The organism is Chryseobacterium sp. CBSDS_008 (genome assembly GCF_049959325.1).
Taxonomy (GTDB): domain Bacteria; phylum Bacteroidota; class Bacteroidia; order Flavobacteriales; family Weeksellaceae; genus Chryseobacterium.
This window is the reverse complement of record NZ_CP188202.1, coordinates 1,730,143-1,787,813: the sequence shown is the minus strand read 5'-3', so window position 1 is coordinate 1,787,813 and position 57,671 is coordinate 1,730,143. Positions and strand designations below refer to the sequence as shown.

Annotated in this window: 40 protein-coding genes (2 of these 40 only partly in view); 18 read left to right on the top strand and 22 right to left on the bottom strand. The window is 39.6% G+C overall.

The genetic code is table 11. The features are described 5' to 3' along the window. The 8 genes from ACP3T3_RS07875 to glsA all read right to left on the bottom strand — a co-directional run. Positions 1-702, bottom strand: the 5' portion of a protein-coding gene (locus tag ACP3T3_RS07875; protein WP_426479358.1) for a phthiocerol/phthiodiolone dimycocerosyl transferase family protein. The gene continues 552 nt to the left of window position 1, outside the view; 702 of the gene's 1,254 nt are visible here — the first part of the coding sequence; the start codon lies at positions 700-702; the stop codon falls past the left edge of the window. Further along, positions 699-1,970, bottom strand: a complete 1,272-nt coding sequence (locus ACP3T3_RS07870) for a condensation domain-containing protein (protein WP_426479357.1) — start codon at positions 1,968-1,970, stop codon at positions 699-701. Before ACP3T3_RS07870 ends, ACP3T3_RS07875 begins: the two co-directional genes overlap by 4 nt. A gap of 18 nt (positions 1,971-1,988) precedes the next feature. Next, positions 1,989-4,391, bottom strand: coding sequence for a glycosyltransferase (locus tag ACP3T3_RS07865; protein WP_426479356.1), 2,403 nt, complete (start codon positions 4,389-4,391; stop codon positions 1,989-1,991). Beyond that, positions 4,384-5,166, bottom strand: a complete 783-nt coding sequence (locus ACP3T3_RS07860; protein ID WP_426479355.1) for an alpha/beta fold hydrolase — start codon at positions 5,164-5,166, stop codon at positions 4,384-4,386. Before ACP3T3_RS07860 ends, ACP3T3_RS07865 begins: the two co-directional genes overlap by 8 nt. After that, positions 5,157-5,456: an acyl carrier protein gene (locus tag ACP3T3_RS07855; RefSeq protein ID WP_002977699.1), complete on the bottom strand. Its 300-nt coding sequence runs from the start codon at positions 5,454-5,456 to the stop codon at positions 5,157-5,159. Before ACP3T3_RS07855 ends, ACP3T3_RS07860 begins: the two co-directional genes overlap by 10 nt. Continuing rightward, complete coding sequence (locus tag ACP3T3_RS07850; protein ID WP_426479354.1) at positions 5,444-9,697, bottom strand: beta-ketoacyl synthase N-terminal-like domain-containing protein; 4,254 nt, start codon at positions 9,695-9,697, stop codon at positions 5,444-5,446. The genes ACP3T3_RS07855 and ACP3T3_RS07850 overlap by 13 nt, the downstream gene beginning before the upstream one ends. A 19-nt stretch (positions 9,698-9,716) precedes the next feature. After that, entirely contained in the window at positions 9,717-16,742 is a 7,026-nt protein-coding gene (locus ACP3T3_RS07845; RefSeq protein ID WP_426479353.1) for an SDR family NAD(P)-dependent oxidoreductase, read from the bottom strand. 940 nt (positions 16,743-17,682) lie between these two features. Further along, complete coding sequence (gene glsA / locus ACP3T3_RS07840; protein ID WP_426479352.1) at positions 17,683-18,696, bottom strand: glutaminase A; 1,014 nt, start codon at positions 18,694-18,696, stop codon at positions 17,683-17,685. Between the two features lie 461 nt (positions 18,697-19,157). Between glsA and ACP3T3_RS07835 the strand changes: the two genes are divergently transcribed. The 3 genes from ACP3T3_RS07835 to ACP3T3_RS07825 all read left to right on the top strand — a co-directional run bounded on the left by ACP3T3_RS07835 (position 19,158) and on the right by ACP3T3_RS07825 (position 26,574). Then, on the top strand, positions 19,158-24,050 hold the full coding sequence (locus tag ACP3T3_RS07835) for a PKD domain-containing protein (RefSeq protein WP_426479351.1): 4,893 nt from the start codon (positions 19,158-19,160) through the stop codon (positions 24,048-24,050). A gap of 71 nt (positions 24,051-24,121) precedes the next feature. Continuing rightward, positions 24,122-25,984, top strand: coding sequence for a T9SS type A sorting domain-containing protein (locus tag ACP3T3_RS07830; RefSeq protein ID WP_426479350.1), 1,863 nt, complete (start codon positions 24,122-24,124; stop codon positions 25,982-25,984). Between the two features lie 149 nt (positions 25,985-26,133). Then, a complete protein-coding gene (locus tag ACP3T3_RS07825; RefSeq protein ID WP_426479349.1) occupies positions 26,134-26,574 on the top strand; it encodes a YybH family protein in 441 nt (146 codons plus the stop codon). A gap of 1 nt (position 26,575) precedes the next feature. On the opposite strand, the gene ACP3T3_RS07820 is transcribed toward ACP3T3_RS07825, so the two are convergent. Then, the gene (locus ACP3T3_RS07820) at positions 26,576-27,394 is read right to left on the bottom strand and encodes a helix-turn-helix domain-containing protein (RefSeq protein WP_426479348.1); all 819 of its coding nucleotides are present in this window, start codon (positions 27,392-27,394) and stop codon (positions 26,576-26,578) included. A 193-nt stretch (positions 27,395-27,587) separates the two neighbouring features. On the opposite strand from ACP3T3_RS07820, the gene ACP3T3_RS07815 reads away from it, so the two are divergent. Beyond that, entirely contained in the window at positions 27,588-28,286 is a 699-nt protein-coding gene (locus ACP3T3_RS07815; RefSeq protein WP_426479347.1) for a DUF1826 domain-containing protein, read from the top strand. Positions 28,287-28,367: 81 nt separating this feature from the next. On the opposite strand, the gene ACP3T3_RS07810 is transcribed toward ACP3T3_RS07815, so the two are convergent. The 5 genes from ACP3T3_RS07810 to ACP3T3_RS07790 form a co-directional block, all read right to left on the bottom strand. Further along, positions 28,368-29,627 carry a hypothetical protein gene (locus tag ACP3T3_RS07810; RefSeq protein ID WP_426479346.1) on the bottom strand — a complete coding sequence of 420 codons (1,260 nt, stop codon included), beginning with the start codon at positions 29,625-29,627 and terminating at the stop codon, positions 28,368-28,370. A gap of 115 nt (positions 29,628-29,742) precedes the next feature. Next, on the bottom strand, positions 29,743-30,786 hold the full coding sequence (locus tag ACP3T3_RS07805; protein ID WP_426479345.1) for an alpha/beta hydrolase: 1,044 nt from the start codon (positions 30,784-30,786) through the stop codon (positions 29,743-29,745). A 2-nt stretch (positions 30,787-30,788) separates the two neighbouring features. Further along, positions 30,789-31,838, bottom strand: coding sequence for a carboxymuconolactone decarboxylase family protein (locus ACP3T3_RS07800; protein WP_426479344.1), 1,050 nt, complete (start codon positions 31,836-31,838; stop codon positions 30,789-30,791). Further along, positions 31,838-32,266: a cupin domain-containing protein gene (locus ACP3T3_RS07795; RefSeq protein ID WP_426479343.1), complete on the bottom strand. Its 429-nt coding sequence runs from the start codon at positions 32,264-32,266 to the stop codon at positions 31,838-31,840. The genes ACP3T3_RS07800 and ACP3T3_RS07795 overlap by 1 nt, the downstream gene beginning before the upstream one ends. Before the next feature lie 103 nt (positions 32,267-32,369). Then, on the bottom strand, positions 32,370-32,936 hold the full coding sequence (locus tag ACP3T3_RS07790) for a DapH/DapD/GlmU-related protein (RefSeq protein WP_426479342.1): 567 nt from the start codon (positions 32,934-32,936) through the stop codon (positions 32,370-32,372). A gap of 105 nt (positions 32,937-33,041) precedes the next feature. Between ACP3T3_RS07790 and ACP3T3_RS07785 the strand changes: the two genes are divergently transcribed. The 3 genes from ACP3T3_RS07785 (at position 33,042) to ACP3T3_RS07775 (ending at position 36,932) form a co-directional block, all read left to right on the top strand. Beyond that, positions 33,042-33,869 carry a helix-turn-helix domain-containing protein gene (locus ACP3T3_RS07785; RefSeq protein ID WP_426479341.1) on the top strand — a complete coding sequence of 276 codons (828 nt, stop codon included), beginning with the start codon at positions 33,042-33,044 and terminating at the stop codon, positions 33,867-33,869. Positions 33,870-34,866: 997 nt separating this feature from the next. Beyond that, positions 34,867-35,166, top strand: coding sequence for a helix-turn-helix domain-containing protein (locus ACP3T3_RS07780; protein WP_426479340.1), 300 nt, complete (start codon positions 34,867-34,869; stop codon positions 35,164-35,166). A gap of 116 nt (positions 35,167-35,282) precedes the next feature. Beyond that, a complete protein-coding gene (locus ACP3T3_RS07775) occupies positions 35,283-36,932 on the top strand; it encodes a serine hydrolase domain-containing protein (RefSeq protein ID WP_426479339.1) in 1,650 nt (549 codons plus the stop codon). 83 nt (positions 36,933-37,015) lie between these two features. On the opposite strand, the gene ACP3T3_RS07770 is transcribed toward ACP3T3_RS07775, so the two are convergent. The 5 genes from ACP3T3_RS07770 to ACP3T3_RS07750 all read right to left on the bottom strand — a co-directional run bounded on the left by ACP3T3_RS07770 (position 37,016) and on the right by ACP3T3_RS07750 (position 41,102). Next, positions 37,016-37,462 carry a Rid family detoxifying hydrolase gene (locus ACP3T3_RS07770; protein WP_426479338.1) on the bottom strand — a complete coding sequence of 149 codons (447 nt, stop codon included), beginning with the start codon at positions 37,460-37,462 and terminating at the stop codon, positions 37,016-37,018. A 63-nt stretch (positions 37,463-37,525) separates the two neighbouring features. Then, positions 37,526-38,434, bottom strand: a complete 909-nt coding sequence (locus tag ACP3T3_RS07765) for an alpha/beta fold hydrolase (protein ID WP_426479337.1) — start codon at positions 38,432-38,434, stop codon at positions 37,526-37,528. A gap of 124 nt (positions 38,435-38,558) precedes the next feature. Further along, the gene (locus ACP3T3_RS07760) at positions 38,559-39,380 is read right to left on the bottom strand and encodes an alpha/beta fold hydrolase (protein WP_426479336.1); all 822 of its coding nucleotides are present in this window, start codon (positions 39,378-39,380) and stop codon (positions 38,559-38,561) included. Between the two features lie 321 nt (positions 39,381-39,701). Next, positions 39,702-40,091, bottom strand: a complete 390-nt coding sequence (locus ACP3T3_RS07755) for a cupin domain-containing protein (RefSeq protein WP_426479134.1) — start codon at positions 40,089-40,091, stop codon at positions 39,702-39,704. A 186-nt stretch (positions 40,092-40,277) separates the two neighbouring features. Continuing rightward, positions 40,278-41,102 (bottom strand): helix-turn-helix domain-containing protein, encoded by an 825-nt coding sequence (locus tag ACP3T3_RS07750; protein ID WP_426479335.1) that lies wholly within the window; start codon positions 41,100-41,102, stop codon positions 40,278-40,280. Positions 41,103-41,966: 864 nt separating this feature from the next. On the opposite strand from ACP3T3_RS07750, the gene ACP3T3_RS07745 reads away from it, so the two are divergent. The 9 genes from ACP3T3_RS07745 (at position 41,967) to ACP3T3_RS07705 (ending at position 52,023) form a co-directional block, all read left to right on the top strand. After that, positions 41,967-42,161, top strand: a complete 195-nt coding sequence (locus tag ACP3T3_RS07745; protein WP_426479334.1) for a cold-shock protein — start codon at positions 41,967-41,969, stop codon at positions 42,159-42,161. A gap of 415 nt (positions 42,162-42,576) precedes the next feature. Next, a complete protein-coding gene (locus tag ACP3T3_RS07740) occupies positions 42,577-42,939 on the top strand; it encodes a DoxX family protein (protein WP_426479333.1) in 363 nt (120 codons plus the stop codon). A 742-nt stretch (positions 42,940-43,681) separates the two neighbouring features. After that, complete coding sequence (locus ACP3T3_RS07735; RefSeq protein ID WP_426479332.1) at positions 43,682-45,175, top strand: hypothetical protein; 1,494 nt, start codon at positions 43,682-43,684, stop codon at positions 45,173-45,175. A 142-nt stretch (positions 45,176-45,317) separates the two neighbouring features. Beyond that, on the top strand, positions 45,318-45,914 hold the full coding sequence (locus ACP3T3_RS07730; RefSeq protein WP_426479331.1) for a Crp/Fnr family transcriptional regulator: 597 nt from the start codon (positions 45,318-45,320) through the stop codon (positions 45,912-45,914). Between the two features lie 343 nt (positions 45,915-46,257). Continuing rightward, positions 46,258-47,064, top strand: a complete 807-nt coding sequence (locus ACP3T3_RS07725) for a class I SAM-dependent methyltransferase (RefSeq protein WP_426479330.1) — start codon at positions 46,258-46,260, stop codon at positions 47,062-47,064. A 31-nt stretch (positions 47,065-47,095) separates the two neighbouring features. Continuing rightward, complete coding sequence (locus ACP3T3_RS07720) at positions 47,096-48,319, top strand: serine hydrolase domain-containing protein (RefSeq protein ID WP_426479329.1); 1,224 nt, start codon at positions 47,096-47,098, stop codon at positions 48,317-48,319. 250 nt (positions 48,320-48,569) lie between these two features. After that, positions 48,570-49,691: a cation:proton antiporter gene (locus tag ACP3T3_RS07715; RefSeq protein WP_426479328.1), complete on the top strand. Its 1,122-nt coding sequence runs from the start codon at positions 48,570-48,572 to the stop codon at positions 49,689-49,691. A 188-nt stretch (positions 49,692-49,879) separates the two neighbouring features. Continuing rightward, positions 49,880-50,332, top strand: coding sequence for an Hsp20/alpha crystallin family protein (locus ACP3T3_RS07710; RefSeq protein WP_426479327.1), 453 nt, complete (start codon positions 49,880-49,882; stop codon positions 50,330-50,332). 371 nt (positions 50,333-50,703) lie between these two features. After that, complete coding sequence (locus ACP3T3_RS07705; RefSeq protein ID WP_426479326.1) at positions 50,704-52,023, top strand: aspartate kinase; 1,320 nt, start codon at positions 50,704-50,706, stop codon at positions 52,021-52,023. A gap of 194 nt (positions 52,024-52,217) precedes the next feature. Here the strand turns inward: ACP3T3_RS07705 and ACP3T3_RS07700 are convergent, their stop codons facing one another. Then, complete coding sequence (locus tag ACP3T3_RS07700; protein WP_426479325.1) at positions 52,218-52,619, bottom strand: winged helix-turn-helix transcriptional regulator; 402 nt, start codon at positions 52,617-52,619, stop codon at positions 52,218-52,220. 82 nt (positions 52,620-52,701) lie between these two features. On the opposite strand from ACP3T3_RS07700, the gene ACP3T3_RS07695 reads away from it, so the two are divergent. Then, positions 52,702-53,583, top strand: coding sequence for an NmrA family NAD(P)-binding protein (locus tag ACP3T3_RS07695; protein WP_426479324.1), 882 nt, complete (start codon positions 52,702-52,704; stop codon positions 53,581-53,583). A gap of 11 nt (positions 53,584-53,594) precedes the next feature. Further along, a complete protein-coding gene (locus ACP3T3_RS07690; protein ID WP_426479323.1) occupies positions 53,595-54,476 on the top strand; it encodes an alpha/beta fold hydrolase in 882 nt (293 codons plus the stop codon). Between the two features lie 176 nt (positions 54,477-54,652). Here ACP3T3_RS07690 and ACP3T3_RS07685 read toward each other — a convergent pair whose 3' ends face one another. Continuing rightward, positions 54,653-55,438: a phosphatase PAP2 family protein gene (locus ACP3T3_RS07685; protein WP_426479322.1), complete on the bottom strand. Its 786-nt coding sequence runs from the start codon at positions 55,436-55,438 to the stop codon at positions 54,653-54,655. Further along, on the bottom strand, positions 55,435-57,671 hold the 3' portion of the coding sequence (locus ACP3T3_RS07680; protein WP_426479321.1) for an efflux RND transporter permease subunit. The gene runs 793 nt beyond the window's last position; 2,237 of the gene's 3,030 nt are visible here — the last part of the coding sequence; its start codon lies off the right edge, out of view; the stop codon is at positions 55,435-55,437. Before ACP3T3_RS07680 ends, ACP3T3_RS07685 begins: the two co-directional genes overlap by 4 nt.

Sequence of the window (57,671 nt, the reverse complement as noted above, 5' to 3'; positions counted from 1 at the left end):
GAGCAGGGCATGCACGGAGATTCCGTTGGCTTTACATTTTTCAGTGATCAGTTTGGTATCCTCCGGAGTCATTTTCCAGTGGATGGCGTAACTTTTTCCGAGGTTTCTCTTTTTGCTTTTTCGCTGGATAGAAAAGAATATTCTGGCGAACAGCAAGTAGAGGCTAGCTTTATATTTTTTGATTCCTGCATTAAAATCTGAAGGGAGAAAATCATCTACCGATTCAAAAGCAACATAAGGAATCAGGGGTAAATAAGGATTATCCAGCAAACTCAGAAGTTCACGTAGTAAAGTCACTCCGGTGGTTCCGTCTGAAATGCAGTGCGGCATGATCCAGAGGATTTCGGAAGTATCCTGTCCTTTTACCCAGACTACTTCGGCAAGGGGTTTTTTAGGCGTTTCAAAAAGCTGGAACCATCCTTTTTCGGATTCTTTGAACCAGTCGTCGTCTGTTTTTCGTTCTACAATACGAAGGGGAATAGGTTCAATATCCTTTTGCCCTATAAAAAAAGGATAACGCCCTTTGCTGTGATCAATATGGGCTCTCAGCATAGGGTGCTTCTGCTGGATTTTCAATAAGGCGGTTTTAAAATTGTCCTCAGAAACCTGTCCGTTGATCTTTGCGGTATAAATACAGTTTAAAGGTGTTTCCGGATCTACATACATGATCCTTTCCACCATCATTAAGGGTCTTCTGATCATGATACTGCAGTTTGTTTTAGTTGTGAATGAATCGTCTGCATGACCTCATCACGGATGGCTATAGCATCAGTATACGGTAAATAACCTTCACTGCCCATGAATGAAAAATCCATTTTTCCACGGTAGGTAGAAACCACCAGGGTAGTGGTATTTCCCAACGGACCAATGACGGACGGACTGAAGATTGTTTCAACCGTAAATTCCTTGTATTCATGAGGGATCTGAATGCGTCCCAGATTGGAAAACATACAGTCGTTGGACGATTTTCCGTTCTTTAAAAGCTTGGTGAAATTTTTCAGCGCATCGTGTCCGGATTCCATCACCATCATCGTGATATAAGGATTCAGTTTTGAGGTTTTCTGTTCCACCGATTTCTGCATCGCACGGAGATTGTCTGAAAAACTCAGTTTTTCATCAGCAGAAACTACGATCATCAGCCCGAAAGCGAAAATATGATCTTCCTTGATCTGACTGGCAAAACGTCTGATATCTACCGGACAGGAAACTTTATTGAAGGATTTTTCACCTCTCACTTTTTTAAAGGCCTGTAATACCGATGCACTGAGAAATGTGTTCACCGTCACTTCCTGCGATTTGCAGTAAGCGATCAGTTCTTTGCTTACCGTTTCATCCAGTTTCCAGTGGATTAAATAATCATTCTGTCTTTCCACAGCTTTTTTACCTACCGGAATACATTTGATTGCTGTGGCAGCCAGTCTTCCGATAAATTTAGCTTTGAGTTTTTGTCTGCGGCTGTTCAGAATGTTGGCCGGAACCACATCCTGAATCCCTAAGATGGGGGTTTCTGTTCCAATATCGGCAGCAGGATGATCAAGTACCATTAGGAATTCTTTTAAAAAGGCCATTGCAGAACCACCATCGCAAAGACAATGATGGAACGCAAACAGCATGTCAGAAACGTTTTCCCCTTTGATCCAGACAAACCGGATCAGGGGTAATTTTTCATAATTAAAGGTGGTGTTCCATTCTCTCCTGGATTCTTCCTGCCACTGATCTTCACTCTGTCGGACGATGATTCTTACAGGAATGGAAACCGGATTTTCCGGAACATTGAACCATGGAATATTTTTTTCGTCATGACTGATCAGTGCTCTCAGCCATGGATGTTTCTTTTGAATCTGAGTCAGCGCCTGCTGGATATCTTTTAATGCAAAGGTACCTCTCAGTCTGAACGGAATGACCGCGTTAAAAGGTTCTGTGCCGTCCCCCAGTAACATGCGTTCACCAAATAGCAATCTTCTTTTCATATGCAGCTGTTTATTGGTTTATACAGAAGCTAATGTTGAATGTTCCTGTACAAAATTTTCTAACAGTTCTACGGCTTTGTCATTTCCTCCGGCAAGGGTAAATGTATTGCGGACTTCCTGAGCGGCGGTTCTGTATTTTGGATTTTCCAACAATTCAAAAACCGTTTCACGAAGAGCGTCTACACGAAGCCTTTTGTATCGGATGCTGATTCCGCAGCCTGCCTGTTCAATCAGTTTGGCAATATGGAAATGATCATACGCAATAGGAGTAATCAACATCGGTAATCCGTTACGGAAGGTATCGTTTACAGTATTGAAACCTCCGTGGCAGATCACCATATCCATTTGCTGCATCACAGCAGACTGAGGAACAAAGCTGTTTACAATGAAATTGTCCGGCCATTCTTCAAAAATTTCCGGTGGAGTAGCGGCAATCACGGTTACCGGCTGATCTTTAAATGCAGCGATGATCTTTTCAAAAAAGGCTTTTCTGATGTCTACCAGCAATGTTCCCAATGATACAAAGATCTTAGGAGTGGTAGACGCATTTAATTTATCCCAGTCAAATGGAGCATCGTTAGGACGTCCTTTTACCGGACCTACAAATTTCATGTGAGACGGAACAGTTTCAAAACCAGCGAAGGCCTGTGAAGTAAACACCATATTCAGCTTGTGAGAATGGATATAAATACCTTCTTCATGAATTCCTACTTCTTTTTGTAAGTCTTTGATCAGGTTTTGCTGCCATTCCCAGATTTTTGGGGCACTTTTTTCGGTATCTCCCATTACGTCCGGTGGAACGGGAGTGGTCGTTACACAAGGAATATTATGTTTATGAGCGAAAAGAGCTCCCCCGAAAGTGATACAGTCGTTCACAATAACATCCGGCATCCAGCTTTCTGTGAGCCTGGTTAATCCCGGCATCATCATTTTCGCGAATGGAACATAGGTTTCCTCCAGTGCCAGTTTCATCACTTCAGGTCCGGAGCATGCGGGTCCGTCATCCTGTCTTTTTAAAATACGGGCAATTTCCTCCTGATACGGGATAAGTTCTTCTTCAGGATAGAAATACGAACCTCCTTCAGGAATATGTTTACTGTCTAAAGGGGTAATTCCGAACCATTTTACTTCGTGTCCGCGGGCAATCAGACTTGCTCCAACACTTAAAGTAGGGCTTACATGTCCGAAAAACGGAGGAACAACGAATAAAAATTTAGATGGTTTTTCAGGTTTTGAAGCCTTTGACAGAGCCTGTTCCAATAGGGTAGCTGCCGTAACTGAGCCTCCTGCTTCCACAAAAGACTGACCTACTTTCTGGGCGGCTTCACGGTAGCTTGGATTATTTAAAATCTGTTGCACAGCTTCTTTCAGATGATTGGCTTTAAATCGGTTAAAATTAAGACGCTCACCCGCTTCTGTACGCACCACACGCCCCGCAACGTGTGACTGGTCATAGGCAATCGGAATTACCACCAAAGGAATACCATTGGATAAGGTTTCAGATACGGTATTATGACCGCCGTGGCAAACCACGCCATCCAGATGAGGTAACAGATCCAGCTGAGGAACCTGCTGATACACCATAAAGTTGTCCGGCCACTGCTCGAAAAGCTGTGGATCAGAAATGACTACTACAGTCAAATCTTCATCCTTAAAGGCATCAACGACCTTCTGGAAAAATGCTTTTTTATGATCATGATCGAAGGTAGTTCCGATACTTACTAAAATCTTTTTGTTGTCTTTGCTTTTTAATTTTTCCCAGTCGAATTCACATGAAACACGTCTTTCAGTAAGAACCGGACCTGTGAACTGGTATTGAGAAGGCAGATCTTCCATTTCGCCAAAGAAATAACTGGAAGTCAGAACAAGTGTCAGCAAATCTGAAGTCGCCAGAGAACGTTCTTCATGGAAACCAAGCTCTTTTTGTAAGCCTATGATTTGATTCACTTCCCATTCGTGTACTTTTGGAAGCTCATTCATGATTTTGATGGCTGCCGGAGCGGTAACGGAAGTGGCATAAGGAATTCCAAGAGCCTTCGCTGCAACCGGGGCTGCAAATAACTGATGATCCCCGATAACCAAATCAGGCTGATATGTTTTCAGTAAAGCAATAACTCCATTATAGCAATGTCTGTTCAGCGGGATAAGCACCTCTTCGTAAAGGAACTTCACGCTGTCTATACCGTACACTACTTTTTTTGAAATAATATCGAGATATTGTTCACTTTCTTTTTTTTCTTCGTCGGTCTGATCGTACTGGATCAGTAATAATTTTCCTCCTTCCGGAAGTTTAGCCTCTAAAGTAGGGTCAAGGCTGATCCAGGCTACTTCATGTCCTCTTTCCAGCAGGGTAGCACCGATGCTTAAGGTAGGGTTGACATGTCCTGTCAGTGGTGGAACTATAAATGCAAATTTAGCCATGGTTTTGTGTTAAAATTTTAGATAAAAATTGAGCAATCGTTTCAGCGATACGCTGAGGTTCCTGAATCGGAATATTGTGATCACCCGGAATTAATTCAAGTTCAGACTGGCTGATTTGGGACTGCAGCCACTCACCGGTAGGTCTGCAGTTGGAATCAGCGCCATAAAGCAATAGAGTGGGAGCCGTCAATCTATTGAAATGGGCTTTACCAAGGAAATGTTTTTCCCTGATCATATCTGCTTTAATGCTGGTCTGGTTAAACAGAAATTCATACATACGATGGTTCTTTTCCATTTGTCTTTTGCCCATCTGCACTTTGGTGGTATCTGTAAAGTTGGCGACGTAGTGCTCAAGAAACTCTTTGCTGTATTCATCAATGATGTTACGCGCTTTTTCGTCCTGAGGATCCGGAGCTTCCATCACTACGAGCTGATTCACGCGGTCAGGATATTCTAATGCTGTTTTTAATGCAATAAGACCTCCGAAGCTATAGCCGACAAGGTGTACTTTTTCCAGTTGAAGGTGATCTATTAAACCCATCAGATCGGATGACATGTTGTCAAGGTCGTAGCCATCCAAAAAGCGTTCACTCATACCGTGGCTTTTCAGATCGTACATCACCACATGGAAATGCTTGGCCAGCACAGGGGCAATATTAAAATAATAAATGGACAGGTTGCTGAACATACCGTGGATGAGTACCACGGTTTGTTCGGCTCCTTTGTTGAGTTCCTGTATATGAACTTGTCTGTTATTGACCGTGATTATTGGCATTCGTAGATATAATTGATGATCATACTAAGGTCAAGATTAATAAGCTGGTCAAGATCCATAGAAGATAACCAACCTGTAAAGTCGATCTGATCGCCAAAATGGGCTTTGATCTTTTCTGAGAAAGAAACAATCTCGATGCTGTCCATTTCAAGATCTTTGGTGAATGAACTTTCAGGAGTAATATCCATCTCTTCTACAAATTCAGCACCTATCACTTCAGTAATAAAACCTTTTAATAAAGTAAAAAGTTCTTCGTGGTTCATTTTTAATGTTGCGTTTACAGTGTCCATCCGATAATATAATTTTTATGTTTAATAGTTTTGATTTCAATATTGTTGATCCACAGGTGATCGTCTTTTATTAATTCGACTTCGAAGGCTTTAGGATTTCCTTTCAGTCCTGTTCCCAGGAATTTTCCGTAAGCTTCCTTGGCTACCCAGAAGCGGGTGGTCCATTCTGCCTGATCTCTGTCTTTTAATAAGGCTAATTCTTTGTCGGTAAATACCATGTCATAGAATCCTGAACTGCGTTCTTCCATCAGTTCCATATCGATTCCTACAGATTTTCCATATCTCGCAATTCCCACGGCTTCTTTTCCTTTATGGGCTAAAGAAATATGGATATCTTCTGTAAAATCACTGATGAGGTATGGTTTGCCCACTTCATCGGAACGGATCTCAAAAGTGATCGGGAAGCAGGCATGATTTTTTTCCTGACGCAGAAGGTTTCTTACAGCATCTTTCACCGCCACACGGCTTACCATCCAGTTTTTCTTTTTGTTGGGTAATAACTGCTGGTGATGCTGTTTTTCTGTCTGGTTGAAATATCTTTTCAGGATAAAATCCCAAGAAGCGACTCTTGTATAGGCTTGGTGGAAAAAGAAAACTTCTGGAGCAATCTCCTCCGAAAGACGGTTGTGCAGCGGTGACATGGAAACATTCCATAAAGCGGCATCAATTTCCAGCCTTCTGTTCTGCCAGCCGGTAATGGCACACCATACTTTTCCGTCTCTTTTCAGGATGATATCGGCGATGGCAAATTCATCATTAAGCTCGGTCAGCATGCAGGTACATTCAAAAATACCTTCCTGATCATGCATATCGCCGAAGAATTCAATATCTCTGATTTTCACAGGAAAGGCAATACGGTCTTTCACCAAAGTAAGCTGAAGCCAAAGCCCGAATAACTGTCCTGCATTATCAAGCAAAGAACCTTTACCACCGTTTCCTTTTATTTTTCCGATAATTCCTTTGTCTCCAACGGCTGAAACTTCGGTAATTCCCTGATATTTATCTCCATGGAACATGTGCATGTCATAGATTTCTTCAGGTGTTCTTTCAATAGGTAAAAGATTACCAATGGAAAGATTGAAATCAGGGGTTGGAACATAACCCGATTTTAAGACTACTTCTGCATTGGCAAAGTTTTCAATATCGAGATAAGCGTGATTCGGTGAGCGCCATTCTCCTTTTACGGTTTTTTCGAAAGGTTTGGCGACGTTCATCCATTGGAATACACTTACGTTCATGATTTTATGAACTTGTGTTCCCGGAATTTCCGCTTCTGCAATTTCGGCAAGTTGTTCAAAGATCATCGTCATCGGAATAACCGGTTCCATATCTGCCACGTGAGCCCATCCTTTCGGCTGTCTCAATAAGCTGTGGTCGATCAGGTAAGGATGGCTTTCCAGCGTTACATACAAGTCTTTTGTAAAGGTTGTACTTCTTACGGGTTGTGGAACTGCCGGAACTACAGGAGTTGGCCTGTGGATTGGGATTTCCGGACGGTTCTGGAATAAAGTCAGTACTTCTTCCTGCATACGGATCATATCAGCAACGTTATCCTGAAATGCCTGTACCAGCGGATGACCGCTTTTTGTGGCAATAGTCGAAGCTGTTGCTGTATATTGTTTTGGCGTGTCAAAGGACTGAGCCAAAGCTTTTACTTCTTTAAAATTACGGATAATAGGCGACCCTAATTCCAGCTTAATGCCTTTTCCTGAAGGTTTTTTCGAATGATTCTGAATCTCCAGAAAATCAAGAGCAATTGTTTTTCCTTCCACAAACAACGAAGCTACAACACGTTGTAACTGCGCCAATGCAGAACGGGTAGGAACGCTGGATGCAATCGTACTAAATGCTTTTCCTTTCAACGTATCATCAATAAATCCGATCAGTCCTCCTGTACCGACCTGAATGAAAACTCTTGCACCTTCTTCGTATAATTTATCGGTCAGTTCACGGAAACGAACGGGTTCTACCAAATGCTCAGCACTCAGTTTTCTGATCGCTGCCTGATCTGCAGGATAAGGTTCTAAGGTGGTAGCAGACCACAATGGGATTTTCGTCTGCTGAAACTGTGCTTTTTCCATTCCCGCAAGGATTACATCCAGTTTATCAGCGATAAAAGGAGAGTGGAATCCTGACTGGAACGGCAGTACCTGATGGAAAATCTGTTTTGCTTTTAACAAAGGCACCAATTCATCCAAAGCTGCATTGCTTCCGCAAAGAATCACCTGATTAGGGCAGTTGTCATTGGAAACATAGAGGTTTGAAATTTCAGCAATAAAAGGTTTTATCACCTCAATTCCGGCTCCTATGGCGATGAATTTGGAATCTTTTAATTCAAATGTTTCAGGATTCAGCACATCAATTAATGCCTTTACAGAGTTGGCTTCTGCTAATTCTGAAGAGTAACCTGCCAGCCATTCTCCTAAACTGTGCCCGGCATTCATATCTGGGATAATTCCCAGTTTTTTTAGTGAATTATCAAGAATACTGCAGTTGTTGAAGATGTTCAACGCATCGGTTAAAAGACCTTCACCTTCTGTTTCAATAGGTGCTGCCAGCCCGAAATAACGGCTAACGGTATCTACTTCACCTTTTGCCAGACCATCCAGTCCAGGAAATACAAAGGCTACTTTACCGCCATCTTTTAATAATGGGGAAGAGGTGTACCAGATATCCTGTTTGTTTTTCCAGATGATATTTTTGGAAACAATTTTAATGGCTTTTTCTAATCTTGCAGGCGTAGGATCAAATAGGGCAACCCTGAAATCACCTTCACCAATCGCTGTTTCATTATTTTGTAATGCTGAAAGCAGTTCTTCATGGGTAGGTCTTGCCAAGATCAATACCTGATCTTTTTTCGGCATATCATAGCCTTCCAAAACAACGTGAGCATTGATTCCTCCGAATCCGAAAGCATTGACTGCAGCTACTTTTGGCAGTCCAGTTTTTGACCAGTTTTTGGCTTCCTGTACAGGCTCAAACCTTGTATTTTTCATATCCGAAGTCGGATTTTCGCAATATAAGGTGGGCGGTAAAGTATCGTGATGTAATGCTAAACAGGTTTTAATTAATCCAGCAATTCCGGCTGCCGGCATAGCATGTCCGATATTGGACTTTACCGATCCGATACCCGCAGCTGGAGCCGCTTCTTCTTTTCCGAAGAATTGGGCTAAGGTCTGAAGCTCTGTTTTATCTCCAAGTGGAGTTCCTGTGCCATGAGCTTCAAGATATCCCACTTTATTTTTATCTAAATCAGCATTGATCCATGCCTGTTCTAATGCTTTCAACTGACCTTTTACGGATGGGCTCATCACGCTGGTACCATTACCATCGCTGCTTACGCCCACGCCTTTGATCACAGCATAGATTTTGTCCTGATCCCGAACAGCATCTTCCAGTCTTTTTAAGACTACAAAACCGCAGCCTTCCCCAATCAATAGACCGTCAGCATCCATACTGAACGGCTTGATCTGCTGCTGGCGGGACATCGCGCCCAGTTGGGCAAAAATACTCCAGAATGCAGCGTTCTGTCCTGTGTGCACACCTCCTGCGATCATGATATCGGAACGACCTCTCTGAAGTTCCTGTACAGCATGGTCTACAGCAATTAAAGCAGAAGCACAAGCGGCATCTACAGTAAATGCAGCGCCTCCTAGATTGAAGCGGTTCGCTACAAGAGAGGCAACAAGATTGGGAATTAATCCCATCGCAGTATCTGCTGCAAAACGGCCTTTACGCTCTTGGAAAGCATGTTTTACTTTTTCAATATCTGCAGGAGAAACCTGAGGCAGCAATTCCTGTAATAATGAGGAGATCTGTTCTCCGGTTCTTACAATTTCAATCGCACGGGTAGCACCAGGACCTGTGTAATTTCCTTTACCGATAATGATTCCTGCTTTTTCAAGAGAAATATTCTTTTGAAATACGCCTGCATCTTCCAGTGCTTTCTGTACCAGATCAAGGGTAAGCAAATGGTCAGGTTCCGTTCCTTCAACAGCCAATGGCAGGATACCAAATGCGGTAGGATCGAATGTATAATCAGGAATAAATCCTCCACGCTGACAGTAAAAACGGTCAACGGGACTAGTGGCATCACTGAAATGAACCGGATCTATCCGATCCGCCGGAGCGAGTTCGGTAGAATCAACTTTATTGACAATATTCTGCCAGAATGTGTTGGCATCCTGTGCCCCGGGAAAGACACAGGATAGACCAATTACAGCAACATCTGTTTTTTTCATATTGAGTTTATGCAGTGTTTTACCAATTATTTCCTGACATGATCAGCACCTGGCTTTCAGTTCCGTATTTAATCTCGTTAAGGAAGATTTCTTTTCCTTCATCCAATGGGATCATGGAAATACCTCTTCGTTCGTACTCAGATTCAAGGGTGGAAGAAACCATTCCGGCACCTTTCCATGGTCCCCAGTTGATAGAGATTACTTTTCCTTTTAACCTTTTGTTTAAAGCATTCGCATAATCATCCAGTACACTGTTGGCCGCAGCATAATCTGTCTGCCCTTTGTTACCGTATACGGAAGCAATACTTGAGAACAGTACTACAAACTGGCAGTCTGAGCGAAGCTGTTCTGCCAGTACACGAAGTGGTTTTACTTTGGTATCAAATACACGTCCGAAAGAGCTTGTGGTCTTTTGTTTGAATAATTTATCTTCTAAAAGACCTGCTCCATGAATCACTCCATCCAGACGGTTGTATTTCTCATAAATACTGCTGATCAGATTACTCAAACCTTCTTCGTCACAAAGATCCAGTGATTGGTAAATGATGGTATTTCCAAGCGCTTCCATATCACGGATGGTGCGCAGGATCTGATTGTTTTTGAAAATCTTCGTCGTTTCTTTTTCTATTTCTGCAGGAGATGTGAATTGTCCGGATTTGATAAGGAAACCTCTGATTTCTTCTTTGGTTTTCATGGTTTCAAATTCCTTGGCAGAAACCTCATTTCTTGGATCAGCTGATCTTCCTACCAGAATATAGGTACAAGGATAAGCCTGAGACATATGTTTTACCAATTCAGCAGTGATTCCCTGTGCGCCTCCAAGTACCAATACCACAGATTTTTGATCTAACTGGATATGAGCTTCATGTAAGCTTGTAGATAATGGAGAAGGAATGATGTCTACTTTATGTCTCTGATCATTTTTATAAATAACTTCAGCAGATTTATCGTTGGTAAGAATTTCTTTCAACGTAATTTCAGCAATCTGATTCACTACCTGAGGCGTACTCAGGCTGATTAATCTGCAGGTTGTATTATCAAATTCTCTTGCCAGACTTTTAAAAAGTCCCGGATATCCCTGATGATGGCGTAATATGCTTGCATCTGTAATTTCCTGCAGGTGGGCTGGAATATCTGAAATAAGATATACCCATTTCGCTTTATCAAAATCCAGCTTCTTGATCAGATCTACGTGATCGATGATGCTTGGTTTGTCAGCTGCTGAAAATAGGTCTAACATAATTAATCCGTCAATATTGGAAAGATCTTTGTCTGTATCTACCAATTCTACGAAGGCTCCATGTTTTTCCAAAGCTTCTTTAATTGCTGAGGTTTGTTGGCTGTCATCTTGCGTAATGGCAAAACGTTTACCCTGCAATACTTCTGTATTTTGTACTAAAAAAGCATCGGTAGGAGTAATGTCAAAACGAAGACGTGAAAGTACATTTTGAGTTGCCTCTGTAGTATTTTCTTCTTTCACTTCCGGCGCTGCTTCATTAGTTTCACTATTCATTTCGCTGATCCAGCTTGCCAGACCGCGAAGGGTTTTAATGGCAGCCAGTTTTTCCATGACATCATCTGCCTGTTCAAGATTTTGACCAAAACCGATCTTGGTTTTAAGATCGCCGATGATTTCCATACGTTTGATGGAGTCTATACTCAAATCAGCTTCCAGATCAAGGTCAAGACCTAACATTTCTTTTGGGTAACCTGTTTTTTCACTTACGATATTCAAAATGGCATTTTGAAGGTCTTCAAGAGAGAATGCCGGCTGAGCTTGTGATTTTGAAACTGTTGGTTCAGTTGCTGTTCCGTTTTTTTCAGGTGCAGCAGTAGTTTCAGCTCCTGAGAATTCAGTAAGCCATGAAACTAATCCGCTTAAAGTTTTTATTCCTGCTAACTGTTCCATAACGGTGTCTTCACTGGTGTTTCCGTTACCCAGACTTCCCAGTTCGTTACGAAGTGTTCCGATGATTTCAACTCTTTTAATCGAATCAATACTTAAATCTGCTTCAAGATCCATTTCCATACCCAGCATTTCCTGAGGATATCCTGTTTTGTCGCTTACCACCTGTAGTAATAGAGACTTAATATCTCTTGACGGAACTTGTTTTACAGCAGCTACGGCTACTGGTTTTTCCTGATGAACAGGCTGAACCGGAATGGTAGAGATGGGCTGGTGTGCAGCAACTGGTGCCGGCGAATGGTATACAGGGGCAGGGAATGCCTGAGGATTCTGTCCCATAAAGGAAAGCATCACATCACGCTGTGCCTGTATCATTAATTTCATGCTGTTCAAATATTCCTGCAACATGCGTTCAGCAGTAGACTGAGCTTCAGTTGCGGGTGCCTGTGGGTTATGAGTAAAGTTGTTCATGGGAATAGGGTTTATAAGTGGTAATGCACCGTTGGCTGGCAGATTACCGGTAGTTGGGTGGGCTGTTTGTCCGTTAACACGCCAGATAGCAGGGCTTTTCTTATAAAGCTCAGGTTGGTTAAGGTCAATAATGTTGACACTTCTACCATCAAAAAGCTTGTTGATCGTAAAGCTTCGGCCTGTTCCTAAATATTGAGCCAGCATGCAAAGCAGGTGACTGAATTTATTGCGGCTGTTGTCTTCAACATATAAGGTCAGCTGATCTTTTTCCAGACATGATTTGGTCAGTCCGGTAAGTACTTTTCCTGGTCCTACTTCGATGAAGATTCTTGCGCCATCATTGTACATAGCCTGAAGCTGTTCTACAAATCTTACAGGCTGTACCAGATGATCCGTAAGTCTTGCTTTTATTTCTGATGGGTTCGATGGATATACTTCTGCTGTCGTATTGGACCAGACAGGGATCTGCATTTCCTGGAAAGGAACGTCTTTTAAAACTTCAGCATATAAATTCTTGGATTTTGCCAATAACGGGCTGTGGAATGCACAGGCAACTTCCAGTTTTTTAGCAGAAATGCCTTCCTGTTTAAGCGCTTCCAGTAATGTATTGATCGCTTCTGTACTTCCAGCGATCACACATTGAGTGAGAGCGTTGAAGTTGACAGGGTAACATCCTTCAACTTTTGCAATAATAGGCTGTAAACGTTCCGGAGCAGCACTTGCCGCCAGCATTGAACCGGGATCTCCGCCTTCCACTGAATCTAAGATAGATTGAGCTCTCTTAACACTTAAGTCAACCAGTTTATCTTCTCCAAAGACTCCTGCAAAGCATAAAGCCGGTATTTCACCGTAGCTGTGACCTGCCAGCATATCCGGAATAATACCTAATGATTCTAGGAATTTTGCCAATGCAAGGTCTACAATTCCTAAAAGAGGTTGTGCTAAACGGGTATCTTTAATGGTTTCTTTCTGTTGTTTTAAATCAGCTTCATTAAAGGTTTTTGATGGGAAAACTACTTTTTCAAGTTCAGGATACTCATCAATAATTTTACGCATAGCCGGGAAAACCACAAATAAGTCACGTGCCATATTGATTCTCTGGCTGCCTTGTCCCGGGAATGTGAACGCCACTTTTCCTTCTTTTTTATTAACCGTAAAAGTGTCTTTTGTCTCAATTCCTAACAATACCAGTTCCAGCTTCATCATCAGATCTTCAACGGTGTCTGCTACAATACTGAACTGGATGGGCTTTTCTGAGCTGATGCTTAAACTGTAAGCGATATCTTTTAATGGAATACCATCGTTAATTTCTAATAAAGCCTTAACCTTGCTTGATTCTCCTTTGGCTTCTTCATAGGTGTTTCCACGGAATACAAACAATTCTGAAGGCCACGACTGCATTGCGATTGAATTATCCTGCTTTGGATGGTTAGCAATAACGGTATGGAAATTAGTCCCTCCAAATCCGAAAGCACTGATTCCTGCATAGCGGTTTTTCTCACCCCATAACCCGCTTTCTGCATGGAATGCAAATGGACTTGTTTCTGCATTATAATAAGCATTAGGCTGCTGAAGGTGAAGGGTAGGTGGTTTTACCCCGTGATATACGGCAAGCGAAGCTTTGATTAATCCAGCTAATCCTGCCGCACATTTAGTATGCCCGATCTGTGTTTTCACAGAACCTAAATGCGTCTGCCCCGGTAATGCTCCTGAACGGCTGAATAAGTTTGTCAGTGCACTTAATTCGGTTTTGTCACCTACTACTGTTCCTGTACCGTGAGCTTCTACAAGACCAACGGAAGCAGGACTGATCCCAGCCTGGGAATACGCACGCTCTAAGGCTCTTACCTGACCTATTTTTCTAGGAGCCGTTAATCCTAACGCTTTACCGTCACTGGATCCCCCAACTCCTTTGATCACCGAATAAATACGGTCACCATCACGCACAGCATCTTCGTATCTTTTTAAAACAAGGATAGCAATACCTTCTCCAAGGGCGATACCGTCTGCATCACTGTCGAATGTAGCACATCTTCCTTTTCTGGACAGGGCATGCGTGCTGGAGAACATCAGGTAATCATTGATTCCGTTGTGTAAATCTGCACCTCCTGCAAGAACCATATCGGATTTTCCTAAAACAAGTTCCTGGCAGGCAAGATCAATAGCGGCTAATGACGAAGCACAAGCTGCATCTACGGTAAAGTTTCTGCCGCCAAGATCCAGTCGGTTCGTAATCCTACCTGCGATAACATTGGCAAGAATACCCGGAAATGAGTCTTCTGTAGTATGTGGGAAAGCTTCTTTTACTTCTTCGTGAAGTTCTCCGAAAACCTGCTTATAATATCCTCTGAAACTATAGCTGTTGGCAAGGTCATTACCTCCTTCAGCCCCTATAATGACAGAAATGTTTTCTCTGTTGAGGTGTTTTTCGCCATATCCTGCATCTTCCATAGCACGCTTAGCGACCAATAAAGTCAATAGCTGCGTAGGTTCAATAGCGGCGAGAGATTGTGGCGGAATCCCAAATGCCAATGGATCGAAATCGATTTTTGGAATAAATCCTCCCCATTTGGAATGAGATACATCCGATTCGTTGGAATCTGGTTTGTAATAAAGATCTTTATTCCATCTCTCATCAGGCACTTCGGTAACACTGTCTTTTCCTAAAATAATATTTCTCCAGTATTCATCCAGGTTTTTAGCGCCCGGGAAGATACATTCCATTCCTACGATAGCGATGTCCAGAGGTTTTTCTGTAGAAACAGGTTCTTCAGGTAATGCAGCGTTCTGAATGTGTTCGTAATTGTCTACAACACTTTGATGTAAGGCAGCTAATGAGATGACACGATTGTGCATCGGAGCTACCTGTCCTATCATGTACATTCCTAAGTCTAGTTGGTCATCTTTAGGAATATTAACCAGTTTATCACCCCGACGCTCTATACCTTTAGCTGCGATTCGTAAACGGCCTACATTTAATTTTTCAAGTTGTTCCCACACCTGTTTTTTGTCCATTCCGGCAGCAAGAAGTTTTGCTTTCTCTGTATTGAAATGATGGGCAAATGCAGTATTTAAACAACGGGTCTCATGTCCCGGAGCTGTTTCCAGTAAAACGGTATCTTTCGCCTGCATAGCCTGCGCCTGGAATTCCTCCTGAATAGCCCCGGTTTCTACAGCTTCATGCGTATACAGATAGGCTGTACCCATCAATACACCAATTTTGACTCCTCTCGCAGCCAATGGTGCAGCCATGATAGATACAAACGCGGTTGAAAAAGCGTTATGAATTCCTCCTGCAAAAAAGACACTGATGTTTTCAGGGTGGTCTTCTTTTAAAATACGTTCAATCTGTTTTTCCCAAAGAACTGTACTTGAAAGAGGGCCTACGTGACCTCCGCACTCGCGTCCTTCAAAAATGAAGTTTTTAGCCCCTTCTTTCAGGAAAATACCCAGAAGGGCAGGGGAAGGGACATGTAAGAAGGATTTTATTCCGGCTTTTTCGAATACTTTGGCCTGAGCGGGCCTTCCTCCGGCAATCAAAACTACCGGAGGTTTGGCTTCTAATATATAAGAGGTCTGTTCTTCTCTTAATTCCTGTGGAGCAAATCCAAGAATACCTACACCCCATGTTTTTTCACCAGCCAGTTTTTTGGTATCCATCACCAAAGATTTTGCAGACTCTCCTTTCAATAAGGATAAAGCAACAAAGGGTAGAGCTCCGGCGTCTGCTACTGCATTGGCAAATGAGGGAACATCACTCACACGGGTCATCGGACCTTGGGCGATAGGATAGCTCAACCCTAATTCCTGTGCTAAAGAATTGTTTTTATCAATTACTTTCAGCGCTTTTGCCTGCTTCAGATGGCCGTGCATAGCTTCTTTGAAACCGAAAATAAGCTTTTTCAGTGTTCTGAAGTCTTCATACAGGTCTGTAGCTAATGAAATGTCTTGTCCCATAGGGATATAGCATGTGCTAAGGTCAAGGCCGGTAAAATATTGTATCAGATCTTCGGCGGCTGCATTTTCAGGTAAAGCCGGTGAATTGGGCCTTACCAATACACGATGGTTTGCAATCACCTTAGTTTCTGTACCATTCAGTTTTGAGCATACTTCTTTCAGATCTTTAGGAACCGAACTTTCCGGAAACAAGGCCAATTGGCTGTCCAGTACAATTCCTGCTGCTCCCAAAGCTTTTGCTGCTGCAGCGGTATGGAGACCTATTCCTCCCTGTACCCACACCGGAATGCTTTGGATTTCTTTGATCACACGCTGGAATAATACAAACGTGGATTCATAGCCTACTAATCCGCCTGCTTCATTTCCTTTGATAATGATTCCTTCTGCTCCCGACTGTTCAGCCTGTCTGGCTTCTTCCAAACTGCTTACCTGATAAATAGCAGGCAGGCTGGATGGCTTAGACATTCCGAAAGGAAGGATTGCAAATCTTACTTTTTCAGAAATTTGAAGAGAGGCGAAGTTGTCTTTAGAAAAATAAATACCATACGATGGTACGTCTATCTGGTCAAGTTGATGTAACGCTTCCTGTGCAGCCGTTATTTCATTTCCTAAACTTAAAACGGGAAATGCACCCGCCTGGTGTAGTCTAGGTATAAGGTTAACGTCTGGTTTTTCAAAAGGCGTCAGTCCAATAATGGTTAAGTTTTTCATGGCGTGATAATTATTGAATGATAGCAAGAGTTTCATAACAGAATGCAGGGCCTTTCGGTAATAAGGCGGATGCTTTTGCTACGATATAATAAAATTGGTTTTTGTTAAATCGTTAACAATACGTATTGTTTGGTGAAAATTATTTAATGATCTGCCGTTTGAATACAGATTGCGTGTTTTAGAGTTGATGTCCGGCTTTTCAAAGGGCATTCGCCTGATTTTGGTCAAGTTTTTCATAGCATTTACGGTATAGAAATAGTTAATGATATCTTATAGAAAAACGCGAATACTATTAAGTATACATGGCGATTTACTATTATGAGGAATCAAAAATAATAAAACTATAATATATCTCTAATCATAAAAGTAATTTTATAATAATTTATTAATAATAAATTATCAATTACTCAAATGCTATTAAAGCGTATTTATTGTTTTCTTATTCTTATAAACATGGCCGGTACAATCTCATAACTATAACTATAAATATTTATAGTTAAAAAAATGTTAAGCAAATATAGGAATAAAAAATAAAATATTTCAAAAATGAGAGATTTGTTTTTGCATATATTACAAAAAGATAATATACCGGGAATAAGGTTCTGAAATGTTAGAATTGCCTTTATCAATCTGATAAAACGGCAAAGCGAATTTAAATAAAATTAATCAATATATTGTGATTTAATTTGAATTATTTGTGAATTTTTCCTATCTTTTTGATAAATAAACAGATAGGTATTTTTAAGAATAATTAATATATCTTTTCGAAATTCATAAAAAAAACAGTAAGTGTCTGATATACTTACTGTTTTTTTTGAATATGCTGATCGTTAAGATTTGTCTAATATACTTTTAAAAGTTTATGTTGGGTCAATTACAGATCTATATTCCTTTTGTAGAGTTTTTATGGCCCAATAGATGGTGTTTGTGACTGTCAAAATTAAAAAATACTTAATCCATACTGTTTGGCCAGATCTAAAATCATATGGTAACCTGCCAGCGAATTTCCGTGCTGATCTAAAGCAGGACTGAACACTCCAATTCCTATTTTACCGGGCACACTTACGGTGATGCCGCCTCCGACACCGGATTTGCTTGGTAGCCCCACTGTTCTGGAATACTCACCGCTGAACTCATACATGCCGGCTGTCAGCATCTGTGATTCTACAAGTTTTGCCATATCTGCGTTTTTATAAGTGGAGTCACCATCAAATCTTACACATTGATTGGCGAAGAAGTAACCAATTTTCGCAAGGTCCTCAGCGGTTATTTCAATAGAACACTGCTTGAAGTAGTTGTCCAGCTGGTCTTCATTTCCTGAAATCAGTCCGCTGTTTTTCATGATGTAAAACATGCCGCGGTTGCGGTGGCCGGTTGATTTTTCAGATTCGTAAACGGATTTATTGTAATCTATTGATGGATTTTTGGTAATATACCTTACCATGTCCAGTATTTTCAGAAAAGGGTTTTCTCCTTCTCCTGAAATGAGTGAAGTGGTAAGAATAGCCCCTGCGTTCATCATTGGATTCAGTGGCTTGCCGGTAGTTTCCAGGTTTGAAAAATGGTTGAAAGGTTTATCAGATCCGAAATATCCCATTTTATCAAAGATATGTGCTTCTCCTTTCTCGGTTACGGCTACCATTAATGATATAATTTTGGAAATGCTCTGCATGGTAAATTTCTTACTTACATCACCGGTATTGAATACTTTTCCATTTTTGTCCACTACGGAAAAAGCAATTGCCCTGGCGTCCATTTTTCCCAGTTCAGGAATGTAATCTGCTACTTTTCCCTGGGAGTAATAAGCTCTGTTTTTTTCCAGAATAGTGGTTAATGTTTTTTCTGAAATAGTGGAAATATCTGCTGTTTTCTGCGCGTAAACGATTGTGCTTAAGGAAAGAAAAGCTGCAGTGCAGATTCCTTTTGCAGAAAATAAAAAGCGGTTGTTCTTCATATGGAAAATCTTCAAATAAATTGTTTATTATGATAAGCCTTGAAAAACAAAGATAAATATTTTTACTCTTGTCAGCAATTCTCTCTGGCTGTACTTGCAGATGCCGGGATTTGTAAAAAACACATTGCTTTTTTAATGTTTTTAAATGTGATTAATTTTAATTCAAATTAAATTTATTTAGTAAAATATAAACTAATTAATATTTTTGGTGATTAGTTTTTGTTTTTTTGAATTAAAAATTAGGATTTTATTTGATTTTGAACGTTTCACAACTATAAAAATCAAGATAGGATAGTTTTTTTTGCATAACTAATATATAGGTGAAATAACATATACGCAGGGATTTGTATATATTGTTGAAATTCAATCGTGAAATAATGTTATTTTTTCACGATTAAATGATTTTTGTATTAAATTTTTTATTAATTTGACAAAAAATTAATAACACTTTTTTAATAACTATGAAAAACAACACCTATTTTGGTAGGCAGCACATCTTCAGATGGCTCCTGCTATGTTGGCTTTTGGTGCCCTGGGTACTGCAAGCTCAAGCTCGAATTACATGGACTGAAGAGGTCGGATGCCAGGAATTCCGTGGCGAAAAAGAGGGTCCGGTCCCCGACAACGGGATCGCCAGTTCTTACATCAACTCTGCCCAATGTCTGCGGGTCTGCGAGAAATCAATAGACCCTGTCAAATATCTGGTTCAGGGATCCAATGTTTCTAATGTACAATGGACCGTTTCAGGTGGAACTGCAACAATTTCCGGAACAGGAAACACCCTTGCGTATGTTACATGGGGAGCTGCCGGTAATGGTTCTTTACAGGCTGTTATCACGTACAACGACGGAACTGTTGAAACACAGACGATCTGTATTGAAAAGATCAACAGGCCTATTGCTAAATTTGAATTGTTAAATCTGGATTATACCGTATGTAAAAATACAACGGTGTATTTTGATAACCTTTCTGAACAAAACGGAGGGTCAGATATTGTCAATTATTTCTGGCAGTTCGGAGATGGAGCTACTTCCACTTCCACAGCTTTTGAGCCGTCCCACATGTACACTGCTCCCGGTAATTATGTTGTTCAGCTTACCGTAACCAATAAGTGCGGATGCCAGAGCAAGTTTAAAAAGGAAATCAAGGTACTGAAATCAGATCCTGTACAGATCAACTGTGCTTCTGTAGTATGTGAAGGCAGTGTTGAAAAATACAATGTACAGGATGGATGTAATAAAGGACAATGGAAAGTTATTGGCGGGAATATTGTCAACAATAACGGTAACGAAATCGAGGTAGTATGGGATCAGGTGGATCCGCTAGACGGTTTCGGGTATGTAATGTACATGTCTGAATGTGCCTGTCCTGAGTGGACCACCATTAAAATTCCTGTGGTTTTAAAGAATGCAAAAGTTAAAGGACAGGGTAAAGTATGTGCAGGTAAGCAGTATACTTATTCTATTCCTCAATGGCCAACAACCAGCGTTCAATGGAATGTATCAGGTCCTGCAGGAGGTCAGCTGGTTAATACCCAGCAGAGAAATGAAATTGTTTTCTCAGCCACTCAGCCTGGAATTTACCATCTTGAAGCCACTTACTTCAACACTTTATTATCATGTGAAGGAATTGCTTCTATTGATATCGAAGTAGAGCAGCCGGTAACGATAAGCGGTGGTACTGATGAAATATGTGCAGGAACAAGCCAGGTATTTACAGCTACCCCGAACGTACCTGTTATCTGGAAAATAATGACCGGAGGGTCTACGTTCTCGTCAGGAGTAACGTCCGGGCCGTTTTCTTATACTTTTACAACGCCTGGTACTTATACTATCGTTGCCACCAAGCAAGGTGGAGGTTGTGAAAGCAATTCAAGAATCATTAAGGTATTGCCAATTCCACAGCCGCCTACAGGTACTATTTCAGGAGAGACGAAAGTATGTTCCGGAAAACCTTATGTATATACCATCAGCTCTGTTGATGCAGGAATGGTACCGGTTTGGAGTGTTACCAACGGAACCATCCAGGGTAGTAATGCGGGACCTTCTGTAACGGTTATATTTAATGCAGGTGCTTCATCATATACAGTGTCCGCACAGAATAAATCGATCAGTAATGCGGGATGTCTTTCGGCTCCGGCTTCGTTCAGTGTATCGCCGTTGGATCTTAATACGATTACGGTTAATCCTAATCCGGGCGGACCTTTCTGTCCGAGCAGCACTCAGACTTTCACTGCCAATCTGAACGGTATTGTTCCGGACTTTATGGAATGGACATTTGGAAGTGCCAACTTCGGAAGTGTTGTAGGAGGACAGGGTACCAATAATATTACGGTAAACTTCAACGAAATTTCTACAACAAGCAGCACTACGCTGAACTTAAGAGTTGTAAAATGTGGTGTAACAAAAATTATCAGTATTCCGGTATCTTTATTGCCACTACCTGTGGTGAGTTTCACAAATGTTGGAGGAATCTGTTTAGGTTCCAATCTTACATTCTCTGTGAATCAGGGAATCATTACTTCAGCAACGGGTGTTACTTTCACTTTTGCTAACGGAACTTCATATTCTACAACTTTCAATCCACTTGGAAATTATAGCTTCCCGAATAACGGGTATATCCAGAACGGTTCAGGAAGTAATATTTCCCAAACGGTTACAGTAACTTATACGGGAACTAACGGATGTAACTATAAGCCTACTGCAAGCGCTAACTTTACTATATATCCTGAAACTATTATTACGGTTTCTCCGGTATATAATATCCTGGTATGTGATCCTACAACGATGACACCGTATGTTCTTACGGCTAACAGCTCTACAGGACTTACCAATATTAGTTCATGGCAGTGGTTCAAAAACAATACGCCTATATCAGGAGCTGCAACTAACTCCTATACCATAGGTGGTGCTGGTGCTTTTGGAACCTACAGAGTACAGGCTATTGATATTAATGGCTGTGTGGTTTCTTCACAGAATATTAATGTGAGTCAGCTGTGCCCAAGCAGCGGAACTTGTAATACAGATCCTCAGATCAACTTTGTGGCTACATGGTCAGGCTGTAATACGATTTCTGCTTCAGGTTTAACGTATAACGGAACTCCTGACCAGATTGAGTGGTCATCTGACAGCGTACTTACTTTAACTTCCCCTCAGGGACAGCCTACAGCAACGTATCAGACTACTCTTGCAGGGGCTCATATTGTTTTTGTACGGTTAAGATATGGTGCATGCTGGTACAGCAAAGCCGTAGAAGTAAGAAAGAACTACGAACCTAAATTCAGTGTAAGTACAGTATGCAGTGGAAACGGGTATAATGTGACTTTGTTCAACAGCTCTACTATATTTGAGATCAACCAGTCATCTATTACCTATACATTCACCAGTCCGGGGCAGCCAACCCAAACAGGACAGACGGCTACCTATAACAACCTTGCGCCAGGTACTTATACCTTCACCATGACAATGTCTGCACCAGGGAAACCATCGTGTACAACTACGCAGACTGTTACATTAGCTCCGGTTCCGAATACCGGCTTCCTGGTTCCGGCATGGATCTGTGTACGTGAGCCTATTACATTCACTGCGGCAGGATACAACTCGGCTAATACATACACCTGGCTTTTTGATGGTACAGCGTATGTGGCTTCAGGAGCAGGTGCTACGGTTACTTATAACACTAGTGGTGCAAAGACAGTACAGTTAAAAATCACTACTCCTAACGGATGTGTGTATACTTCACCAGTTGCGAATATTAGCGTGAAAGAAGCGTTCATTGATGGTAATATTTCACCTATTAATGTGGTTGCTTGTGCAGGATCTGTTCCTACACTTGTGTTCAATGGTTCAGTAGGAACTGCCAGCCAGTATATCTGGATGAATGGCTCTCAACCGGTGCCTGGAGCACCAAATTCACTGGCTTTCACTCCTACCCAGTCAGGAACGTACTGGCCGGTATTAGTTTCCCCTGATGGTTGTAGAACAAGCATCATGAGTACTAAAGCAGCAACAGTGACAGTTAAAAATGCTCCATATGTAAATATCTCAGGTAAAGCTAATATCTGTGCAGGATCTTCCACAATATTGAGTGGTCTTGTAACTGATAATACTTTAGAATACCAATGGAAAAAGGCAGGTTCGGTAGTGGTACCATGGACTTCTGCTCCTTATCCTATTACTTATAATACAGGCGCATTAACGGCAGGTACCTATATTTATACACTGGAAGTGAGAACACCGGGTACATCAGGATGTACAAGTTCTAAAAACTTTACAGTTACCGTAAGCAATCCGCCATCATCTATTACTGCCACGTATAGTTTGGCAAACTGCCAGCCTTACAAAATTCAGTTGACTGCATCGGGACCAGCTGCAGGAGATTATAACTGGAGCAATGGAATGTCAGGTCAGACAATCACTGTAAATGAAGGAGGTGCATATCAGGTTATTTATACTGCGCCAAGTGGTTGTAAGGTATCTGCTTCTGTAGAAGTGCCATTAAGTCTTGAAAGCCTGATGTGGGTATTCCCTACAGGATGCTATGACGAATGTCTTAGAGAAAACAATTATATCCTGGGACCAAAAGGCATATTTGACCACCATGACTGGCAGTTATTCGGAAACAATATCCAGAGTGGAAACAATAATTTCATCTTTCCGCTGTATATCAATTATGCAGGAACCTACCAGTTGCAGGTTACTCATTTAGGATGTCTGTATACATCAGGAACCATGAATTACTATCCTGGTAAAGAATGTGGATTTGAAACAGATTGTAAGATCAAAGGAGAAATTAAAGGAATGAAGTGGTTTGGAGATCACTATGCTGTTTATGGTGCCATTTACAACACAGGAAGCCAGCCGATAAGTCTTACTGTTTCAAGTGTTAATGGATACGGAATTTATATGCCGTCTATTATTACGATTCCGGCAGGTGGCGTATATGATATGAATGCTAATCCATTGTCATTCTATCCAAACTCAAACTTCCAGGGTGCTGATGAGATTTTATTCTCTAACGAAACCTGTAAGTTTAGTACCAAAGCGGTAGATCCGGAGTGGATAGGTATGAGAAGCGCCTCAAGAAGCGTTACAGCAGCTGCGGTTTCTTCTCTGAAAATGATCCCGAATCCTGCGAAGGAAAAAGTGAAAATCTCGTATAATACAGGCGATGAAAAATTACTTGCAAAACAGATTATGGTTTTTGATGCCATGGGCAATGTCAAATTCCGTAAAGAAGTGAAAGCGGCTTCCGGAGAGGTAGACGTGGAAGTTTCCAGCTGGTTGCAAGGTGTTTATATCGTTATTGTACAAACGGGAGATACATCATTACAAGGAAAACTAATTAAAAATTAGTAGCTTATAAAGCAGTGTTCTCTTCGGAGAGCACTGTTTTTTTATAGGATGTTATAATTAAATGAATTTTTATGATACAATTAAAAAACAAACTGTGGGGATTGCTTCTTATGATGCCGGTATTATCTTTTAGTCAGGCTTACCAATGGCAATGGGCAAAACAGGCCGGTGGACAATCGGGTTCTGCCGATCCGGGATTTAATTACCAATTTGATGAATCTATCCGGGATATTGTGGTTGATAATAATAACAACACCTATTATCTCGCAAGTGTATGGAGTGGAGATCAGAATCTGAACGGGGTATCTGTTCCTAATTATGGGCTTCGTGATCTTATTTTATTTGCCACAGACTGTCAGGGTAATACATTATGGTCTACCGTTATCGGAGGGTCAGAAGATGGAGAAAATGCCTGGCATATAGAAGTGGATAATAATGGTGGGCTATATGTAATGGCTACTCTTTATAATAATTCATATAGCGGAGATCCAACTGCTGTTCCTATGCATTTTGATGCTAGTCACACAATGCCCTTGTATACCTATTATGATCAGACGGTAGAACCTGCACATAAAGCAGGCTATCTGCTTAAATATAAAACTTCTGATGGGACACTGGATTGGAGCAAGGCTTTGCAGGGAGATGTCAGTTACCTCAGCAGACGCTGCGATGTACAGATGATGTATATGGATTCATCCAAAAATATTCATGCTATTATGGGGTTCAGAGCAGGTACTCATTTAAATGGTTTGATTACGGTGCCTTCAACATTTACCACATCATTTCAGTATTATCTGGTTAAGTTTAACTACGATAATGGGAATATGACCCCTGCAACTCCTTTGTTGCTCCCTCTTACAGGAGGATTAACAGCCGGAGGAACAGATGGGAAAGTGAATCTGCTGTATGATGAAACGTTAAACAGATACTATCTGGCTGGTAAAAGAATGATTGGAAACTATACCAGCAATATGGAAGATTTCACATACAATAATGTTCCGTTTACGAAAAATGCTTATTTACTTGCATTTAATGGCAGTACAGGAGCAGAACTATGGAGAAAAGAATTTGATAACAGCTTACCCGGATTTATGGATGACGAAATTCATTCTGTTACCAAAGCTGCCGGTTCTTCAGATATTTACATTTCAGGACGTTATTTTTCAGGAACGGTTCCTACAACTTTCGGAAGCCATTCCTTTCCTGTACAAAATTATCAGGGGCAGACTCCTTTTGTGATGAAGCTTAATGCTGATGGAGTAGTACAATGGGCAAAAGTTCCGGACGGGCTTACCAGTTTTTCCGCTTACCGTTTCATGAAAGGAAAAATTGCATTGAACGGAAATGAACTGGCATATGCCAAAGGAAGCTGGAATGAAATTTGGGGATCTTTTTCAATGACGCGTCCCAATTCGGATTTGTCGGATCCTTTGTTGGTGCGTTTTAACAAAGATACAGGAACGGTAATTGGTACCGGGGAAATTCACAGTAACTTTCAGGTTCAGGATGAATTTACAGCCATTGCTGTAGATAAAGATGGGAATTATGTATTAGGGGGTCTTTTTCATGACCAGCTGTTTACAGAAACCAATGATAATGTCAATACAATGACAGTGAATGTAACGGGAGGAAAATCCCAGTCTTTTATTACAAAATATTCTAAATCAGCATGCAGCCAGATGTCGGTAGAAGAAACGGCTGCTCAGGCAGGAATACAATTATATCCGAACCCGGTTCAGGATGTGCTTACAATCAGGAGCAGGGAACCTTTGGTTTCTTATGAGATCTTTGGGGCTGCGGGGCAACTGGTAAAACAGGGAACTTTGAATAGGGCGCAGGAACAAATCGTATTATCTTCTCTTCAGACAGGAGTATATTACATTACGCTTAAAACCAAGTCTTCGACAGTAACTGAAAAAATATTGAAGAAGTAAAAAACAAAACTGAAAATTAATAACCTTATATATAAAACAGTGTTCTCCAAAAGAGGACACTGTTTTTATGTTTTATTTAATTAAAGATTGTTCGCAATTTTACAATTTTTTGCCTTCAGGAATCACTTGTTTTGTATAAAATTTTAAAAATGAAAAAATTACTTATCCTATGCGGATTAATGCTTACCTTCTGGTGTAATGCCCAAAACAGAGACCAGATACAAACGGTAAAAAAAATTATTGAAGCCAGCAACGCAATCTATGCTGATCTGGCTAATAAAAATGACGGATCCATCCTTACAAGGTATACCAGTGATGCCTGCCTGTTTCCTCCCAATGCCGAACCATTGTGTGGAAAAGAACACATACTCGGATTCTTTAAAAACGGACCGAAAGTACACGTGAAATTTTCTGTTCAGAATCTCTATGGCGATGGCAAAACATCTGTCACTGAAGAAAGCTTTTATGAAATGACCGATTTAGAAGGTAAAAAACTGGATGATGGAAAAGTGATTGTGATCTGGAAAAACACAAAAGACGGCTGGAAGATGCACCGTGACATGTTCAGCAGCAACCATCCTGCAAAATAGATTAAAAACCTATATTAACAACCTGCTGAAGATCTGTATTATTTTTGATCATCGAAAGCCTGGAAGCAGAAGGAGTGATGTCTGTAAATTTTTTAAACTCTTTAATAAAATGGGCCTGGTCATAATATCCGCAGTCATAAGCGATGGCTGTGAGTGATTGGTGGGTGTTGAGCACCATTTGCAGACTTTTGTTGAATCTGGTGACAGCAGCAAAAGAAGAAGGGCTTAGTCCGATATGGGTAAGGTACAGCTTTTGGATATACCTTGCCGAGAGTCCTGAAACTTGTGCCATAGCAGATAAGTCCAATGTGTACTGATTCATAAAAATATCCTGGCTCAGTGCCTGAACCATTGCAGTTTTCTTTATTCGGGATTCATTTTTTTTCAGCTGTTGAAGCAGATAGCTTTCCAGAACCTTAATTTTTGAGTAAAGGTTATCAGCTTGCATGATCCGATCGTACAAATCTCTGCTTTCCATTTTTGGTACATCATACATATCAGTGGCATAATTGGTAAATTCTGATAAAGGATCAGAAAAAAATAAGGTGCCGGCATACGGATAGAACCTTGCTATAAGGACTGAAGTTCCCTTTGCAGCAGTAAGTCTGGTAGGAAGGGTGAGGTGTCCCAGCAGTTCAATATCCGGAGTGTCTTTTTGTCGGCCATTGATTATAGTAGCCGCAAAACCACCGGAAATATTGATGATCAGATCCACATATCCGCTCGGATAAAATATTTCATCCCTGAGATCCGTATCAATAGTAACAACGGTATAACTCTTTATGTAAGGCGCTAAGCTGGCAGATGGTAAAATTTGCATAGCTGTTATGGGTGTTAATTCATTGATAGATAGTTGAGTCGAAGTTAGGAATAAATGTAATACAAATAAAAAAAGAGAACTTCAAAATAAAAATATCCATATCAAAGGGGTTGGAATTTTTTGTACAAGGTTTTGAATAACCTATTCCGTATTTTTGCAGAGAATTAAGCAGCTAAACAATTAGTTCAAAAATATGAGCAATACATTTTCCGGCAATCCACAGATTGGAGTGGTCTCTTCTTTTTCAGAACTGGTAAATACCCATTTTCAGGGAATTATGAATGCCATTTGCTGGCATAGAAACCTGGCCGGAGATTTTAAAGAAATTGTTTCTAAACTTGAATTAAAAGATCATATTACGGAAGTTTCCCCGGATGATCTCCTGGCATTGAATTTATCAGAAGAGGGAAATAAGGCAAGGGAAATTATTTTAAATGACTTACAGCTACTAACCGATTTTGGAGCTTCTCCGGTTCTTAATCTACTTAAAAAGTATGAGCGGGATGAAGAACTCGGTTTTATTTCAACAGATGTCTACTCCTATCATGTAGACCGTTCACCCATAGGAACCGATACTTTTCTGTGCACTTATCACGGTGCTGCAAGCGATATCATACCCAATGATCACGTTGAACAGAAAATTTTGATTCCTGCAATCCGGGAGCAGCTCAGAAAATTGCACGACGGTCCGGAAGAAGAATTTGAAGATTTTCTGAAAGACTATTTCTTTGATTTGCATTATCAGCCTAAACCTTATGCAGAGCCTGTTAACCTGGGAGTGGGGCATCTTTGGCGGATTGCTGTGGATCATCCCGCACAGGAAGCACTGCCATGTGTTCACAGGGCACCCGTGGAAAACGATGGTGAATATCGGTTGCTGTTGATTTGTTAATGTGCAGATAATAATTCAATTGGATTTTTTATAGTTAATCAATTAAATTAATCAATGCTTTTTATTTTTACGGGAGTAAGTCTACCATTTAATTTTTATTCTGGGAACAACTTTTTTTATTTCCTTTGCAACATTATTTCCTGCTTTTCCCAGTTCGTTGCTAATGTTTCTGACCAGTTTTACCGCTTCATGATTTTTCCCGGGACCATATTGTAAATCATGAACTGTATTATTCCATGTTTTGACGATATCATTATTGGGGCCAAACTGGCCTTTTAAGGCATCTCCAATTTGATTTAATCCTTTAACAATCGTATTATTTTTTCCGAAGCATCCATTATCGCCACCTACACCGTTTGTAAGGCATTTATTTAATTCCCGGTAAGTCAGCTGGCCTCCTGCGCACCCTGCAAATGCATATGGCTGGCCGCCGGTGCTTACTGCACATTCCACTGCTATTTGTGCTTCCGTATTCATATTAAGTTTACTGGCACCATAACAGACAGCAGTTCCCATAAAGGAAACTTTTCCGCCGTTAGCCTGATCTTTAAAGCAGGATACCAGCTGCTTTAACTCCGGATCATTTACTTTGTCGGCAAAACAAAGCGGATACATTTCATAATTATCACCATATTCTTTATAACATTTCATCATATCCTGGGTAATCTGCTTTTCTTTTGAACCACCTAATATACTTAGCATACAAAGACTCTGCTCCTCGGCTGTCTGTGAGTTTTTGGCGCACTTGTAAATTTCAAGCTCTTTTTCGCCTGCCATATGAGTTACCATACAGTCTCCGAATTTTAACTGGTTTAAAGAGCCGTCAAAATTCAATGAATTTTTATAACAATCTACAGCAGTCTGCTCGCTTGTCATCATGACATCCCCAAAAGGTTTTTGCTCATCAACAATTTCTGTAGGAATTGGTCTTAATCCTTCGGCAGTTTGAATTCCTATCTGGTTATCATAAGTTGGTTTTGGAAGATACATTACCGGCCGGGGAGGAACAGGAATGGTAGAATAGCCAACCAGCCGGTATCCGTACCGGTAATCCAATTCAATAATATTTTTATCAAAGTCCAGAAAAAATGCCTTTTGGTAGGGAACCGCTGAAGGCAATCGTAAATAATTAATTCCGGTCTGATCATATACTGCCTGGCCGGCATTTCCCGGATTGCCATCCTGAACAATCACACCTGTACTGTACATCGTAAAAGACTGTCCGTAAGTAGTCAAAAACATTTGGCCGATAGGATAGACCTGCGCAAACAGGATAGAACAGAAACTAATAAGTGAAGCTAGCACACTTAAAACAGATAGTTTTTTAATAATTGTGTTCATGGGACTTATTTTTTGATAAAGTTATCCCGAAGGCAACTATTAAAAAATTACCCTTTTTCGCTATTTTATATAATGGTCAATCCATCAAAAAATAATAGATGATCGTTTCAACAGGTTACTTCAAATTAGCTTTAAAAAACGTTTCCAGTTTATCAAACGGAATCTTATCCAGTTGGTCGTATAAATCTACATGAACTGCATTGGGAACGATAACCAGTTCTTTGGGTTCAGCTGCTGCTTTAAAAGCATCTTCGCTAAAATATCTTGAATGTGCTTTTTCGCCTGCAATAATTAAAACCGGTCTTGGTGAAATTTCTTTGATGTACGTCAAAATGGGCATATTCATAAAAGATAGCGGTGTTGTTGCGGTCCAGGAACCCCTTGAATTGACTGCGCGTTCGTGATAACCCCTTGATGTGCTGTAATAATCGTAATATTCTTTTAAAAACTGAGGTTCGTTTCCTTTTAAATCTGCATTTAATTTGGGACCGTTTGCAAAGGTTCCCGCTTCGGCATCTTTCCAGCGTTGCTCACCCAATTGCTCCAGTGTTTTGGTGCGTTGCTCCAAAGTAACAGCATCATTGTAACCTTTCGACATTACCCTTGTCATGTCATACATTGTAGAAGTGGCTACTGCTTTTACTCTTTTATCAACGGCCGCTGCATTTAAAGCAAAACCGCCAAAACCACAAATACCGATGATGCCAATTTTGTTACGGTCGATGTTTTTCTGTATACCCAAAAAATCCACCGCCGCACTAAAATCTTCAGTATTGATTTCAGGGGATGCCAGGTTTCTCGGTTCGCCGCTGCTTTCACCTGTATACGACGGGTCGAATGCCACCACTGCAAAACCACGCTCTGCCATCTGATTCGCATACAAACCTGATGACTGCTCTTTTACCGCACCGAATGGCCCGCTTATGGCTAAAGCTGCCATTTTCTCTGTTCCGGCATTTTTTGGCAGATACAGATCAGCTGAAATAGTAATGCCGTAACGGTTTTTAAAATTCACTTTCTGTCGTATTACTTTGTCGCTCAGTTGAAATGTATAATGCTCTTTAGCTTCCATCTTTTTTGAATTTAATGTTTTGTTTTGTGCAAATGATGATTGGGAAAACAATAACATCCCTGTTGCAATCAATTGTATGGTTTTCATTTTCATTTTATTTTCTTAAAAATGGCCTGCATGGCTGCAGTGTCCAATGCGTTCATATCTACCAGTTTCAGGTTTTTCACCATGGGTAAAGTGGTCGTTTTATACTGTTTAAAATGAGAAGTTTGCAGGTGCTGTTCGTAGGCAGCTTTGCTAGCATAGATTTCCACAATCCGTACCTGGGCCGGATTATCCTTCTGAAACATCGGGAAAATAGCCAGCACACCCGTTTCTTTTTCTATTGATGCGGCAGCCTCCTCTTTCAGGATGGCTTTGTAGGCTTCCAGATGTTCGGGTACAATTTCAATTTCAGAAATGCGGACCATCATATCCGGTTTCAGCACAGCAACCGGTGCTTCACCGATGTTGGTGAGTATGGTATTGGCCTGTGTTGCACCGATCAATCGATGGATGACACTACTCAAATCCTTGAGTTCTGCATCGGTGATACCTGTATTTTTACCCATCGCAAGGTGGGCCTTCAGCTGATTTTCCACACCGTCCATTGATGCCAGAGCGGCAATGGTTACCAGCTCTCTCTGCCGGTAATTCAATACATCACTCGCAAAAATATCGGCAAAAAGATGTTCTTTCAAAAAAGCATCTATACGTGGAGCAAATTCACCAAACCCCGGTGCAGGCCTGGCCTGTGGTGTTTTGGTAAGCTGTTCCAGGGTTTTGCGCCCCTGCTCGTATTTGTCAGCATCAGTGTTTTGGATGATGACTTTTCCCTCAATATCGTCAATGCCCTTAGCTTTGCGTTCTTTTAATAATTCAGCAAAAACGTTGATGGCGTTCAAACTTCTCGGAAAGCCGCTATAGGCATATAATTGCGTGATAGCCTCTTTTATTTCGTTGATGGTAAGGCCATTGTTCAGTCCTTCGTTCAGCTGCAATTTCAATAATTCGGTTTTACCGGTTACGGTAGTTGCCGAAATACCTGCCAGGCTTTTTTCCTGCGCATTCAGAATCATTTTTTCCTGTGCTTTCATTGTTGTGGTGAAAAGGGTCAATGCCAGTACCGGCATTAGCCACTTGTATTTTAAAAAGTTCATTACTTGCTAATTTGTTGGTTAGCAGCCTGGTACACTTCATCAGTTACAGGCTCCAGCCACTTATTTTCATTGGATTCCGGGCTGCCGTTGGTCGCGAGGTGCGAAAACCAGCTGTGGGCGGTGGCTCCGTGCCAGTGTTCAACATTAGGGGCAATCTCCACCACATCGCCTGCTTTCAGATGCCTCGCAGGTTTATCCCGTTCCTGATACAAACCTTCGCCGCCAACCACAATCAGAAGCTGTCCGCCAGTGTGGCTGTGCCAGTTATTGCGGCAGCCGGGCTCAAAGGTTACATTGGCTAATGGTACATTCAGGGTCTTATCGCTGGTCAAAGGCGCCAGCCAGGATTTGCCTGTGAAATATTGGGCATACGCTGTATTCTCTTCTCCCGTTGGGAAATCGCTTATCTTTGGAATAACTGTATTCATATCTGTTTATTTTTTATTGGAATAAATTTGGGCATTGGCGCTTGAAAAAGCTACCATGCTGGTAAACAATGCTATAATCATTTTTTTCATAATAGAATTGGGTCTAAATGTTTCTGATCAATTTCGCAGGTATACCTCCTACAACCGTGTTTGCGGCCACATCTTTTGAAACCACCGCACCTGCTGCCACCACTGCATTTTCGCCAATGGTTACACCGGGTAAAATGGTGGAATTAGCACCGATCCATGCATTTTTCTTAATATGAATTTTTCCCGGAACCAGGGAATCTCTTTCTGCAGGCTGTAGTGGATGGCCTTCGGAAAGCAGGCTGACTTTGGGACCAATTAACACATTGTCTTCGATAGTGATCCCACCTAAAGACAAAAAAGTACAGTCGAAATTGATGAATACATTTTTGCCAATGTGCAGGTTTGTGCCATTGTTGATATACAACGGCGGAAAGACCGCTACTGTTTCATCTATTGTTTTCCCGGTAATCTCACTGAGAATTTGGACAATCTCCAAAGGATCATGGCTGCTGTTCAGCTTTTGTAACAAACCGATAGTTGCATACGATGAAGTACGCAGCTCCGCAATTTGCGGATGATTTTTAGTAACGGTTATTCCGTTGTATAAATCGTCGAATATATTGTTTTCTGTTTTGCTCATAATGAATTATAAGTACAAATTTCCGTCCAAATCAGTTCTTATTTATGCCATTAAATACGCTAATAATATCAAATATTTCCTATTTTAGCATTATAATAAGTAACAGTGCAGAAAAATCCGCTTCCTAAAATCATTTTTCTCGAAATAAAAGATGGTAATGCTTTCACTGAAAGCATTTTAAAACAGTACCACACGCATTTGTTTTGCCATCGTGGCAGCATGAAATTTTTGTTTAATGAAGAGCGGGTGATTTGCAAAGCGGGACAGTTTTTGTTTTGGTTTGCCGAAAGCCATTTGTCTCAATTGCAGAGCAGTAAAGGGTTTAAAGCCAGTATTCTGCTGGTGGAAAAAGATTTTTTAACCAACAATATTCCTGATCAGGGCTGGAGCATCAATGCGCAATTACACTCCCGGGTTTTTCCGGTAAAAAATATCGCTACATTAGAAGAAAAAGAAAGGATTCTCAATAATTTTAAATGGATGAACCAGCGTTTTGAAGAAACCGGACACCGCTTTTACGAAGAGGCTTTGAACCTGCAAATGCGTCTGTTTATTTTGGAGATGTGGCACACCTTTGCCAACGAATATGAACAGCGCCGCCATAGCCTGCAAACCGGAACACTGTATCAGCAATTTATTAACCTTTTGCAGCAGCATTGTCTTACTGAGCGGGAAGTTCAGTATTATAGCAATGCGCTGAATATCACACCAAAATACCTCAACCACCTTTGCAAAACCCATTCGGGGATTACCGCATCAGAATGGATACAGCGTCATGCTAAAGAACGCATTGTTTTATTATTAGAAAACCGCCACCTCAACATCTCTGAGATAGCCGATCAAATGCGGTTCAGCAGCCGGTCGTTTTTTACGAGATATGTAAAGAAATTACTGGGTGTAACGCCGGGCGAGTTTAGAAAGCGGTTAGAATAAGAAGACTATGGAAAAAATATCATCTTTAGAAACGATTACTTGATTTTCCTGTTTGGCGGTTTCAATTCAACTATTTATTTTTTTTAACCGCAATGCATTCAATTTCGATGTGCATTTCTCGGTAAAGCTGCTACTTCAATGGTGCTTCAGGCTGGAAATATTTCTTGTTTGATAAGAAATCCAGAGCAACCATTTATTTTGATTATACATAGATAGAAATTTTAATGTGTAGTTTTGTATAATTCAAAATGGAAAAAATATGTCATTTGTCAACGATTTGGGGAAGATCAGCTTTTTCTTGTTTTTGCTGTTAAGTATCTTTCTGATTACAGCAAAATCCAAACGGAAATTACCGAATTATCTTTTCGCTACTTTTCTATTGGTGTCGGTGATTGATTTTTCAGGTTTTTTTCTTGCGTCTTCAGGCTCCAAAGTATTAAAAGGCGGCAAATTGGCAAGCGTCCTTTTACAGATGCCTCTTTATTATTTATACGTAAATTCGGCGTGTTACTACAATTTTAAACTTCAAAAAAAGTACTTTTTTCATGCGCTTCCCTTTCTCCTTTTTTTCTGCTTCTTCAGTATTAAAGGGATTTCAAATCAAAGTTATCAGGTGTTTAATATTATTTCTTTTATCCAATACTATTTTTATATAGTTGCCGTATTTTTAGTACTGAGAACTTTCAGAAAATTATATCGGGAAAATTATTCAGGTAATCACCATCTGACGCACAAATGGTTGATGCAAACTACTGTTCTTTTTTTAATTGGAAATTTCTTTGTTCTTTTAAGGGGCTTTGTAGACGAAAGCAGCCCTGTATATCTCTATTTATATATTTTCACCTCCGTTTTTGTGTTATTTGTTATCAGTTGGTTTGTCCTTAATGCATTATACAAGCCCAATTTGTTTGCAGGGATCAATAAAAATTTGGTTTCGTTAGAATTGACAAATGAATTGAAAGAAGAACCGGCACTGCTAAAAAATTTGCTCAAATTTATGGAAACGGAAAAACCTTATTTGGACGATAAGCTGACATTGCAGAAATTAGCAGGACATGTTCATTTACCCGAGAAGCAACTTTCGTTATTAATTAATCAGCATACCAGGAGACATTTTTTCGACTTTATCAATGAGTTTAGAATTAATGATGCAAAGACTCTTTTACGTGAGCAGCCTCAATTAACAGTACTAGAAGTATTGTATGATGTGGGATTCAACTCAAAGTCTTCATTTTACACTGCATTCAAAAAAGAGACTAGCTTAACGCCTACAGAGTACAGAAAATCAATGGTTTAATAACGTCCGATTTAAAATCGTACTCTTTTTTGATAGAAAATTAGTCCGATTTCTTAAACTCGGATATTTTTACAAAGCCAAATTTCCAGATTTGCTTCATCATTAAAATAAATAAAATGAAGCTAAAAACCAATCTGATATTAGTGCTTATTTCAGCATTAAGTTTTGGAATCTGTGTCGGACAATCCACTCAACAAGATCCCATTATTCGAACTGACTCTTTGTTTAACCTATATAAATCTGATAACGAACCTGGTATGGCTATCGGTATTATAAAAGATGGAAACATTATCTATAAGAAAGCCTACGGACTAGCTAATCTTGAAAATAAAACGGCAATAACCGATTCTACAGCTTTTAATATAGCATCTGTATCAAAACAGTTTACAGCATTTATTGCTCTGCAGGCTGAAAAGGAGGGAAAGCTGTCCTTAGATGACGATATCAGAATGTATCTGCCAGAGTTAAAACACCTTCACCATAAAATTAGTGTTCGACAATTGGCAAACCATACTCATGGATTGCCCAACTTCAGTGAAATTAAGAAGTTGCAGGGGGTTGGGGATGAGGTTAAGGTTAGTAATGCAGAAGCAGTACAAACCCTGCTAAAAATCAGAACTATCAATTTCTTTCCTGGAGAAAAATACCAATACAACAATACCGGTTTTACATTGCTTGCTGAAATTCTTCATAGAGTATATAAAAAAGATTTTAACCAATTGGTAACAGAATATATTTCAAATCCATTGCATATGAAAAATACAATGGCAATCGAGAATGCTGATAAAATTATTCCGAACAAGGCAGAGTCTTATCAGCCACAAGGCAGTAATTTCTTAAAGCTTCCTATCGGACAGATGGTTAGTGGATCATCCAATATTTATACAACACTTAATGACCTTTGCAAATGGGCAATAAATTTTCAGTATCCAATACAGGGAAACGATGCTATCTATGAGGTAATGCAAAAGAATACTGTGCTCATCTCAGGTAAAAAAGTACAGTATGGATTGGGTCTGCAAACTGAAAAATACAAGGGTTTGGATATTGTATTTCATGGTGGTGGAACTGTTGGTTATAGGACTTATATATTACATGTTCCCTCGCAAAACTTTTCTGTTGTAATACTAAGTAACAAGCAAGGTTTTGATGGTCTGATCATTGCCTATCAGTTACTTGATTTCTTTCTTAAAGATAAGATAATCACAGTACAGTCTGGAAAAAAGACTTACACATCATCAGAACTTAAGCAATTTGAAGGAATCTATGAGCTCAATCCTGGAAATTATTTAGAAATATCCGCTGAAGACAAAGACCTGTATGTAGGAACATACAACCAAAAAGGTAGAGAACGGTTACAGTCAGCTGGTGACAATAAATTCAAGATTAGCTCTATTCCTACTGCAAGTTTGACCTTTGAAAGTGGAGCACTTGCTCTGAGAATTGCCGATTTTACATACAGCGCAAAAAAAATTGTCTTAGATTCACCAAATGTTGATAAGGTATTTGTAAACAAGATAATCGGATTTTACAGAAATGAAGAATTTAATACAATCTACCAGCTTCTGATAGAAAAGGGCAAGCTGATTGCAAGACACCCCCTTAATGGTGATATAGAATTATTTATATTAGCTTCTACCAGTTACTATTCAAAGACAGAGTTTTTTGGGAAGCTTGATTTTAAGTATGATAAAAATGATGAGATTTATAAATTTGTATTATCTGGAGCTAATATCTTTAATTTGGAATTTAAAAAAATAAAATAATAGAATTTCAATGCTTTGACAAAAAGAAAGAGATACAAAAAAATGAATAAGGAGATAAATATATCCATTATATTAGCCAACAACTATTTACTTTTCTTAACCGCAATGCATTCAATTTCGATATGGGCATTTCCGGGTAAAGCCGCCACTTGAATGGTGCTGCGGGCAGGAAAGTGATTTCCAAAGTATTGTCTGTAAATTGTATTAACCGTGTCAAACTGCTTTATATCGGTCATAAAAATGGTTGTTTTGGTGACATGTTCCAGATCCGAATGGTTGTCATGGAGAATAGTTTTCAGGTTTTCGAAAATCTGAACGGCTTGTTCTTCAATTCCCGGTTTTAAACTGTTTGTTTTTTGATCTAATCCTATCTGGCCAGAAACAAATATCAGCTTGCCGTAGCTCACTGAGTGGCTGTATGGGCCTATTGGCGCCGGCAGATTGGCATGTTTTGTCTTTTCTAGTTCCTGCGTGACGGTACATGATGTGAAAACTGTCAGTGAAAGCAGGAATAATAAAATCTTGTTCATTGTAGTTGATTTTTAGGAGTAAGCAAAAGGCTGGCTTTCCCAAACCAGCCTTTTTTGCTTTTTTTATTTTTTGATGAAGTTCAATAATTCGGTGTTGAATTTTTCAAGTTCTTCAATAAATAGGGCATGCCCACTTTTTTCGAAAGAAACTAAGGTTGAATTTTTAAGCAGGGCATTCATCTGTTCTGCAAGTTCATATGAGCAGATTTTATCCAGTTTCCCATGCAGTATCAATGTTGGGATTGTTATTTTTTTCAGGTCACCGCGCAGATCGCTGTCACGTAACGTTTTAAGACCTTCAGCCATTGCATAAGGGGATGCCTGAGCCTGGATATTTCCTAACCATGCACCATGCCCCGGAGATACGCTTGTTTCATTTGCCGGAAAGATTTTACCGAATGTAGCAAACAGCTCAGGACGGTTCGTATTATTAAGATTGATCAGTCCGTTAACATCATCTTTGGTCCATAAACCATAATTAAAGTCAGCACGTTTAGTCCACACAGGAGCTGCCGCACCAAACAATGCCATTTTGGAAACGTGGGCAGCATTGTATTTGGCTACATAATGAATGACTGTTGCACCGCCCATGGAAAACCCTCCGATGGTTGCGTTTTCAATCTTTAATTTGTCTAAAACCACTTTGATATCATCTGCAAAGACATCATAATTATACTTTCCCCCAGGTTTATCAGACAATCCAAAACCTCTTAACGTAATTCCAATTACGCGGTATCCCTTTTGAATAAAATCGGCGTACTGATATTCATACATCGCATCACTTAATGGCCATCCATGTATCAAAACAATCGGCTGTCCTTCACCAAGGTCGGTAACATGGAGCTTTACATTTTTTTCAACTTCGATATATTCTTCTCTTCCAGGCGATGCCGGAGTTCTTTTGGTTTGTGAAAATGCAGTAGTTGAAAGTAATGTTGTAAATAAACTGATTGCTAAAATTAAATGTTTCATGATCTTTAAATATGTATTTGTTAATGTTGTTATTGTTATTTTGATAGGGCAAAGTTGGGGTAATTCTTAGGGCGTTACAATGGACGGTTTTCGCTTTGAATTGTACATTTTGCCTCTGCCACTTTTACCCTTTGATAAAAGATAAAATGTCCCCGTTAATTACGTCTGCATTGATAGTCGGCATGCCGTGTGAGAACCCAGGATAAATAATCAGCTTACTGTCTTTTACAAGTTCTGCTGCCTTAACTGCTGTTGTTTCAAAAGGTACAATCTGATCGTCATCCCCATGGAGTATCAAAACCGGTATGTCTACACTTTTAAGATCTTCGGTAAAATCAGTTTCAGAAAATACTTTGATACAGTCATACTGGGCTTTTATACCGCCCATCATGCCCTGTCTCCACCAATTGTCCTGTATGCCTTTCTTGATGACAGCTGTTTCCCTGTTATAGCCGTAGAACGGTATCGTAAGATCCTGATAGAACTGCTGTCTGTTATGAAGCGTATTGCTTCGGATATCATCAAAGACTGATAGGGGAACACCCTCGGGGTTATTCGAATCGGCAATCATATAAGGGGTAATGGCACTGATCAGAACAACTTTGGCAACCCGGTCCTTCCCATATTGTGCGGCATATCTTATAGCCTCACCGCCACCGGTTGAATGTCCCACATGGATGGTATTCTTCAGGTCCAGGAATTCAACCAATTCTGCGACATCAGCTGCATAAGTATCCATATCATTTCCTTTATAGGTTTGTGTGGATCTTCCGTGACCTCTTCTGTCATGAGAAATTACCCTGAAACCTTTTTCCAGAAAATACATCATCTGAGCATCCCAATCATCGGATGACAATGGCCATCCATGGTGAAAGAAAATGGGTTGTCCTTCGCCAAGGTCTTTGAAATAAATTTCTGTTCCGTCTTTTACTGTAAACTTGTTCATGATCTTTAAATATTTATTTGTTAATGTTGTTATTGTTATTTTGATAGGGCAAAGTTGCGGTAATTCTTAAGGCGTTACAATGGACGGTTTTCGCTTTGAATTGCACATTTTTCTCCCGCTGAAAAATGTAATGAAGCGGGCTTAAGCAGGTATTTTCAAATGCTCATATCGTTTTACAAAAAAAGAACGCACAAACTGTTGAATGTGCGTTCTTTATTGAGTGATTAAAGCGTTCTCTTTATCTTGGCCTCGGCATGATAACTTTGATATAAGCTTGCTTCTTTTTTTTAATTTCGGGACGTGCCAATTCCCGTTAGGCGGTTATTTTTTGAATATAAGTAATGGCTTATCCTTTCTGACAATATATGTTGCGAGTTCAGCAGCCTGAACCTTACCAATATTTTTTGCAGAGTGATTTTTTCCGGCCGGTATAAAAAGGACATCGCCGGCTTTAAGAACAACAGGCTGATCACCTTCTATTTGATACTCAAATAAACCTTCGAGTACATAAATAACCTCTTCTCCGGGATGGGCGTGCATGCCGACGGCTGTGCCAGGTTCCAGATCTATGCGGGCCTGAATAGTCTCATATCCGGGGATGCCAATATCATGCTTCTGGAGGTCTGTACGCTTGATCCCTGATTGCTGTGCATATGCACCGGTAGAAATTAATGTCGTAAATAATCCAACTGTTAAAAGTAAATTTCTCATGTCTTTAAATATTATTTGATTGTTATTATTTGATATGACAAAGTTGGCGTAATACTTAAACCGGTACAATGGACGGCTTTCGCTTTGAATTGTACATTTTACTTCTTAAAAAATGGCGTAAATCAGCCTTATAACATAAAAAGCACAATCATATAGATCGTGCTTTTATATTTTTTCCTTTCGGATTTAAAACTGTTTTCTAAAAGTGATGGGAGAGAAGCCGGTATTTTTTGTAAAAAAGCGCACGAAATACGCATCGTCTTCATAATTCAGGCTATAAGCAATCTCTTTGACACTCATTGAAGTATGGGCTAAAAGCCTTTTGCTTTCAAGAATAATCCGGTTCTTTATAATTTCATTCGGAGTTTCCTTGCTTACCAGGCTTATTTTTTTGCTCAGGTTTTTTGGCGTAATGCAGAGCAGGTCCGCATAATCTGCAACCGTATGAAGCGTTTTATAATGTTGTTCAACCAACTTGCTGAATTTTCTTAAAAACTGTACGTCCGCCTGCTGTTCCTTCTCGGATAGTTGATGCTGCTGTTTCCAGATGCGTGTAGATTTCAGGATAATCATTTTTAAAAGAACCCTCAACATTTCCTCAGTACTGGAATCCTCGTTTTTCATTTCTGCCTGAATATCAGAAATTATTTTTTTGATATCATCCGACTGCTCCTTGTTTAAATTAATAAAAGGTATTTCAAACACATTATTGTACAGAATACCATCGCAGGCGACTTCCTGGTCATGGATTTCAATACAGTAAAAGTCTTTGTTAAAATGCAGGAGCTCGCCACCAATAGTTTCGCAGGGTTTCAGGACTACTTCCGGGTTGATAAATAATAAAGCGTCGGTATTCATCTCTATTTGTTGAAAATCAACCTGAATAATGGCTTTTTGAGGTATAAAGAGGACTTTGATATGGTCGTTAATTGCATTGAGAGCTTCAGCCTGAATAGCCGATTTACTGAATTCGAGATTGCCAAATTGTTTGTAGGAAAATTCTTTTATCATTCTAAGTACCGAAAGTTTATGGTTTCTTTTAAATAGTCTGTAAAAGTAAGGAATAAATGCTTTTCTCCATCTATTGGTTTATTATTAGCAGCAATTCTGTTTTGGGAGAATGTAGTTAACTTATGAAGATAGTCCAAAGTATATTTCCAACATAGGTTCATCCATTTTAATGCAGAAAAGAACAAAAATAAAAATATACCAGATAAGACTGTATTTCTTCTGTTACACTGGATTCTGCCTTCCTGTCAATATGGATTAGATAAAACCGGTCACGGGTATATATTTTTTTGAACATAGCCTTGAAAACATCTGGCTTTTGATGTACCATTATGAAATAGGCGATCCGTACTTGCAAGGAAGAATGTGACTCAAGTGTTTGGGGCTGGGTCTGCGGTGTCACTGTATGGGTCTGCATCAGTACGATATTTTAATCATCCGCATTTGCAAATAACTCTTTGTGTGCGTAAGCTACGAATAAAATAATGATAATCAATATTTTATATAGTATAACATTCAATTAATTTAATGTACATTTGCAAAGTATTCATAAGACAGGTCCCTGCCTTAGCTAAACTGACATTGTTTAAACCACCATTTATATCTTTCAGTATTGCTTCTACAGCTTCCCAAATTATTAATCCGATTTTTTAATAACGAGAATTTGAATCTCTCAGATTAAAAAAAGAAGTGTTATTGCAGGCTGGCCAATGCTATTTTTTATAAATAGATCATATGGGAGTTATGCAAATAAGTTGATCAGCGGAAACAGAAATCTTGATCTACTCCATAAAATACCTATTTTTTCGAACATGCGATCTGTAAAGTATACAGATATCATCATATTTAATTTTAATAATTATTACAATGCAAAAAGGCACAGTAAAATTTTTCAATGAAGCAAAAGGCTTCGGGTTTATTTCTCCATCAGAAGGTGGTGCAGACATATTTGTACACACTTCAGGGCTTAATTCAAGATCCATCCGTGAGAACGACCAAGTCGTTTTTGATGTACAAAAAGGGGATAGAGGTTTGAACGCTATCAATGTAAAATTGGCATAATCTAATCAGTATAAAACTATTATACTCGTTATATTTACAAGCCTCTCGTTTATACGGGGGGCTTTTTTAATGCTTGTTTTGCCAGAGTTTACAAATGAATTTGGGCATTGATGTAAATAGATTGTACTGATAATTATTGAGTGTAGTATAATGCTTGTTTGCGGGTTCAATTAATAAACTTTTCTCAAATAATTTTTACTACCTTTACAGTTATTACTTTATACAAATCCACAAAATGGAGGATATCAATCTTTGGTTAGACCAGCCGAAAAAAGATTAACCGGAAATTAAGAGCGAAATTTTGTAAAACAAAATCTTGTTGCAGAGTACTTTACGTTTGTTTAGAGTATTCTTTTTACTATGCTCAACCTTCAATTTTATCAAAATCTATTTTTAATTCAAAAAAAGAACAAAAATGAATACAACTTTGTGGATAATGCAAGGGCTTCTTTCTGCATTTTTTATTATGCCGGGATTTGGAAAAATTACCGGAAGTAAAGAAAAACACATTTCTGACGGACATTTAAAATCCAGCGACTCTATCATACCAATACGAATGTTGGGAATCCTTGAATTATCAGGCTGTATAGGTATTATATTTCCATGGCTTACGGGTATTGTCCCGATCCTTACTCCTGTTACAGCAGTCTGTTTTTGCATCATAATGGCAGCAGGCATGATTGTTCATGCCAAGAAGAGAGAATATAAGATGTTTCCTTTGTTGACTTTAATTTTTATCCTGTCTGCAGTAGTTGCATATTTCCGGTTTACTGACTGATATTCCCGTACATTTTGATGATATCATTAATCAAACTGATTTTAAATTTAAATGTGAAATCTTTTGATAATTGATCCGGAATTCAAAGTTTAAAGCCGGTACACAATTTTGTATAAAGAGTTCATCAAATTTGCTAAGAAAACCTCAATATTTCATGTATTGAGGTTTAATTATTTGATATAAGATGTCCTTGACGTATGCCGGCTATAAATACAGGGCCGGATTGAGTATGCAGTGGTTAATACTCATACACTCTTTCATGACAGCTTTGCCTTTATGATCAACGTCATAAGATATATATTGCTATTTCACTACATTTGGAATAATAAAACTACTCCATGAAATAAGGACAGCATAAAAATTTGTTAAACTAAAAATTACCAAAGATTATGATAGACTTATTTTCGCTAAAAGGCAAGAGAAAGGATCTTGTTATTTTGTACTTTAAAAAAAAAATGTACAGATTGATTGAGAGAGGCCACTGGGTTACTGTTATGATTTATAAATGGTATAAAACAATAACGATATCCTGTCTGATATCCAATGATCTCGTTAGTCTAATTATTGTCAGAACAAGGATCTCTCCATTCTACGAAAAATACACAGTACTGTAGAGTTTTAATAATTCACTGACTGTCGTTCAGATATACCTACCTGGAAACACGCATGAGTGTTATCTCAGTACATTGTTATATCAATGGATTACCATACCCATATCACAAACACCATAAAATATTTTAATATGAAAACAAAGAAAATTTCTTTTGCAGGAAAGCATCTTATTTTATTGATGGCTTTCTTTGCAATATTCTTAGTTCGGGGGCAGGTCGGAATTAATACCACAACCCCGGATCCCAGCTCTATTTTAGATCTTAACTCTACAACCCGCGGACTGCTGGCTCCACGCCTGACAACAGCTCAGAGGGTTGCTATTGCTTCGCCCGCGGATGGGCTAATTGTGTATGATACGACCTTAAAAATGCTTTATTACTATGCTGGAAATTCGGCAGCATGGTATCCGGTAGGAAGTAATGCTGTTGAGAGGCTGAATTTTAAACGGATAAAATCTACTGATGTTTTAGCCACAGTGCTGGCAGCAGAGTTAAGTGCAGGAGGAGGTGCAAAGTACCTTTTGAATGCTGATACTTTGTACGAGATTAATGGGCAGGTAGTTTTTGACAAGCCCATAGAAATTAATAATGCCTACATACATGGTCTTGATACTAATAACGATATTATTGTAAGAACAAGCGGAAACATTTTTGAAGGGACAACAGGCGGTAGTATAAGAAGTGTCACCCTTAATGCAGCATCCGGAAATGTTTTTAATATATCAGGAACAGCTACCCAGAATCTGATCTTCAGGGATAGTGTAGTGGCAAACTCAAGCAGCGTGGGAATCATTTCCGGACTTGGGCTGGTGTTTTTCAGCATCATCCAGTTTACCGGAAATTCCAATGGTATTACCTACAATAATATAGGTCAGCTGCTGCTCAGCAATATGGGATGGGCGGCGAATAATTCGGGAACTTATGAAAAGCTAACGGGTACTTTTTCATCGGTCGAGAAACAAGGGGGATTCAGCCAGGTTAACGGTTCGGCAATTGGTTTTGATGTGTCAACAGCCGGTCTTACCATTACAGGTGATGCTGTTATGGAATCTGTGGTATTTACAGGGACCAATACAGCAGGGTATGTTAAACCTTACACAACCGGAACCTACTCCGGATACAATTTTAATAACAGCTGGACGGTAAGAGCAGCGGGACTTCCTACTGAAGCAGATACTAATGCCGTTGGAGATTTTTCTGTAGATTATGCGGTGGGAACCGGGATAGGAGTGACCTTTAACAGTTCTAATCCCAGCAATATCGTCAAAATAGGTACTGCTTCATCTGTTTCTACTTCATCTAATCTATTCAGATTTACTACTGACGGAATTCCTAACAGACTGAAATATGTCGGCAAAAAGAAAAGAATTTTTCAGGTGACAGGTTCTGTATCTTTCCAGGTTCCGGCTGCAGGAACGTATATTATCTATATTGCAAAGAACGGAACTGCAATCAGCCAGTATAAAGTATATGGGCGTGGGGCTGCTATAAATGACATTGTGGTATTGCCTATTAATGGGACTACAGAATTATCCACCAATGACTATGTTGAAATATTCGCACAGCGTTACACGGGACTGACAGGTGATATTGTAGTTCCTAATATGACCATAACAATTAAATAAGAACAGTATAACTTCCCGAGTCAAAAATTGTTTCATCCTTGGAAAGAATGAAAATAAATCTGAGTGGTCTGAAATTTGCTGTGAAAATACTGCCGATTCTACCGAGATATTCATTCTGAAACATAACAAATAACTAAGTAATATGATCATCGATGAAAATCTTTTACTTGAATATGGAGCAGTATACGAGGATTATCAAGCAAAGGAAATTATTTATGACTTGGGAAGTGTTCCCCACTATTATTACCAGATTGTTAAGGGAACCGTTGAACTGAATAATTACCATGAAGATGGTAAAGAGTTCACATTGAATATTATGTCCCAGGGGCAAAGCTTTGGAGAATCTTTACTTTTCGGAGATAAAAATTATCCGATGAATGCCATTGCAAGAACCGATTGCAGAATCCTTAAATTACCGAAACCCGATTTTTTACGTATGCTGAGTGAAAATATGGAATTGATTTTTACCATGTTCCGATACCTTTCAGACCGGCTTTTCTACAAATATGTAATGCTGTTTAATAATTCAGCCATAGACCCGGTGTTGAAAATAAAATCTTTGATGGATTATTACAAAGAAAGCGCACTCAACCAAAAACCTTATTCTTACCAGGTGCCGCTTACCAGGCAGCAGATTGCCAATTTAACGGGTTTACGTGTGGAAACAGTCATACGTACCATTAAAAAGATGGCAGAGGAGAATATTCTTAAACTTGATGGACGGCGGATTTTGTACTGATAAATTTTTTACTAGCAGTTTTCCGATGTAAACAAATTAAACAGGTAACATTGAAAATCTACTTTACTGTAAATATTCAGTATTCTCACGCGTAACATTCTTCTGTAATCCTTTCAATTCAGCTCCCAAGTCTGAATATTCACTTTCGGTGCCATGTTCGGTGTCTAATCACAGTGTTTTTATATGATTTATTATTAATATCGTAATCATAATAAACTTATATTTTTTATCTTTACAATATTAGAATTGTTTCTTAAATATTAGCGGACGCCTTCTGCGTCATTATTGCCGGCCTTTTCAAAGACCGGTGTATTATCTCTATACTAATTTTAAAGAAACAATTATGAATCTTATAGACGCTTCAATCGATAATTTTTACAACAAAAGACAGGAAGAAAGCAGACTTTCCACCGGTTTGGGACCACTGGAATTTGAACGATGCAAAATACTAATCAAACGTTACCTTAATCGATCTTGTGCCATTGCAGATGTTGGCGGAGGCCCCGGCCATTATGCAGCGTGGCTTGCGGGGACAGGACATAACGTAACGTTAATTGATCCGGTGAAAAAACACATAGAGCAGGCAAAAAAACGTTCCGGTACAAATAACGCATTCAAATGTATTCTTGCGGAAGCCCGCAAATTGCCTTTACCCGATTTAAGCCAGGATGTAGTCATTCTTCACGGGCCCCTTTATCATCTGCAGGAGTTGGAAGAACGCCTGGATGCCCTTAAAGAAGCTGGCAGGGTACTGAAAAAAGGAGGCATTCTTTTAGGATTTGGAATTACCCATTCGGCATCTGCAATAGCGGTGTTACAAGGCGGGCTTATACATGATCCAAAGCTCTTTGCCATGTGCGTCTCCGAGTTGAATTCCGGTATTCATTTTCCACCGGAAAATTATTCATTCATGCTTCCAAAAGCTTATTGTCACCGGCCTTCTGAATTAATTGCCGAGTGTACTGCCGCCGGATTTAAACCGCTTGATTTATTGCCTGTTGAAGGTATTGCCTGGATAGACGGGAATTTTTTTCAAAGCTGGGCAGAAACAGCGAAAAGAAATAAGCTCCTGGAATTGATTAAGCTGACCGAACGCGACCGCGAGCTGCTATGTTTCAGTCCTCATATTATGTTAGCAGCAAAAAAATAAAACGAATACATACATCTTTAATTTTATCAATATGAAAACACTTATTTTACAAAAGCAACTGGCTTGTTCAAAGATACTTATGGTATTGCTGGCTTCCTTTATAAGCATATCCGTTTCAGGACAGACTGGTGTTATAAAACGGCTTGATGGAACTGCATTAGCTGCTCCACAGATTGATGACACTGTTATGCGCCTGATGTCAGCCGCAAAGGTCGAAGGGCTTGAACTTGCTATCCTTAACAATAACCGGGTTTCTTACCAAAAGGCTTATGGCTTTAAAGATAAAGAGAAAAATATGCCGCTTGATACAAGTACTGTGATGTATGGAGCTTCCTTCAGTAAGGCTGTTTTTGCTTATATAAATATGCGGCTGGCAGAGAAAGGGCTCATTGATCTGGATAAACCTTTGGTTCATTACTTAAAAAAGCCGCTGCATGAATATGGCAACTATGAGGAGCTTGAAAAAGATGAACGGTGGAAGAAAATTACCCCCAGAATGTGCCTTAGTCATACTACCGGTTTGCCGAATGTCTGGTGGATGAATGTTAAAACGGGGCAGCGTGATACCACTTTAGTTAACCGTTTATATTTTGAGCCGGGTAGCCGTTATGCCTATTCAGGTGAAGGATTTAAACTGCTGCAGCGCATTGAGGAAGTTTACCTGGGAAAAAATCTTGAAACTATCGCTCGTGAGGAATTATTTGTGCCGGCCGCAATGAACAGAACCAGCTACTTTTGGCAGCCTGAATTTGAAGCTAACTCAGCAATAGGGTATGGTGAAGATGGAAATTCCGGTGGGAAAGTGCGTTCACAAAGAGCAGTCGGAGCGGGATCAATGCTTACCACGATCAGCGATTATGCGCGCTTTATTTCATATGTCCTTCGTCGTGAAGGGCTCAGCCAAAAAACTTTTCGTGAGATGTTAAGACCGCAGATCCGGATTCGTTCTGTATATGAATTTCCAACCATGCTTGATGAAACTACTCATCGTGATGATAAGATTAATCTTTCATACGGTTTAGGCTGGGGCGTAATAAGTACGCCTTACGGGCCTGCATTTTTTAAAGGCGGACATGATGACTGCTGGCGAAACTACAGCATCAGTTTCCCCGAAAAGAAAACCGCTATAGTGATTATGTGCAACAGCGGAAACGGTGAGCGGATATTTAAGGAATTGCTGGAAAAGTTGATCGGAGATACCTTTACCCCATGGGAGTGGGATCGGTTTGTTCCCTATAATGTACCTGGAAAGTAAATTTGGTCTGTAGATTTGCATAAGCAAGGTTGAAATTTTGACAGTTATCCGGAAAAAATATCATACTATTTTAACTGGTATTTTTTTTGTAGCTGCCTGAAAGGCCAGCCAGCTTTTTACTATTGACAAATAGTAAAGATGCATTACTAAACAAGCCGTTTGGAAGACGGTTGTCAGCTTGAATTTAAGACTTGTAATACGTAAATATAACAGTTACAGAGATATGCTTTGGACAGTATGTGTTTTGTGTATGACAATTTTAGGACTGATGTTTTTATTGAAAAAATTGAATCAGCCCTATCTTATTGCTTATATTATAGCAGGTGTATTATTGGGGCCTTATGGAGGCAGGGTTTTTGACAAACCTGAAGAAATAGAGGCAGTCGGTGAGACCGGGATTTTATTGCTGATGTTTTTTATCGGGATGGAAATCAATGTTCCCAATAAAAAGAGCCTTATTATGAAACCGGTATTGGCGCAGAGCATCAAAATAATGCTGAGTTTTATGTTTGCTTTTTTGCTTGGCTGGATACTCAATCTTGATTTTAAAAGTATTTTGCTCATCGCAATCCTTTTTACTTTTAACAGTACAGCAGTTGTTGTTGAATTTCTGAAAAAGCATGGAACACTGCATAGTGCATTTGGTATTGTTATACTTAATATTTTGCTGCTGCAGGACCTTCTCCTTGCGCCAGCTTTGACCTTGCTGAAGTTTTGGAATGGTGAAAAGTTCAATATGCTGAATTTTGTAGTTCCCCTGGCGATCTGTATTGGTATATTTTTAATATTCAGAAAGATCAGACACCTGAGGGAAATCAGATTTTCAAGTGCATTTCTTGAAAACGACCATGATCTGCAGGTATTTTCCGGACTTTTCATCTGTCTTGGGTTTGGTCTTATTGCAGAAATGGTGGGTATGAGTGCTGCACTGGGAAGTTTTATTGCCGGAGTTGTGGTTGGAAAAATCAGGGCTTTCCACTGGCTCGAACATTCCCTGATGCCCTTTAAGGTATTCTTTGTTGCGCTTTTTTTTGTATCCATTGGTTTGCGGTTAGACCTCAGTTATCTGTTCTCTAATTATACACTTATCACTGTAGGAACTTTAGTGGTACTGATCAGCAATAGTATCATGTCATCCATATTCTTCCGGATATTGAACTTCAGCTGGAAAGACAGTTTTTATGGCGGTGCATTGCTGTCTCAAACGGGAGAATTTGGAATCCTTGCACTTTCCATTGCTTATAAAACAGGAATGGTTGGGTATGATCTTTATAAAGCCGGCTTGGGTATTACCTGTTTATCCCTGCTGTTGTCTACCATTTGGATCAGTTGTTCCGCTATGTTTCGTAAAAATAAATTGATCTCAAAGTAAGGAAGAGAAAACAGACGGGAAACAGGATCTACAGACAGCTGTTGTAGATTAGAAACTGAAAATTTGGCAGTAATGTGGAAAAAATATCACATTTTGACAGCTGGTATTTTTTTTGATGGATTTCAAGTACAGCTGGCCGGCTGACGTGTTATTAAATGATTGTTAAACTTATTTAAAAAGAGATTACTATGAATAATCTAATGAGAAGAAACGGAAACAGAAACCTGGTTTTTCCAGGCATCTTTGATGATTTTTTTGATCGTGAACTTTTTAACTGGGGAAATAACAATTACTCTTCTACCAGTACAACAGTACCATCCGTAAATATAAGGGAAAGCGCAGAGGCATATGAAGTTCAGGTTGCCGCTCCCGGAATGGATAAAAATGATTTTCAAATCAAACTGGATGGTAATCTGCTTACCATTTCGTCCACAAAACAGGACAGTAGCGAAACAAAAGAGCAGAACTTTACAAGAAGAGAGTTCAGTTATCAGTCCTTCCAGCGAAGCTTCGAGCTTCCGAAAGATGTTGTTGACCAGGATAACATTAATGCAAAATACGAAAACGGGCTGCTTATACTGACTATTCCCAAGAAGGAGGATGCAAAGCAGAAACCACCCAGAATGATTGAAATATCATAAAAATAGAAAAAATGGCTGCCGCAAGGCAGTCATTTTTATGTATATTGATACCTTAAACGATTCTGTTCAGAATACAAATCAAATCAGTACAATAGCAGAAGTAGAGCAGTATTAATGAATACTTATTTTAAAGTTTTAATACTTTCAGCCATTGAAATGAATCAAATTATTTATAGATTACCAAAAATTTGTATATTTGCCCAGCAAAAAAAAGAAAATGATACTATCTAACTTAAAAAAAGGAAAGAAACAGTGCTTACGTCGAACGTCGTGAGTCATTTTCCTATTGGTTAGAAACTAAATACATCAGGAGCTTGTCATCACGACAAGCTCTTTTTTTTTTGAAAAAATTTTTAACAATTTAATCTATTATGAAAGTATTGAAATTTGGCGGGACTTCAGTAGGAAGCCCGGAAAGGATCGAACAGTTATTACCTATTATCAGATCTCAGGCCACGGATAAACATCTGGTTGTTTTATCAGCTGTTTCGGGTACAACAAATGATCTGGTAAAATTATCCGAGCTGTATGAGAATAAGGATATTGAAGGAGCTCATCAACACATTGATGGATTATATGAAAAATATAGAAAATTCATAAATGATTTATTTAAGACTGAAGAAGGCATATTGGAAGCTTCATCTTTTATTGATCAGATTTTTGATCTGTTTTATCAGTTCAAAAATAAAAACTTCACATCCAGTGCAGAACGCATTATTCTTGCACAGGGTGAAATTATTTCAACTACTCTGTTTCATTTACATTTAAAGGAAAAAAATATCTCATCTGTACTATTATCAGCCTTAGATTTTATGTTGATTGATGAAGATAAGGAACCCGATATTGATTACATCAGAAAACAGGCGGGTCTTGAAATTGCAAAATATCCGGAACAAACCCTATTTATTACCCAGGGATATATATGCAGAAATGCTCAGGGTGAAATTGATAATCTGCAAAGAGGAGGCTCTGATTACACAGCTTCATTACTGGGAGCAGCATTGCAGGTAGAAGAAATTCAAATCTGGACAGATATTGATGGGTTCCATAACAACGATCCCAGGTATGTGCAGAATACAAAATCTATTGCCAGACTCAGTTTTGATGAAGCGGCAGAGCTATCCTATTTTGGAGCCAAAATCCTCCATCCGCAAAGCGTTTTCCCTGCAAGAAAATATAATGTCCCTGTGAGATTATTGGATACCATGAATCTTAGTGCAGCCGGAACCCTGATTTCGGGAGAAACTACCAATCAGAATCAGATTGTAGCCATTGCAGCCAAAGATGGTATTACAGCAATCCGTATTCAGTCTTCACGTATGCTTATGGCATATGGCTTTTTGAGAAAGGTTTTCGAAGTTTTTGAACGGTATAAAACACCTATAGACATGATTACGACTTCTGAGGTGGCCGTATCGCTTACCATTGACCAAACGGATTACCTTTCTGAAATTGTAAAAGAACTGAACTCCTTCTCGGCAGTTGAAATCGATAGTGAACACTCTATAATATGCATTGTCGGCGATTTCAGAAAAAACAATCATGGATATGCAACCATTGTCTCTGAAGCCGTAAAACACATCCCTATACGAATGATTTCTTATGGAGGAAGTGAAAATAATATTTCATTATTAGTACCATCTTCTTTCAAAATAGAAGCCTTGAGATCTTTGCATAACAGATTGTTTTAGCAATGAAATCATTTAAATCGAAGAGAAAACCGCTATTACAGGCGGTTTTATCTTTTAAAATGGTTTAAAGCATTGTCTTTATTAATAAGTCATCCGATATTCTTATTTAAGTATAGAAAAAAATCAGTGTAGAAGAATTGTTTGATTTTTTAAGGCTTTTCAATAACTGTAGATTGCTTTTACATCCTGTCTCTCTATTCACGTTCAGGAAAATCTGCCATCTGCTTTGTAAACTGCGGTTGATAAGATTCTCCATGCTGGGTGGCCCAAATTGCCATCTCCCGAAGCACAGGATATAAATCTTTACCTGCCTTTGACAGCTCATAGGTAACATGGGGCGGTACTACCGGTTTGGATTTTCTGATTATCAATCCATCGTTTTCCAGCTGTTTTAGCTGCTGGATGAGAACCTTTTCTGTTATTGTATCAATTGATCTTTTAAGTTCACTATACCTTTTGGTACCCGATAACAGATTGAACATAATGATCGGTTTCCAATATCCTCCGATTTTTTCCATAACAAATGTTACCGGACATGATATGTGGGCATTGCCTTTATTTTCCTGTATGACGGAAGATTTTTTGATTGCAGTCATATTATACCTACTTTGGGGTCAGTACTTGTACAAAAGTAAGTATAATTTTAGATTTGTACAATACATTTAAAACATTAAAAATATGAACGTTACAGTCACAGGGTCAGTAGGGAATATCAGCAGAGTACTGACAGAAAAATTAGTCAATGAGGGTCATGATGTATCCGTTGTCACTTCGAGAGATGAAAGTGCAGAGCAAATCCGGGCGCTCGGCGCAAGAGCACTTGTTGGAAAGGTGGATGATGAAGTATTTATACATAAGGCATTCAAAAATGCAGATGCAATATATACGATGGTTCCGCCAAGTTATGGGACAGCCGAAGAAATAAAAAAAGTAGGAGCGGTGTATGCCCGGGCAATTACTGAAAACAGGATTCCATATGTCGTAAACTTAAGCGGAATAGGTTCACATCTTTCAGACGGACCAGGCCCGGCGGGAGCCAACTACCATAACGAAAAATTGCTTGATTCCATTAATGGAACAAATGTACTGCACCTCAAACCCGGTTTGTTTTACTCCAATTTTTACGGGGCAATTGATATGATCCGCCAGCACCATATCATAGGGAATAATTTCGGGGAAGACCTCAGGCTGGCACTAACCCATCCCCATGATATTGCTCGCGTGGCGTTTGAAGCAATACATTTCCGGAATTTCGATGGGAAAACCGGTTTGTATGTAGTGAGTTCCGAGATCACCGGAAAAGAGATTGCCGAAATATTGGGAAAGGCCACAAATATTCCGGATTTGAAATGGATTGAATTTCCAGACCATATATTGTTTGAAAATCTGCTAAAACAGGGAATGACACCAGAAATGGCAAATACCTACATCATAGACATGGGGATCGCTTTACGGGAGGGCAGACTGCTGGAAAACTATTTTAAAGAAAAGCAGAATATTCCTGACGGAGCGATAAGCTTTGAAAAGTTTGCCAAAGAATTTGCAGAAATTTTATTTTAAAAATGTACAAAATGAAAAATTTAATGAATACAGACTGGTTGAACCGGGAAGAATATCCATTCAATTCCAATTTTATGGAAACAAAATCGGGAAAAATCCATTACATAGATGAAGGGGAAGGTGAGGTACTCTTGTTTGTTCATGGCAATCCAAACTGGTCTTTTGGATATCGTGAACTGATCAAACATTTCAGCAAAACACATCGCTGTATTGCAATAGACCATCTCGGATTCGGCCTTTCAGATAAGCCCTATGATGTTTCTTATCTCCCGCAGTTTCATGCTGAAAATTTAGAATCAGTAATTAGGGCGCTGGGTCTCCGTGATATTACTTTGGTAATGCACGACTGGGGCGGACCGATAGGAATGAGCTATGCTGAAAATAATCCTTCTAATGTGAAAAGACTTATCGTATTTAACAGTTGGTTTTGGTCAGTCAAAGAAGATAAAACATTGCGGAGTTTTAGTAAATTTATAGGATCGGCTTTAGGAAGAAATCTCTGCAAATATTTCAATTTCTTTCCAAGAGTATTGATGAAAATGGATGTAGGAGATAAAAAAAAATATTCCAAAGCTGTTCACCGGCATTATATTGAACCTTTTCCCCATCCCGAAACCAGAAAGGGGACCTGGGTCTTTCCAAAATCTTTTCTGGCCGAAGATCGCTGGCTGAACCTATTGTGGGATAATAAGGACAGCCTTCGGGAACTTCCTGTCTTATTGCTTTGGGGACTTAAAGATAAAGCATTCCCTGAACCGTTCCTTTCCAGATGGGAGAGCACATTTCCCGGCAGCACCACAGCAAAATTTGAATACAGTGGTCACAATTCACCAGAAGATATAGGGAAGGAGGCTATTGAGTTTGTGCAAAATTTTTTGGAAGCTAAAAATTAACTTAAACCGAATAATATCATCACGATTGAAACTCAAATAGAAATATGCTGTTCGCTTTTTACAATTTTTTGCTACCAGAAGCTTGTTCCTTGCAGGAAAATAGTATACAATGAAAAAAGCTTTTACATGGATTAATGGCGGAATCTTTATCTGTATTGTGAATTGAAAAAGAGTTGTTAAAATTGTTTGATCAGACCAATAGAGAATTGCCTGTTACTATAGCCTGGAAAGATCTGAATCTGATTGTTTTTATTTTTACCAATATGGATCTTATCATAGAGCCAATAAGATAATGTTGTAGACAGGATACCGACACCGGCTCCGGCGGCTACATCACCCAGCCAGTGTTTATTATTATACATTCTGAGAATTCCTGTTCCGGTAGCAACAGCATAGCCTGCAATGCCAATCCACGGTGAAACATGCCAGTATTCTCTACGTAGAAATTCGGCGGAAGCAAAAGCCAGTGTGGTGTGTCCCGAGGGAAAAGACTGGTTGTTGCTGCCATCGGGTCTTTCCTGATTGGTCAATCTTTTGGTAGGAATAACAACCGCAGTTGAAATGCCAATAGACATAGCATATACGATCAATTCTTTTTTTACGGAACTTTCTCCTTTTACACCAAGGGCCTGAAGGGCAAAAACGGCAGCACCCGGTAAAAACTGGGTATAATTATCAATACTGGTCCGGAAAGTAGGATGGTCTTCCCTTATCTCATTTCGGGTATCGAAATTGATTTTTTTGAACCACTTTGTCTCTGTAGCCAAAACCCCGTAAGTGATCAGAACACCAGGGATGATAAATTGTTTTGGCTTCAGTTTAAAAGGAGTTTGGATAGACAAGCTATCTCTGATAATATGATGATCAGCAATTACTACAGCGCTGTCTTTTACAGGTTTGCTGAGGCTGTCATTCTGGGCGGATACTATAAAAGGCAATAAAAGGAAGATTAAAAATTTCATTCTTCTGTTGGTTTTAATTGAATTTTGTTTAATAAAGTCGGAAATATGATAAGCAGGAGCGGCAGGGCTACCAGAAAGCCGCCGATAACAGCAATGGCTAAAGGCTGATGCATCTGTGCACCGGTTCCAATTCCCAAAGCGAGGGGCATTAAGGCTATAATTGCCCCTAATGCAGTCATCAGTTTTGGACGGAGTCTTGTGCTGATGGCATATATGATCGCCTGCTCTTTACTTTTGGAAGTAAGGCTATCGTAAAATTGTAAATATGTAAAAATGGCATTTTCCCCAATGATTCCTACCATCATAATGAGCCCTGTATAGCTTCCTACATTCAATGGTGTATTAGTGAGATACAAAAGAAGTATTCCCCCGGAAATTCCCAGTACGGAAATAGATAAAATAAGCAGGGCCACTGTAATATTTCTGAATAGGAAAAGCATGACAGAAAAAACGAGCAGACAGGAAATACCCAAAATGATGAGGAGCTCCTGGAACGATTGCTGTTGCTCTGCATAAGCACCACCGTACACAATGGAGTAGCCTGCCGGAAGTTTGATCTTCTGGTCAAGCTGTTTTTGAATTTCTTTAATGGTACCGCCAAGATCTCCATTATCCAGTCTTGCGGTTACAATGCCAAGCGTTTGAAGGTCTTCCCGGTTTACTTCTGCAGAACCACTGGAGATGCTTACATCTGCAAATTCACTTAAAGGTTTTAAGGTTCCATCCGGTAAAGAAATCATACTGTTGTTGATATCATTGAGGGATTGATTGGTTTTACTGTTATACAGCAGCCGGATAGGAGTGAACTGAACCTGATCAAAGATATTTCCGGCAACATTTCCGTCCAGATTGGCCTGAAGCTGGCTCTGGAAATCAGGTAATGCAATTTTATACTGAGCTAAAACAGACAGCTTGGGAGTTACAATCATCGAAGGACCTGCTATAACAATTCCATCGAATACGTCAGCAGTTCCATTCACTTTCCCTACAATATCGGCTACCTTTTTCGAATAATGTTCAATGACCTTTTGATCAGAGCCGAAAATTTTAATTTCAATCGGCTGTACACTACTCATCAGATCACCCAGCATATCTGAAATGACCTGTCCGAAATCAACGGTTAAAGGAAGTCCTGAAGCCTCTATTTTTGCCCGGATCTCATCTGTGACCTCAGCTGTTGTTTTGTTTCTGTCTTTTTTCAGCTGAATCAGGTAATCACCGGTATTGGGTTCTGTGATAAAAAATCCCATCTGTGTACCGGTTCTTCTGCTGTAGGCTGCGACTTCCGGATTGGAAACAATGATTTTTTCCACTATTTTAAGCTCGCGGTCTGTTTCTTCCAGGGAGGTTCCCGGAGGTGATTTGTAATCGAGAACGATGCTGCCTTCATCCATTTCCGGTAAAAATCCTGTGCTGATATTAGGTAAAATAAGAGCCGTAATAATGATAAGGAACAGGATGAAAATATAGCTGAAAATGGGTTTTCTGATGAAAAATCGCACCCATTTTCTTTCTTTTACATCATGATGTTTTAAGTTTTTTTCTTTTGTTTTTCCTGAGGAAAGAAATAAATAGATGACAGGAAGCAATATCCAAGCAGCAAAGAAAGAACAGATTAAAGTAATAATCATAGTATGAGTCATTACTTTGAAATACGCTCCGGCAACACCACTCATCAATACGAAAGGGAGAAATATCACAATAGTGCTTAATGAAGAACCTACCATTGCTTTTAACAAATAATTGATTGCTTTCTGAACCAATGTTTTGGAAGATTCTTCCGGATGTTCTTCGTGGGTACGATGTATTTGCTCCATCACCACAATGGCATCATCTATAATAAGCCCGATAGCCGCTGCAATAGCTCCTAAAGTCATAATATTAAATGTCTGTCCGATGGTATAGAGTACCAGCATTGTAAGACTTAACGTAATAGGAATGGTAATTAATATAACAGCACTGGCTTTCCAGGAACGAAGAAAAATAACAGCCACAATAATCGCCAGCGAAAGGCCCATCCATAATGCATCTGTTACACTTTTGATGGAATCATTTACAAAATCTGCCTGCACATAGTAAGGCTTTAATGCCACATCCTTCGTCAGGGTTTTCTGCAGATCATCAATCTTAGCATTCATAGCTTTGGTCAGCTCCACTACATTAGCATTCGGCTGCTGAATGATGGCAATCAGGATGCTTTCCTTTCCGTTGGCATTGACTTTAATATACTGCT

Coding starts and splice junctions, on each gene's coding strand:
- ACP3T3_RS07770 (WP_426479338.1), bottom strand. CDS start 37,462: ATGAACAAGATTTTATTATTCCTGCTTTCACTGACAGTTTTCACATCA.
- ACP3T3_RS07850 (WP_426479354.1), bottom strand. CDS start 9,697: ATGAAAAAAACAGATGTTGCTGTAATTGGTCTATCCTGTGTCTTTCCC.
- ACP3T3_RS07745 (WP_426479334.1), top strand. CDS start 41,967: ATGCAAAAAGGCACAGTAAAATTTTTCAATGAAGCAAAAGGCTTCGGG.
- ACP3T3_RS07765 (WP_426479337.1), bottom strand. CDS start 38,434: ATGAAACATTTAATTTTAGCAATCAGTTTATTTACAACATTACTTTCA.
- ACP3T3_RS07755 (WP_426479134.1), bottom strand. CDS start 40,091: ATGAGAAATTTACTTTTAACAGTTGGATTATTTACGACATTAATTTCT.
- ACP3T3_RS07825 (WP_426479349.1), top strand. CDS start 26,134: ATGAAAAAATTACTTATCCTATGCGGATTAATGCTTACCTTCTGGTGT.
- ACP3T3_RS07710 (WP_426479327.1), top strand. CDS start 49,880: ATGAATAATCTAATGAGAAGAAACGGAAACAGAAACCTGGTTTTTCCA.
- ACP3T3_RS07720 (WP_426479329.1), top strand. CDS start 47,096: ATGAAAACACTTATTTTACAAAAGCAACTGGCTTGTTCAAAGATACTT.
- ACP3T3_RS07805 (WP_426479345.1), bottom strand. CDS start 30,786: ATGAAAACCATACAATTGATTGCAACAGGGATGTTATTGTTTTCCCAA.
- ACP3T3_RS07725 (WP_426479330.1), top strand. CDS start 46,258: ATGAATCTTATAGACGCTTCAATCGATAATTTTTACAACAAAAGACAG.
- ACP3T3_RS07865 (WP_426479356.1), bottom strand. CDS start 4,391: ATGGCTAAATTTGCATTTATAGTTCCACCACTGACAGGACATGTCAAC.
- ACP3T3_RS07780 (WP_426479340.1), top strand. CDS start 34,867: ATGGAAACGGAAAAACCTTATTTGGACGATAAGCTGACATTGCAGAAA.
- ACP3T3_RS07715 (WP_426479328.1), top strand. CDS start 48,570: ATGACAATTTTAGGACTGATGTTTTTATTGAAAAAATTGAATCAGCCC.
- ACP3T3_RS07820 (WP_426479348.1), bottom strand. CDS start 27,394: ATGCAAATTTTACCATCTGCCAGCTTAGCGCCTTACATAAAGAGTTAT.
- ACP3T3_RS07700 (WP_426479325.1), bottom strand. CDS start 52,619: ATGACTGCAATCAAAAAATCTTCCGTCATACAGGAAAATAAAGGCAAT.
- ACP3T3_RS07795 (WP_426479343.1), bottom strand. CDS start 32,266: ATGAATACAGTTATTCCAAAGATAAGCGATTTCCCAACGGGAGAAGAG.
- ACP3T3_RS07845 (WP_426479353.1), bottom strand. CDS start 16,742: ATGAAAAACTTAACCATTATTGGACTGACGCCTTTTGAAAAACCAGAC.
- glsA (WP_426479352.1), bottom strand. CDS start 18,696: ATGAAGAACAACCGCTTTTTATTTTCTGCAAAAGGAATCTGCACTGCA.
- ACP3T3_RS07705 (WP_426479326.1), top strand. CDS start 50,704: ATGAAAGTATTGAAATTTGGCGGGACTTCAGTAGGAAGCCCGGAAAGG.
- ACP3T3_RS07760 (WP_426479336.1), bottom strand. CDS start 39,380: ATGAACAAGTTTACAGTAAAAGACGGAACAGAAATTTATTTCAAAGAC.
- ACP3T3_RS07750 (WP_426479335.1), bottom strand. CDS start 41,102: ATGATAAAAGAATTTTCCTACAAACAATTTGGCAATCTCGAATTCAGT.
- ACP3T3_RS07775 (WP_426479339.1), top strand. CDS start 35,283: ATGAAGCTAAAAACCAATCTGATATTAGTGCTTATTTCAGCATTAAGT.
- ACP3T3_RS07695 (WP_426479324.1), top strand. CDS start 52,702: ATGAACGTTACAGTCACAGGGTCAGTAGGGAATATCAGCAGAGTACTG.
- ACP3T3_RS07835 (WP_426479351.1), top strand. CDS start 19,158: ATGAAAAACAACACCTATTTTGGTAGGCAGCACATCTTCAGATGGCTC.
- ACP3T3_RS07790 (WP_426479342.1), bottom strand. CDS start 32,936: ATGAGCAAAACAGAAAACAATATATTCGACGATTTATACAACGGAATA.
- ACP3T3_RS07855 (WP_002977699.1), bottom strand. CDS start 5,456: ATGGACACTGTAAACGCAACATTAAAAATGAACCACGAAGAACTTTTT.
- ACP3T3_RS07815 (WP_426479347.1), top strand. CDS start 27,588: ATGAGCAATACATTTTCCGGCAATCCACAGATTGGAGTGGTCTCTTCT.
- ACP3T3_RS07685 (WP_426479322.1), bottom strand. CDS start 55,438: ATGAAATTTTTAATCTTCCTTTTATTGCCTTTTATAGTATCCGCCCAG.
- ACP3T3_RS07870 (WP_426479357.1), bottom strand. CDS start 1,970: ATGAAAAGAAGATTGCTATTTGGTGAACGCATGTTACTGGGGGACGGC.
- ACP3T3_RS07690 (WP_426479323.1), top strand. CDS start 53,595: ATGAAAAATTTAATGAATACAGACTGGTTGAACCGGGAAGAATATCCA.
- ACP3T3_RS07730 (WP_426479331.1), top strand. CDS start 45,318: ATGATCATCGATGAAAATCTTTTACTTGAATATGGAGCAGTATACGAG.
- ACP3T3_RS07800 (WP_426479344.1), bottom strand. CDS start 31,838: ATGAACTTTTTAAAATACAAGTGGCTAATGCCGGTACTGGCATTGACC.
- ACP3T3_RS07740 (WP_426479333.1), top strand. CDS start 42,577: ATGAATACAACTTTGTGGATAATGCAAGGGCTTCTTTCTGCATTTTTT.
- ACP3T3_RS07735 (WP_426479332.1), top strand. CDS start 43,682: ATGAAAACAAAGAAAATTTCTTTTGCAGGAAAGCATCTTATTTTATTG.
- ACP3T3_RS07830 (WP_426479350.1), top strand. CDS start 24,122: ATGATACAATTAAAAAACAAACTGTGGGGATTGCTTCTTATGATGCCG.
- ACP3T3_RS07810 (WP_426479346.1), bottom strand. CDS start 29,627: ATGAACACAATTATTAAAAAACTATCTGTTTTAAGTGTGCTAGCTTCA.
- ACP3T3_RS07860 (WP_426479355.1), bottom strand. CDS start 5,166: ATGCCAATAATCACGGTCAATAACAGACAAGTTCATATACAGGAACTC.